Source organism: Diaphorobacter sp. LR2014-1 (genome assembly GCF_002916785.1).
Lineage (GTDB): Bacteria > Pseudomonadota > Gammaproteobacteria > Burkholderiales > Burkholderiaceae_C > Diaphorobacter > Diaphorobacter nitroreducens.
Window position 1 is genome coordinate 336,401 of record NZ_MTBE01000001.1, and the last position, 55,906, is coordinate 392,306.

At 69.1% G+C, this 55,906-nt stretch carries 48 protein-coding genes and 2 pseudogenes (2 of these 50 cut by a window edge); 23 read left to right on the forward strand and 27 right to left on the reverse strand.

The genetic code is table 11. The features are described 5' to 3' along the window. Together BV908_RS01555 and BV908_RS01560 are read left to right on the forward strand one after the other, a co-directional pair. Positions 1 to 713: the 3' portion of a LysR family transcriptional regulator gene (locus tag BV908_RS01555; protein WP_103737000.1), read on the forward strand. Its footprint begins 226 nt before the window's first position; 713 of the gene's 939 nt are visible here — the last part of the coding sequence; the start codon falls outside the window, past its left edge; it ends in the stop codon at positions 711 to 713. Positions 714 to 767: 54 nt separating this feature from the next. Then, the gene (locus BV908_RS01560) at positions 768 to 1,073 is read left to right on the forward strand and encodes a flagellar basal body protein (RefSeq protein ID WP_103737001.1); all 306 of its coding nucleotides are present in this window, start codon (positions 768 to 770) and stop codon (positions 1,071 to 1,073) included. 170 nt (positions 1,074 to 1,243) lie between these two features. Here BV908_RS01560 and BV908_RS01565 read toward each other — a convergent pair whose 3' ends face one another. Beyond that, complete coding sequence (locus BV908_RS01565) at positions 1,244 to 1,510, reverse strand: DUF2061 domain-containing protein (protein WP_011807179.1); 267 nt, start codon at positions 1,508 to 1,510, stop codon at positions 1,244 to 1,246. A 159-nt stretch (positions 1,511 to 1,669) separates the two neighbouring features. Between BV908_RS01565 and BV908_RS01570 the strand changes: the two genes are divergently transcribed. From BV908_RS01570 to BV908_RS01605, 8 genes are all read left to right on the forward strand, one after another. Next, on the forward strand, positions 1,670 to 2,731 hold the full coding sequence (locus BV908_RS01570) for an SPFH domain-containing protein (RefSeq protein ID WP_047349239.1): 1,062 nt from the start codon (positions 1,670 to 1,672) through the stop codon (positions 2,729 to 2,731). A gap of 82 nt (positions 2,732 to 2,813) precedes the next feature. Further along, positions 2,814 to 4,310, forward strand: coding sequence for a DUF4178 domain-containing protein (locus BV908_RS01575; RefSeq protein ID WP_103737002.1), 1,497 nt, complete (start codon positions 2,814 to 2,816; stop codon positions 4,308 to 4,310). Between the two features lie 49 nt (positions 4,311 to 4,359). Next, a complete protein-coding gene (locus BV908_RS01580) occupies positions 4,360 to 4,581 on the forward strand; it encodes a DUF350 domain-containing protein (protein ID WP_011807176.1) in 222 nt (73 codons plus the stop codon). A 79-nt stretch (positions 4,582 to 4,660) separates the two neighbouring features. After that, positions 4,661 to 6,322, forward strand: coding sequence for a site-specific DNA-methyltransferase (locus BV908_RS01585; RefSeq protein WP_103737003.1), 1,662 nt, complete (start codon positions 4,661 to 4,663; stop codon positions 6,320 to 6,322). Between the two features lie 5 nt (positions 6,323 to 6,327). Then, positions 6,328 to 8,034: an RNA-binding domain-containing protein gene (locus BV908_RS01590; RefSeq protein ID WP_047349266.1), complete on the forward strand. Its 1,707-nt coding sequence runs from the start codon at positions 6,328 to 6,330 to the stop codon at positions 8,032 to 8,034. 107 nt (positions 8,035 to 8,141) lie between these two features. Next, positions 8,142 to 10,841, forward strand: coding sequence for a DEAD/DEAH box helicase family protein (locus BV908_RS01595; protein WP_103737004.1), 2,700 nt, complete (start codon positions 8,142 to 8,144; stop codon positions 10,839 to 10,841). Further along, entirely contained in the window at positions 10,838 to 12,403 is a 1,566-nt protein-coding gene (locus tag BV908_RS01600) for a polyamine aminopropyltransferase (RefSeq protein WP_103737005.1), read from the forward strand. Before BV908_RS01595 ends, BV908_RS01600 begins: the two co-directional genes overlap by 4 nt. Positions 12,404 to 12,493: 90 nt before the next feature. Further along, a complete protein-coding gene (locus BV908_RS01605) occupies positions 12,494 to 14,224 on the forward strand; it encodes an FAD-dependent oxidoreductase (RefSeq protein WP_246867422.1) in 1,731 nt (576 codons plus the stop codon). A 46-nt stretch (positions 14,225 to 14,270) separates the two neighbouring features. On the opposite strand, the gene BV908_RS01610 is transcribed toward BV908_RS01605, so the two are convergent. Further along, complete coding sequence (locus BV908_RS01610; RefSeq protein ID WP_281631022.1) at positions 14,271 to 15,095, reverse strand: cation-translocating P-type ATPase; 825 nt, start codon at positions 15,093 to 15,095, stop codon at positions 14,271 to 14,273. Positions 15,096 to 15,122: 27 nt separating this feature from the next. On the opposite strand from BV908_RS01610, the gene BV908_RS01615 reads away from it, so the two are divergent. Next, positions 15,123 to 15,590, forward strand: a complete 468-nt coding sequence (locus BV908_RS01615; RefSeq protein WP_103737006.1) for a hypothetical protein — start codon at positions 15,123 to 15,125, stop codon at positions 15,588 to 15,590. Between the two features lie 36 nt (positions 15,591 to 15,626). Here BV908_RS01615 and BV908_RS01620 read toward each other — a convergent pair whose 3' ends face one another. The 6 genes from BV908_RS01620 to BV908_RS01645 form a co-directional block, all read right to left on the reverse strand. Next, entirely contained in the window at positions 15,627 to 15,944 is a 318-nt protein-coding gene (locus BV908_RS01620) for a hypothetical protein (RefSeq protein ID WP_011807170.1), read from the reverse strand. A gap of 102 nt (positions 15,945 to 16,046) precedes the next feature. Beyond that, positions 16,047 to 17,030, reverse strand: a complete 984-nt coding sequence (locus BV908_RS01625) for an FAD:protein FMN transferase (protein WP_103737007.1) — start codon at positions 17,028 to 17,030, stop codon at positions 16,047 to 16,049. After that, positions 17,011 to 19,188: a PepSY domain-containing protein gene (locus BV908_RS01630; RefSeq protein ID WP_103737008.1), complete on the reverse strand. Its 2,178-nt coding sequence runs from the start codon at positions 19,186 to 19,188 to the stop codon at positions 17,011 to 17,013. The genes BV908_RS01625 and BV908_RS01630 overlap by 20 nt, the downstream gene beginning before the upstream one ends. A 14-nt stretch (positions 19,189 to 19,202) precedes the next feature. Further along, entirely contained in the window at positions 19,203 to 19,685 is a 483-nt protein-coding gene (locus BV908_RS01635; protein WP_047349248.1) for a DUF2271 domain-containing protein, read from the reverse strand. A gap of 39 nt (positions 19,686 to 19,724) precedes the next feature. Beyond that, the gene (locus BV908_RS01640; protein ID WP_103737009.1) at positions 19,725 to 20,147 is read right to left on the reverse strand and encodes a PepSY domain-containing protein; all 423 of its coding nucleotides are present in this window, start codon (positions 20,145 to 20,147) and stop codon (positions 19,725 to 19,727) included. A gap of 20 nt (positions 20,148 to 20,167) precedes the next feature. Next, entirely contained in the window at positions 20,168 to 21,550 is a 1,383-nt protein-coding gene (locus tag BV908_RS01645) for a ferric reductase-like transmembrane domain-containing protein (protein ID WP_103737010.1), read from the reverse strand. A gap of 145 nt (positions 21,551 to 21,695) precedes the next feature. On the opposite strand from BV908_RS01645, the gene BV908_RS01650 reads away from it, so the two are divergent. Genes BV908_RS01650 through BV908_RS01670 form a run of 5 tightly spaced genes read left to right on the forward strand, consistent with a single transcriptional unit; the run spans position 21,696 to position 25,336 of the window. Continuing rightward, entirely contained in the window at positions 21,696 to 22,025 is a 330-nt protein-coding gene (locus BV908_RS01650; protein WP_011807164.1) for a PepSY domain-containing protein, read from the forward strand. Further along, a complete protein-coding gene (locus tag BV908_RS01655) occupies positions 22,025 to 22,696 on the forward strand; it encodes a response regulator transcription factor (protein ID WP_011807163.1) in 672 nt (223 codons plus the stop codon). Before BV908_RS01650 ends, BV908_RS01655 begins: the two co-directional genes overlap by 1 nt. Further along, the gene (locus BV908_RS01660; protein WP_103737011.1) at positions 22,693 to 24,075 is read left to right on the forward strand and encodes a sensor histidine kinase; all 1,383 of its coding nucleotides are present in this window, start codon (positions 22,693 to 22,695) and stop codon (positions 24,073 to 24,075) included. Before BV908_RS01655 ends, BV908_RS01660 begins: the two co-directional genes overlap by 4 nt. A 47-nt stretch (positions 24,076 to 24,122) precedes the next feature. Continuing rightward, positions 24,123 to 24,839 (forward strand): riboflavin synthase subunit alpha, encoded by a 717-nt coding sequence (locus tag BV908_RS01665; RefSeq protein ID WP_103737012.1) that lies wholly within the window; start codon positions 24,123 to 24,125, stop codon positions 24,837 to 24,839. After that, a complete protein-coding gene (locus BV908_RS01670; protein ID WP_103737013.1) occupies positions 24,836 to 25,336 on the forward strand; it encodes a GNAT family N-acetyltransferase in 501 nt (166 codons plus the stop codon). Before BV908_RS01665 ends, BV908_RS01670 begins: the two co-directional genes overlap by 4 nt. A 106-nt stretch (positions 25,337 to 25,442) precedes the next feature. Here BV908_RS01670 and BV908_RS01675 read toward each other — a convergent pair. Together BV908_RS01675 and BV908_RS01680 are read right to left on the reverse strand one after the other, a co-directional pair. Beyond that, positions 25,443 to 27,552 (reverse strand): annotated as a pseudogene (locus BV908_RS01675) (TonB-dependent copper receptor). 101 nt (positions 27,553 to 27,653) lie between these two features. Then, positions 27,654 to 28,040, reverse strand: coding sequence for a hypothetical protein (locus tag BV908_RS01680; RefSeq protein ID WP_041836129.1), 387 nt, complete (start codon positions 28,038 to 28,040; stop codon positions 27,654 to 27,656). Positions 28,041 to 28,143: 103 nt separating this feature from the next. Between BV908_RS01680 and BV908_RS01685 the strand changes: the two genes are divergently transcribed. Continuing rightward, positions 28,144 to 28,629: an NUDIX hydrolase gene (locus BV908_RS01685; protein ID WP_047349257.1), complete on the forward strand. Its 486-nt coding sequence runs from the start codon at positions 28,144 to 28,146 to the stop codon at positions 28,627 to 28,629. Positions 28,630 to 28,770: 141 nt separating this feature from the next. Here BV908_RS01685 and BV908_RS01690 read toward each other — a convergent pair whose 3' ends face one another. From BV908_RS01690 to BV908_RS01705, 4 genes are all read right to left on the reverse strand, one after another. Further along, positions 28,771 to 29,748, reverse strand: coding sequence for a tripartite tricarboxylate transporter substrate binding protein (locus BV908_RS01690; RefSeq protein WP_103737014.1), 978 nt, complete (start codon positions 29,746 to 29,748; stop codon positions 28,771 to 28,773). An 84-nt stretch (positions 29,749 to 29,832) separates the two neighbouring features. Next, complete coding sequence (gene tcuB / locus BV908_RS01695) at positions 29,833 to 31,059, reverse strand: tricarballylate utilization 4Fe-4S protein TcuB (RefSeq protein WP_011807152.1); 1,227 nt, start codon at positions 31,057 to 31,059, stop codon at positions 29,833 to 29,835. 5 nt (positions 31,060 to 31,064) lie between these two features. Next, on the reverse strand, positions 31,065 to 32,504 hold the full coding sequence (gene tcuA, locus BV908_RS01700; protein WP_103737015.1) for an FAD-dependent tricarballylate dehydrogenase TcuA: 1,440 nt from the start codon (positions 32,502 to 32,504) through the stop codon (positions 31,065 to 31,067). A 159-nt stretch (positions 32,505 to 32,663) separates the two neighbouring features. After that, a complete protein-coding gene (locus tag BV908_RS01705; protein ID WP_103737016.1) occupies positions 32,664 to 33,638 on the reverse strand; it encodes a LysR substrate-binding domain-containing protein in 975 nt (324 codons plus the stop codon). Between the two features lie 149 nt (positions 33,639 to 33,787). On the opposite strand from BV908_RS01705, the gene mnmA reads away from it, so the two are divergent. Beyond that, positions 33,788 to 34,927, forward strand: a complete 1,140-nt coding sequence (mnmA, locus tag BV908_RS01710) for a tRNA 2-thiouridine(34) synthase MnmA (protein WP_103737017.1) — start codon at positions 33,788 to 33,790, stop codon at positions 34,925 to 34,927. A gap of 238 nt (positions 34,928 to 35,165) precedes the next feature. Continuing rightward, positions 35,166 to 36,827 (forward strand): L-lactate permease, encoded by a 1,662-nt coding sequence (locus tag BV908_RS01715; protein ID WP_088888060.1) that lies wholly within the window; start codon positions 35,166 to 35,168, stop codon positions 36,825 to 36,827. Positions 36,828 to 36,934: 107 nt separating this feature from the next. Here the strand turns inward: BV908_RS01715 and ssb are convergent, their stop codons facing one another. Beyond that, a complete protein-coding gene (gene ssb / locus BV908_RS01720) occupies positions 36,935 to 37,480 on the reverse strand; it encodes a single-stranded DNA-binding protein (RefSeq protein WP_103737018.1) in 546 nt (181 codons plus the stop codon). Between the two features lie 134 nt (positions 37,481 to 37,614). Further along, a complete protein-coding gene (locus tag BV908_RS01725) occupies positions 37,615 to 38,796 on the reverse strand; it encodes an MFS transporter (protein ID WP_103737054.1) in 1,182 nt (393 codons plus the stop codon). A 290-nt stretch (positions 38,797 to 39,086) separates the two neighbouring features. Between BV908_RS01725 and uvrA the strand changes: the two genes are divergently transcribed. Further along, entirely contained in the window at positions 39,087 to 42,176 is a 3,090-nt protein-coding gene (uvrA, locus tag BV908_RS01730) for an excinuclease ABC subunit UvrA (RefSeq protein WP_103737019.1), read from the forward strand. 235 nt (positions 42,177 to 42,411) lie between these two features. Beyond that, the gene (gene putP / locus BV908_RS01735) at positions 42,412 to 43,905 is read left to right on the forward strand and encodes a sodium/proline symporter PutP (RefSeq protein ID WP_103737055.1); all 1,494 of its coding nucleotides are present in this window, start codon (positions 42,412 to 42,414) and stop codon (positions 43,903 to 43,905) included. Between the two features lie 61 nt (positions 43,906 to 43,966). On the opposite strand, the gene BV908_RS01740 is transcribed toward putP, so the two are convergent. The 5 genes and pseudogenes from BV908_RS01740 to pyrF form a co-directional block, all read right to left on the reverse strand. Further along, the gene (locus BV908_RS01740; RefSeq protein ID WP_103737020.1) at positions 43,967 to 45,928 is read right to left on the reverse strand and encodes a methyl-accepting chemotaxis protein; all 1,962 of its coding nucleotides are present in this window, start codon (positions 45,926 to 45,928) and stop codon (positions 43,967 to 43,969) included. 581 nt (positions 45,929 to 46,509) lie between these two features. Further along, positions 46,510 to 47,484, reverse strand: a complete 975-nt coding sequence (locus BV908_RS01745; RefSeq protein ID WP_011807142.1) for a succinylglutamate desuccinylase/aspartoacylase family protein — start codon at positions 47,482 to 47,484, stop codon at positions 46,510 to 46,512. Further along, the gene (locus tag BV908_RS01750) at positions 47,481 to 48,473 is read right to left on the reverse strand and encodes a tripartite tricarboxylate transporter substrate-binding protein (protein ID WP_041836128.1); all 993 of its coding nucleotides are present in this window, start codon (positions 48,471 to 48,473) and stop codon (positions 47,481 to 47,483) included. The genes BV908_RS01745 and BV908_RS01750 overlap by 4 nt, the downstream gene beginning before the upstream one ends. A gap of 121 nt (positions 48,474 to 48,594) precedes the next feature. Beyond that, a pseudogene (locus BV908_RS01755) lies at positions 48,595 to 48,894 on the reverse strand (LysR substrate-binding domain-containing protein); the annotation flags it as partial. Positions 48,895 to 48,897: 3 nt separating this feature from the next. Beyond that, positions 48,898 to 49,722, reverse strand: coding sequence for an orotidine-5'-phosphate decarboxylase (gene pyrF, locus BV908_RS01760; protein WP_103737056.1), 825 nt, complete (start codon positions 49,720 to 49,722; stop codon positions 48,898 to 48,900). 107 nt (positions 49,723 to 49,829) lie between these two features. On the opposite strand from pyrF, the gene BV908_RS01765 reads away from it, so the two are divergent. Continuing rightward, the gene (locus tag BV908_RS01765; RefSeq protein ID WP_103737021.1) at positions 49,830 to 50,729 is read left to right on the forward strand and encodes a DMT family transporter; all 900 of its coding nucleotides are present in this window, start codon (positions 49,830 to 49,832) and stop codon (positions 50,727 to 50,729) included. Between the two features lie 67 nt (positions 50,730 to 50,796). Here the strand turns inward: BV908_RS01765 and BV908_RS01770 are convergent, their stop codons facing one another. The 6 genes from BV908_RS01770 to def all read right to left on the reverse strand — a co-directional run bounded on the left by BV908_RS01770 (position 50,797) and on the right by def (position 55,199). Then, entirely contained in the window at positions 50,797 to 52,002 is a 1,206-nt protein-coding gene (locus tag BV908_RS01770) for a phosphoglycerate kinase (protein ID WP_047349384.1), read from the reverse strand. Positions 52,003 to 52,091: 89 nt separating this feature from the next. Next, positions 52,092 to 52,427: an AzlD domain-containing protein gene (locus tag BV908_RS01775; RefSeq protein ID WP_047349385.1), complete on the reverse strand. Its 336-nt coding sequence runs from the start codon at positions 52,425 to 52,427 to the stop codon at positions 52,092 to 52,094. Continuing rightward, positions 52,424 to 53,173, reverse strand: a complete 750-nt coding sequence (locus BV908_RS01780) for an AzlC family ABC transporter permease (RefSeq protein WP_047349386.1) — start codon at positions 53,171 to 53,173, stop codon at positions 52,424 to 52,426. The genes BV908_RS01775 and BV908_RS01780 overlap by 4 nt, the downstream gene beginning before the upstream one ends. After that, positions 53,170 to 54,141, reverse strand: a complete 972-nt coding sequence (fmt, locus tag BV908_RS01785) for a methionyl-tRNA formyltransferase (protein ID WP_011807134.1) — start codon at positions 54,139 to 54,141, stop codon at positions 53,170 to 53,172. Before fmt ends, BV908_RS01780 begins: the two co-directional genes overlap by 4 nt. 33 nt (positions 54,142 to 54,174) lie before the next feature. After that, entirely contained in the window at positions 54,175 to 54,690 is a 516-nt protein-coding gene (locus BV908_RS01790; RefSeq protein WP_103737022.1) for a hypothetical protein, read from the reverse strand. Continuing rightward, positions 54,687 to 55,199: a peptide deformylase gene (gene def / locus BV908_RS01795; RefSeq protein ID WP_103737023.1), complete on the reverse strand. Its 513-nt coding sequence runs from the start codon at positions 55,197 to 55,199 to the stop codon at positions 54,687 to 54,689. The genes BV908_RS01790 and def overlap by 4 nt, the downstream gene beginning before the upstream one ends. 202 nt (positions 55,200 to 55,401) lie before the next feature. Here def and BV908_RS01800 point away from each other — a divergent pair, with 202 nt between their 5' ends. Then, positions 55,402 to 55,906 carry the start of a LysM domain-containing protein gene (locus BV908_RS01800; RefSeq protein WP_246867423.1) on the forward strand. 755 nt of this gene lie beyond the right edge of the window, so only the first 505 of its 1,260 coding nucleotides appear in the window; its start codon is at positions 55,402 to 55,404; its stop codon lies off the right edge, out of view.

Below are 55,906 nucleotides of genomic sequence, written 5' to 3' on the forward strand. Positions count from 1 at the left end.
CGCCCGAGGGGCAGCGGGTCTATGAGGAGACGCTGCGCCTGCTGGCCTCGGTGCGTGGCTTTCTGGGCAGCATCGACGACATCCACGACCGCATGGGCGGACAACTCGCCGTGGCGGTGTTCGACAAGACGGCGAGCAACCCGGCCGCGCGCATCGGCGACGCCATCGCCGCCTTCACGGCGGAAGCGCCCGACGTGCAGCTGCAGCTGCATGTGGGGTCGATCAACGCCATCGAGCGCGGCGTGATCGACGGCAGCTTCCAGGTGGGCATCATCCCCGCCCACCGCAGCTCGCAGAGCCTGGTCTATTCCGACCTGTTCGGCGAGACCATGCTGCTGTATTGCGGCGCGGGCCACCCGCTGTTCGGCGCACCCCACGACGATCTGGATTGGGACGCCGTGCGCCGCTACCCGTTCGCGGGGCTGGGCTACCACTCGCCCAACATGGAGCTGAGCCACGAGGCGCGCCTGACGCGCGCGGCCACGGGGTTTGACCAGGAGTCCATCGCCACGCTGGTGCTGTCGGGGCGCTTTCTGGGCTTTTTGCCCGACCACTATGCCGAGAGCTTCGAGCGCCAGGGCCGCATGCAGCCCGTGCGGCCCGCGCTGTTCCGCTACGACTGCCGCTTCGTCAGCCTGGTGCGCCGCTCACCCGCGCCCAGCCGGGCCGCGCAACTGCTGCAGCGCTGCCTGCTGCAGGCGCATGGGGTCTGACGGCCCGCCCGGGCCGCTCAAGCGCCGGGCCGCGCTGCCGATAATGCAAGGCATATGACCACCCTTGCCGCCATCGCCCAATCCGGTCTGCAGGCCGCGCAGCTGCGCCTGGACAGCAGTGCCCACAACGTGGCCAACCTGAACACCCCGGGCTTTCGGCGCCAGACGGTGGACCAGCAGGCCGCACCGGCGCCGGGTGGCGTGCAGGCGCGCGTGGCAGCGCCTGCCGCCGCGCCCGGCGTGGCGCTGGAGGCCGAGGCCGTGGAGCAGATCAGTGCCACCTATGCCTTCCAGGCCAACCTGCTGGTGTTGCGCCGCGCCGACGAGATGGCGGGCGCGTTGGTGGACGTGCGGGCGTGACGCTGTCGGGTTAGATTAAAAGTGCCTCTGGCGCTTATCTGGCAAGCGCTAATAGCTACGTAAATAAGAGCAATCGCAACCCGCTAGCCCATCATGCGGCCCGGGCGAGGTGCGCGAGTTGCTGCGCCAGCCAGTCGGCAAACGACTCCGACCGCAGGTGGGCCGGGGTCTCAGGCGGCATGCGCATGGGCGGCCTCCGCAGGGGCGTGTGCCTGTGCCTCGCGGCGCTGGCGGGCGCGCTCCCAGGCCTTTTCATGGAAGAAGAAGGCCACAGCCTGCACCGTGGGCTCCAGCAGGCTGAGGGTGAGCGACGCAATCAGATTGCCCGTGACGGCATACGCCACCAGGGCGGCCACGCAGATGTGGATCACGTAATAGCTGCCGGTCTTGGCCAGCGTGGGCAGGTTGTGGCGGGCGGCGATGCGGATGCGGGACATGGTGCTCTCCTGTAGCGGTATTTGGAGAATGCTATTCATTCGCATTTGGTTTGGCCAATTGTTCGTGGCTAAGTTGCAGATAGAAACTGTCGAATCGCCGCGGATATGATGGCCGCTCTCTTTTTTCAACCTCTCAACCGACCCGAACGGGAGCACCGCATGGCCCTCATGGACTTCATCAAGAAGCAGTTCATCGACATCCTCCAGTGGACCGAGGACGGCGATGGCACGCTGGCCTGGCGCTTCCCGATGGAGGGGATGGAAATCCAGAACGGCGGCACGCTGGTGGTGCGCGAGTCGCAGATGGCGGTGTTCGTCAACGAAGGCCAGGTGGCCGACGTGTTCGGCCCCGGCACCTACAAGCTCACCACGCAGACGCTGCCGGTGCTGACCTACCTGAAGAACTGGGACAAGCTGTTCCAGTCGCCGTTCAAGAGCGACGTGTACTTCTTCAGCACGCGCCAGCAGGTGGACCAGAAGTGGGGCACGCCCCAGCCCATCACCATCCGCGACAAGGACTTCGGCGCGGTGCGCCTGCGCGCCTTCGGCAACTATGCGTACCGCATCGCGGACCCGAAGCTGTTCCACACCGAGATCTCGGGCACGCGCGAGTCCTACTCCTCGGCGGACCTGGAGGGCCAGCTGCGCGGCCTGGTGCTGCAGAACATCAGCAACGCCATCGCGGGCAGCGGCCTGCCGTTCCTCGACCTCGCGGCCAACCAGGTGATGTTTGCCGACGCGCTGGCGCACGAACTGCAGCCCGCGTTCGCCAAGATCGGCCTGAAGCTCGAATCGATGACGGTGCAGAACGTCTCGCTGCCCGAAGAGCTGCAGAAGATCCTCGACCAGAAGATCGGCATGGGCATGGTCGGCAACGACATGGGCAAGTTCATGCAGTACCAGACGGCGCAGGCCATCCCGAAGTTCGCCGAAGGCGCGGCGGGTGGTGGAAACGGTGGCGGCAGCGTGGCGGGCGATGCCATGGGCCTGGGCGCCGGCGTGGCGCTGGGCCAGGTGCTGGCGCAGAACCTGCAACAGGGCCTGCAGGGCGGCGCTGCGCCATCGGCCCCGCAGGCCGCGCCTGCCGCCGCGCCGGTGGGCGTGCGGCCCGAGGAAGTGATGGCCACGCTGGAGAAGCTGGGCGAGCTCAAGTCCAAGGGCATCCTCACGCAGGAGGAGTTCGACGCGAAGAAGGCGGAGCTGCTGAAGAAGCTCATCTGACGCGCGTACACTCTCTTTTTAGTAGCTGCCAGCGCTTGCCACACAAGCGCTGGAGGCCAAAAACACCTTAGATCCACGACGCATGGCCGACAGCGGCACCCAGCGGACCTACCGCGCGCCCTGCCCGGGCTGCGGCGCGCCGGTCGAATTCAAGAGCGCGCAATCCACCCATGCCATCTGCGCCTACTGCCACAGCACCGTGGTGCGCAGCGGCGAGGTGCTGCAGCGCCTGGGCCGCATGGCCGAGGTCTTCGACGACCACAGCCCGCTGCAGCTCATGGCCAGCGGACGCATCGCGCTGGACGGTCAGACGCTGTCTTTCACGCTGATCGGCCGCCTGCAATACCAGGGCGAGGAAGGCCGCTGGACCGAGTGGGTTGCCTTCCTGCAGGACGGCAGCACCGCCACGCTCAGCGAGGACAACGGAGCCTATGTCTTCACCCGCCCGGCCACGCTGGGGCGGGAATTGCCCGAAGCCGAGCGCTTTCGCGTCGGCATGACCACGGCCGTGGCCGGCCAGCCGTTCAGCGTGGCGGCCAATGTGCGCGCACAACTCGTCGCGGCCGAGGGCGAGGTGCCGAAGCTGCCGCCGCTGGGCACGCCGTTCCAGGTGGTGGAGCTGCGCTCAGCCGACGGCGAGGTGCTCTCCATCGACTACGGCACCCAGCCCCCCCAGGTGCAGCGCGGCCGGGCGGTGCGGCTGGAGGATCTGCAGTTCCAGGGCCTGAAGGACGAGTCCGCCAAGGAGGAAAAGGGCCGCCAGTTCAGCTGCCCCCATTGCGGCGCGCCGGTGCAGGTGCAGCTGTCCAGCACCAAGAGCTGCACCTGCCCGTCGTGCCACAGCCTGATCGACCTGAGCGCGGGTTTGGGTGGCGAGCTGCGCCATGCCGCACAGTACGAACCGGTGCAACCGCTGATCCCGCTGGGCAGCGTGGGCCAGTTCGAGGGCGCGCCATGGCAGGTGGTGGGCTTTCAGCACCGCACGGGCGTGGAGCCCGGGGATGACGAGCACTTCGGCTGGGAGGAATACCTGCTGTACCACCGCCAGCGGGGCTTCCTGTTCCTGGTGGACGCCAGCGATGGCTGGAGCCTGGTGCGCCCCGCCACGGGCGCGCCGCAGCACAAGCCGGGCGCGTCCACCGCCACCTACCTGGGCACGCAGTACCGCCTGACCTCCACCTACCAGGCCGAGACCAACTATGTGGCGGGCGAGTTCTACTGGCCCGTGGAGCGCGGCCAAAAGACCAGCAACAGCGACTTTGCCGCCGTGAACGGCAAGGGCCTGCTGTCGCGCGAGCAGTCGCGCAGCGAGGTCACCTGGTCGCACGGCCAGCGCATGGACTCCAGCGCCGTCGCCCAGGCCTTCAAGCTGGGTGACAAGGCGGCGCTGTTTCGCCGCCAGGACGCGGGGCCCGTCGCCGCGGGCTCTGGCATCGGCTGCGGCACGGTGATCGTGATCCTCATCGTGCTGATCATCCTGCTGGTGCTCATGAGCAACTGCTCGGGCTCTTCAGGCGGGTACTACCGCAGCTCGGGTGGCTCGTTCGGTGGCTACAGCACGGGCGGCGGCCATAAATGACGAATCTTCTGACCCCTTTTTCTCTCAACCCCTCCAAGGAGCAAACGCCATGATGGGAATCGAATGGCTTCGGCCCGCGGCCTTCCTCGGGTCCATCCTCTACGCGCTGATCGGCGTGGTCATCTTCTGGCTGTGCTTCTGGCTGATCGACAAGGTCACCCCGGCCGACCTGTGGGCCGAGATCGTGGAAAAGCAGAACCGCGCCCTGGCGATGGTGGTGGCCGCGATGTGCCTGGGCATCAGCATCATCGTGGCGGCGGCCATTCACTGAAGGCCCGGGCCGGGCAATGCCTGCACCACAATAGCGGGCTTGCCTTGCGCCCCCCGCTGCGGGCCTTTGACTGCCTGATATGCCCACCCTCGACTGGCTCAACCGCTCCACCGCCTTCACCACCGCCGCCCAGGTGCCCTACCGGCTGCTGGACACCGTCTCCACCCACGGCGATGCCGCCAGCGCGCAGGGCAACCTGCTGATCCAGGGCGACAACCTCGAAGCCCTGAAGGCCCTGCTGCCGTTTTACCGGGGCAAGGTGAAGTGCATCTTCATCGACCCGCCGTACAACACGCAAAGCGCGTTCGAGCACTACGACGACAACCTGGAGCACAGCCAGTGGCTGTCGATGATGTTGCCGCGCCTGCAACTGCTACGCGAACTGCTGAGCGAGGACGGATCGATCTGGGTGACCATCGACGACAACGAGGGGCATTACCTCAAGGTGCTGATGGATGAGGTGTTTGGGCGACGGAATTTTGTGGCGACTTTTGTATGGCAAAAAGTCGATAGCCCCAACGACAACAAACCGGCAATTACTCCCGATCACGAATTTTTGCTGAGCTATGCGCGGAATGCCAAGGAAACCGTTTTCCAGAAAAAAAAAGCTGAGTCACTTGTAGAAGCCTATGGGATCGTCGATGAACAAGGTCGCCGATGTCGTGACCGCTTGCTGAAAAAGAATGGCAAGAACAGCCTTCGAAGTGACCGACCTTCGATGTATTTCAGACTCGACGCTCCAGACGGTACCCCGGTATGGCCTGTCCACGACGACGGACGTGAGGCCCGATGGTCCCATAGCCAAAGAGGCATTGATGAAGCACGTAACGAGGGACGGCTGATATGGAAGCAACGCGAACGAAATGGATTGGCAATTTGGATTCCATACATTCGCGAGTTTGCTCCAGCAACCCCTGTACGACCGCACCCGACTATTCTTCTCGACGTAAAGACGAGTAGACAAGCCAAAGCTCATCAGCGTGAGCTGCTGCCAGACGCAGAGCAGTTCGACACTGTAAAACCAGAACAACTGCTGGAGCGAGTATTCGAGATCGCCACCAACCCCGGCGACCTGGTTCTCGACAGCTTCCTCGGCTCCGGCACCACCGCCGCCGTGGCGCACAAGATGGGCCGCCGCTGGATCGGCATCGAGATGGGCGAACACGCCGCCACGCACTGCCTGCCCCGGCTGGAGAAGGTCATCGCGGGCGAGCCGGGCGGTATCAGCCAGGCGGTGGGCTGGCAGGGCGGCGGCGGCTTTCGCTTCGCCCGCCTGGGTGCTCCCGTTTTTGACGCACAAGGCTGCATCCACCCCGAGGTACGCTTCGCCACGCTGGCGGCTTTTGTCTGGCAACAGGAGACGGGCACCGCCTTCGACTCCGCCAACGGCCAGGCGGGCACGCCCTGGCTCGGTACGCACTCTGTTTTTGATAGCTTCTCGCGCTTGCCTGATGCACCCGAGGCCGCAATTCCACCTGAAACCGAGCCTCCCGAGCTGGTGCTGCGCAGCCGCACGGCCTACTACCTGCTCTTCAACGGCATCCTGGGCGACAAGCGCCCGGCCAGCGGCAATGTGCTCACGCGCGCCGTCCTCGATGCACTCTTGCAACTGCACGCCGCTACGCCCCATCCCGACGCCCCGCTGGTGGTCTATGGCGAGGCCAACCGCCTGGGCCCCGAGACGCTGGCGCGTGCGCGGGTGACGTTCAAGCACATTCCGTATGACGTGAAGGCGAGGTGAATGCCATGCAGGAATTCGACACAGCGGCAGAACTTCAGCGCTGGTTGCGTGCCCAGTTTCCCCGTGAGAACGAACGCCACGAGTGGAAAGAATGGCATTCACTCAAGTCGAACATCTCGGGGCGCAAGGGCGATGACTTGGTGTCCTACATCAGTGCCTTAGCCAATATGGACGGTGGCTGCGTGGTGATTGGAGCACAGGACAAAACGCTCACACCGACCGGCATTCGGGATTTTGCCGGTTACACCGCGGAGAACGTGGTGCACCGGGTGTTGGGCAAAACGCCTGGCTTGCCGTCAATGGGGCTGCATGTGCAGGAACTGCGCGCAGGGGATACGGGCGCAGTGGTGTGGCTGGTGCACGTGCCGCGCCATGCTCCGCGCGAACTGGTGCTAGCGCACGATAAAGCATGGCAGCGCGATGGCGACAGCCTGGTGGAACTTCGCGAAGAACGGCGGCGTGCCATCTTGGCTGAGAATCTAGCGGGCGAGGATTGGAGTGCGGCCGTGGTTCCCGATGCCACGCTGGACGACCTTGACGAAGCCGCTATTGCCAAGGCGCGCGAAAAATACTTTGAGAAACACCAACGCGAACCCTGGGCTGCGCAGGTGTCGCAGTGGAGCGCCGAGAAGCTCTTAGACAAGATTGGCTTGACGATCCACGGGCGGATTACGCGTGCTGGCTTGCTGCTGCTGGGGCGCCGCGAAAGCGCCATGGCACTGCTTTCGCCTCATCCCGTCGAGATCACCTGGAAGGTGGCTGCCGAAAGGGTGGCAGAGCATTTCCACCCGCCGTTTTTGCTCACCACTACCGAGGTAGCGTTGCGCGTGCGGAACCCTAATATCAAGCTGTTCCCGGCCAATGAACTTTTGGCGGTGACTTTGCCGCGCTACGACACGAACACTGTGTTGCTCGAAGGTTTGCACAACTGCCTGGCGCACCAAGATTACGCACAATGTGGGCGTGTCGTCGTGGAGGAGTCGGCCGGGCTGGTGCGCATGATCAACCTGGGCGGTTTCTTTGACGGACAGCCCGACGAGTACGCCAGCGGGGCGCGAACGCCGGAGCGCTACCGCAACGAGCGCCTGGCCAAAGCCATGGCCGAAGTGGGCATGATCGACAAGGTGGGCTTCGGCATCCACGACATGGTGCTAGCGCAGCGGCGGCGTTTCTTGCCGCTGCCGGACTATGAAGGGTCATCCCCTCTGCGCACCGTTTTCAACGTCTATGGTCAGGAGATCGACGAGAACTACAGCCACTGGTTGATGGAGCGCACCGACCTGCCCATCGAGCATGTGCTTTGGCTCGACCGGGTGCAGAAAAAACGCAAGCTCGATGCTGCGCAGGTGGCGGAGTTACGGCGGGCGGGCTTGATTGAGGGGCGAAGCCCCAAGCTGTACATATCGGCTCAGTTGGCTGTGGCGACGGGGCAGGAGGTGGCGTATCTGAACCAGCGCCGCCCTGACGCCGACGACTACAAGGCCGCTGTGTGCAAGTTGCTCGCCATGGGACCGCAGCCGCGTGCAAAAGTTGATGAACTGCTCTTGCCCAAGCTGCAACTGTGGATTCCGGAACTGGCCCAGCGCAAGGCGTACATCAAGGCCTTGCTCAAGGAAATGTCCAAAGAGGGGCGTATCCGGAATATTGGAGGGCCCACCAAGGCGGCCCTGTGGGCGCTGGTGTCGGATGACGCGACAAACAAACCCCAATAAACCCCAATAAACCCAAACAACTTGCCTCGATCGCTTAGAAAGCTTCTTTCAAATCAATGGCTTGCATTGGGGTTTTGACCCCAATCCTCCCCAATCCTTCCCAATCCATGCCCCCCATCTCCCTCAAGACCTACCAGCAAGCCGCGCTCGACACTCTGGCAGCCTTCGCTCGCGCAGCGCGGGTCAAGGGACCGGCGAGCGCGTTCAGAGAACAGACGGGGCGCCCTTGGCACGCGGGAGCGTTTGGCGACGATCTGCCCTGCGTGTGCCTGCGCATCCCCACGGGCGGTGGCAAGACGGTGCTGGCCGCGCATGCCGTGCCGCTCTTGGCGCGCGAGTGGGCGGCGGTGGATGCGCCGGTGACCGTCTGGCTGGTGCCCAGTGATGCCATCCGCCAGCAGACGCTGAAGGCCTTGCAGACGCCCGGCCACCCCTACCGCGCTGCGCTGGCCGATGCCTACGGTGAGGGGCTGCGCGTGTGCGTGTTGGAGGACGTGGCCCAGATTGCCCCGCCCGAGTGGGGGCGCAACGCCATCGTGGTGGTGGCGTCGATCCAGAGCTTTCGCATCGAGGATGCGGGCCAGCGCAACGTGTACAGCTTTTCAGAAAGTTTCGAGCCGCATTTCAGGGGCGTGGACGAGCGGGCGCTGGGCCGCCTGCGCGAGCTGCCCGACGCGCTGGTGACGCCCGGGGATGTGGAGCGCGACACCACAGGCGTGCTGGCGGGCTTTGCGGGCCAGCCGCGCTGGAGCCTGGCGAACTGGCTGGCGCTGCACCAGCCCCTGCTCATCGTGGACGAGGCGCACACCGCCAAGACGGACAAGAGCTTCACGGCGCTGCAGCGGCTCAACCCCTCGTTCATCCTGGAGCTGACGGCCACGCCCATTGCCGCCAAGACCAACGTGCTGTACCACGTCAGTGCGCAGGAGCTCGCGGCCGAGGACATGATCAAGCTGCCCATCGTACTGGCCGAGCACCCCGAGGGCTGGCCCGCCGCCGTATTCGGCGCGGTGCAAACCCAGCGCAAGCTGGAGGCCGAGGCACTGAAGGACGAGGCGGCGGGCGCGGGCTATGTGCGGCCCATCGTGCTCTTTCAGGCCCAGAACGCGGGCGAAGAAATGCCGCCCGAAAAGCTGCGCGATTATCTGGTCGATGAACTGAAGCTGCCGGCCCATCAGGTGGTCGTGGCCACCGGCAAGGAGCGTGGCCTGGATGACATCCCCCTGGCGGCGCGCGACTGCCCGGTGCGCTACGTCATCACCGTGCAGGCGCTGCGCGAGGGCTGGGACTGCCCGTTTGCCTATGTGCTGTGCAGCCTGCAGAAACTGAGCAGCGCCACGGCGGTGGAGCAACTGCTGGGCCGCGTGCTGCGCATGCCCTACGCTGCGCGCCGGGGGCGCGAGGCGCTCAACCGCGCCTACGCCCATGTGTGCGCGGCGGAGTTCTCACAAGCCGCGCATGCGCTGGCGGATCGGCTGATCGAGCACATGGGTTTTGAGGCGCTGGATGTGGCGAGCATGATCGCGCCACCGAGCAGCCTGCCGCTGTGGGACAACGATTTGGAGAAAAATCAGGCTCCAGCGCCCATCCAGCAAGCGCCAATAGCCACAAATTTTGAAGCAATTGCCGCCTCACCCAAGCTGTTGGCCCTGCCTGGCGTGCAGCAGCGGGCGATTGCCGGCGTGCAGCAGGTGGTGGTGACCGGCCACATCGGCCAGGACACCGAAGCGCTGCTGCTGGCCCAGGTGCGCGGCGCCAAGAAGCAGGAGCAAGTGCGCGAGCAGGTGGCACAGCACAACGCGCTGGTGGCGGCGCAAGCTGCGCCCGCATCGCGCAACATGCCCTTTGCGCCACTGCCCACGCTGGGTTATCGGCTTGACGCGCAGGCCCCCCTGTGGCCGCTAGAGCGTGAGGCGGTGCTGGACGCCGTGGAGCTGGACTTGCTCACGCCGCAGGCGGTGCAGCTGCCCGGCTTTCAGGTGGCGCAGGAATCAGACATTTTCGAGATCGGCATGGACGGTGCCCGTGTGGCGCTGCGCTCTGCGGGCAGCGCCCAAATGGCCATGGACTGGGAGAGCAGCAGCATCGATGCCGACACCCTGGTGGGCTGGCTGGACCAGTCTCTGTTCAAGGCCCCGGAACTGGCTGGGCTCACGCAGAGCCAGCGCCGCGCCTACCTGGCTGCCGTGGTGAACCACCAACTGCACGGCTGCGGCGTGCCGCTGGTGGTGCTGGCGCAGGCGCGCTTCAAGCTGACACGCGCCATCGAGGCTCATGTGGGCGACCTGCGCGAGGCGGCCACGCGGCGTGCCTTTCAGCAACAGGTGCTGGGTCTGGGGGATGGCGGTGCATGGCTGATCGAGCCCGATTGGGCGCACCCGCATGTGTTCGAGCCGGGCCGCTATCCCGCGCCCGTGGCCTCGCGCTACGGTGGGCGCTACCAGTTCAGCAAGCATTACTTCCCGGTGCTGGCCGACCTGAAAGACGGTGGCCAAGAGTTCCAGTGTGCGCAGCTCATCGACCGCCACCCGAAGGTGCGCCACTGGGTGCGCAACCTGGACACCGCGCCCTGCGGCTTTGGCCTGCCCACCTCGCGCGGGCGCTTTTATGCCGACTTCGTGGCCGAGCTGGTGGACGGGCGCGTGGCACTGCTGGAGTTCAAAGGCGCGCACCTGCTGAACGACCCTTACGAAATCGAGAAACGCCAGGTCGGAGAGCTGTGGGCGCGCACCAGCGGCGCCCGCGCGGTGTTTGGCTGGCTAACCATCGACGGCCTGGCGCAGCAGCTGGACGCGGCGCTGGCATGAGCACTCCTGGCGGCGCCCCTGGCATCACAACCCCGGCCGTACCCCTGCCGGGCCCCCGCCCCATCGACATCGCGCTGCTCGCCAGCGTGTTCGTGGTGGCCGCCTGCGGCCTGCTGTACGAGCTGGCGGCCGGGGCGCTGGCGTCGTATGTGCTGGGCGATTCGGTGCTGCAGTTCTCCACCGTCATCGGCACCTATTTGTTCGCCATGGGCGTAGGCTCGTGGCTGTCGCGTTACTTCGAGCGGCAGTTGCCCGCGCATTTCCTGCGCATCGAGTTGCTGGTGGCGCTTATCGGCGGGGCGCTGCCTGCCGTGCTGTTCCTGGCCAATGCCTACGTGCCTAGCGCCTTCCGCGTGCTGCTGTACGGCATGGTGCTGCTGGTGGGCACGCTGGTGGGCTTGGAGATCCCGCTGGTCATGCGCATCCTGAAGCGCAATGTGCAGCTCAAGGACCTCGTGAGCCAGGTGCTCACCTTCGACTATCTTGGCGCGCTGGCGGTGTCGCTGGCGTTTCCGCTGCTGCTGGTGCCGCAACTGGGGCTGGTGCGCACGGGGCTGCTGTTCGGCTTCATGAACGCGGCCGTGGCCGTGTGGGCGCTGTGGCTGTTCCGGCATGAGCTGCGGCGCTTTGGCGCGCACGCGCTGGCCTGTGCGCTGGTGCTGGCGGCCCTGCTGGCGGGGCTGCTGGGGGCCGAGCACATCACCCGCTTCGCCGAGGACAAGTTCTACCAGGACCGCATCGTGCTCAGCAGCGCCTCGCCCTACCAGCGCATCGTGGTCACGCACGGGCGCGCGGGGCATCGCCTGTACCTGAACGGCAACCTGCAGTTCGCCGAGCGCGACGAATACCGCTACCACGAGGCCCTGGTGCACCCCGTGATGGCCGCGCACGGTCATCCGAAGCGCGTGGCGGTGCTGGGCGGCGGCGACGGCATGGCCGTGCGCGAGGTGCTCAAGTACCCCTCGGTGGAGTCGGTCACGCTGGTCGAGCTGGACCCGGCGATGACGCAGCTCTTCGGCAGCCACCCCACGCTGCGGCAGCTGAACGGCGATGCGCTGGCGTCACGCAAGCTCACCATCGTCAACACCGATGCCTTCCAGTGGCTGCAACAGGGAGATGACACCTATGACGTGATCGTGGTGGACTTTCCCGACCCCACCAACTTCGCCATCGGCAAGCTCTACACCAACAGCTTCTACGCGCTGCTGGACCAGCGCCTGGCCGCCAGCGGCTACGCGGTGGTGCAGACGACCTCGCCGCTGGTGGCGCGCAGGAGCTTCTGGACGGTGGTCACGACCATCGAGTCCGTGGGCCTGCAGGCGCGGCCCTACCACGCGCATGTGCCGAGCTTTGGCGAGTGGGGCTTCGTCATCGCCAGCCGCCGCCCCTGGCGCGTGCCGGCCGAGCTGCCCGCGGGGTTGCGCTTTCTGGACGCGGCCGCGCTGCCCCTGCTGTTCGACTTCCCGCGGGACATGGCGCGCGTGCCCGTCGAGGTCAACCGCCTGTCCAACCAGGTGCTGGTGCACACCTACGAACAGGAGTGGGGCCAGGTCGCCCACTGATCCCTGGGCCGATGCTGCGGGACGACCCTGCCCCCTGCCGGCGGTGTCTGACGAACCCGGCCGGGGCCGATGCCGTACAGTGGGCGGCCCATGTCCCACCTCGCCCACACTCCTTTCTCTCCCCGCCGGCGCCAGTTGCTGCAGGCCGGCGCCGCCCTGGCCGCGGGGCTCGGCCTGTCCGGCTGCGACAAGCCTGCGCCGGCCGACGTGCTGGGCGGTTACACCGGCATCGACATGGCGCGCGGCCATGCGCTGCGCGACCGGCTGGCCGAGGGCGCGCCCTACACGCCCGACATCGTGCGCCGCACCCAGGTGGTGATCGCGGGTGGCGGGGTGGCCGGGCTGGCGGCCGCACGCGCGCTGCGCCTGGCGGGTGTGGATGATTTCCAGTGCCTGGAGATGGAGGACCAGCCCGGCGGCAACAGCCGCGCCGGCAGCGTGAACGGCATTGCCTGCCCGCTGGGCGCGCATTACCTGCCCGTGCCCGGAGAGCATGCGCGCGAGGTGCAGGACCTGCTGGAGGAGCTGGGCCTGCGCCAGCGCGTGGCCGGCCGCTGGCGGTATGACGAACGCCACCTGAGCCACAGCCCGCAGGAGCGCCTCTACTTCCAGGGCCACTGGCAGGAGGGCCTGCTGCCCGTCGCCGGGGTGGGGGAGTCCACGCTGGCGCAGTACCGGCGCTTTGCCGAGCAGGTGGCCGCGCTTTCGCGCGGCGTGCGCTTCACCATGCCGGTGCTCAAGAGTTGGGTGCCAAATAAGCCGTTGGCGTCCGCCCATCAAGCGCTGGATGCTATGACTTTCGATGCGTGGCTGGCGCAGCAGAGCCTGGATGACGCCCACCTGCGCTGGTACCTGGACTACTGCTGCCGTGACGATTACGGCGCCGGCACGGCGCGCGTGTCGGCCTGGGCGGGCATCCACTATTTCGCCAGCCGCCACGGCTTTCATGCCCCGGGCCTGGAGGCCGATGCCGGCGATGAGCGCGAGGGCGTGCTCACCTGGCCCGAGGGCAACGGCTGGCTCACCCAGCGCCTGGCCGCGCCGCTGGTGCAGGGCGGCCAGTTGCGCACCGGCGCCAGCGTGCTGCGCATCGCCGAGACGCGCCGCGGCGTGGAGGTGGATGTGTACCTGCACGCCACCGACAGCATCGAGCGCTGGCAGGCGCGCCGCTGCATCGTGGCGCTGCCGGTGTACGTCGCCGCGCGCGTGGTGCAGCCTGCGCCGGACTTCCTTGCCCAGGCCGCGCGCCGCCTGCAGTGGGCGCCGTGGCTGGTGGCCAATATCCATGTGAGTGCGCCGCTGGCCGACCGCGAGGGCGCCGCGCCCGCGTGGGACAACGTGCTCTATGCCGACCCCGTGCCCGGCGGGCTGGGTTACGTGCATGCCGGCCACCAGCGCCTGGACCCGCGCGCCGCCGCCAGCGGCCCCACGGTGCTCACCTACTACCAGGCGCTGGGCGACGTGCCGGGCGCCCGCCAGCAGCTGGCAGAGCAACCCTGGACGCACTGGCGCAGCGCCATTCTGGCGGCCCTGGCCGTACCCCACCCGGACCTGCCCGAGCGCGCCACGCGCATGGAGATCACACGCTACGGCCACGCCATGTCCATCCCCGTACCGGGCACGCAGGCTTTTTTGAGCCAAATCGGCCTCTCGCGCTTGTCTGGCAAGCGCTACCAGCTATTAAATGGAGAGCGTGTTCCCGTGCCGCCCACGCCGGGCACGCAGCGCCTGCTGTTCGCGCACGCCGACTGGTCGGGCTACTCGGTGTTCGAAGAAGCCTTCACGCGCGGCCATGCGGCGGGGCTGGCGGTGCGCTGGTAGGCAAAGCGCGGAGCGCTGAGCCTCGGTTGCTTTGCGCACGCGCGCCTCAGCGGGCGTTCTCTTTGCGGCGGGCGATCCGCCGCAGCCCTTCCAGCCAGACCACGCTCAAGACCAGCACCCCTGCGCCGGCGCCCCAGGCTGCAAGGCCTGCGGGGGCCAGACCCATCAGGTCGCGCAGCGCCGGAATTCCCAGCATCGCCGCCAGCAGCAGCCCCACGGCCGCCGCCATGGGTGCCAGCCAGCGGTTGGCGCGTGCCTGAAGCACCAGCAGCGGCCGCGTCGGGTCACGCTGCGCCTGGATGAGCAGCAGCACGCACACCAGCAGCGTCCCCAGCACCACGGCGCGGCCCTGGGCGGCCTCCCAGCCCTGGGCATGCAGCCAGGCTTGCGCCGCCAGCAGCAGCGCGGCCACGCCCAGGCCTTGTGCCAGGGGCCACAGCAGCGCACGCAGGGCAAAGGGCGAGTCCTGCACCGGGCGGGCAGGGCGTTGCATGGTGTCGGCCTGCTCGGGCTCGGCCTCGAAGACGACGGAGCAGGCCGGGTCGATGAGCAGCTCCAGCAGCACGATGTGCACCGGCAGCAGCAGCGCGGGCCAGTGCAGCAGGGTAGGCACCAGCGCTAGCGCGACGATGGGCACGTGCACGGCGAAGACGAAGCGTGTGGCCTTGCGCACGTTGTCGTCAATGCGCCGCCCCTGGCGGATCGCGGCGACGATGTGCGCAAAGCTGTCTTGCAGCAGCACCAGGGCCGCGGCCTCGCGCGCCACATCGGTGCCGCGCTCGCCCATGGCGATGCCCACGTCGGCGGCCTTGAGCGCGGGGGCGTCGTTCACGCCGTCGCCGGCGCGCGAGGCCGCGGTGTATAACCCCATCGCCGGTCTTTGCGCCATTCCTGATCTATGCAAGTGAGCAGTTCCCCTCCGTTTTTTGAACATCAGCATGAGCGCCTGGAGGCGCAGCTGCACGCCCATCTGCTGGATGTCGTGGGTGGGGATTTCGATAGCGCGCTGCAGCGCTTGCAGCGCTGGCGCGCCGACCTGGCCCAGCACATCGAGATCGAAAATACGCGGCTACTGCCCCATGTGCCGCCGGGTGCCCGCTGGGCCGCGCGGGTGTACCTGGTGGAGCACGACCGTATCGCGCTGCTGGCCGACGAGTACCTGCTGAAGGTGCGGGCAATGGCGCAGCAGCCGCCGCAGGGCGAGCAGGCCCGCCGCGCTGCGGTGCTGGGGCTGCTGGATGCGGCGCATGCGCTGCGGCATGTCCTGGAGCATCACCATGAGCGCGAGCACCAGGCGCTGGCGCATGAATTGCCCGAAAGCCTGCAGGCTGCGGCGTGGAAAGGCGTGGAGCCCGGCGGCGCATAAGCGGCCCCGCGGGCTCCAGCTCCTTGCCTCGTCCCGTCAGACCTCCGTCTGCGCCGCGGCCACCCAGCGCAGGCCCCTGCCGCGGCTGAAGTAGTAGTCGCCCTGGGGGCTGATGACGACGGCGCGGCAGGCGGCAGGGTCCGAAAAATACTGCCACCCGTGGGCGCGCTCCTGGGCGCTTGCATTGTTGGGGATGGTCTGCATGCCCTGGCCTGCGTTGTCGTTGCAGCGCGTGACCATGGCGCGCTCACGCGGGTGGCGGCGGTCCTGGTGGTCGCGGTCCCCGGCAAATGCGGGGGCGCCGAGGGCGGCCACCAGCATTCCGATCGCGGCGAGAGAGAAGGTGGTGCGCATGATGAACTCCTTTGTGCCCGGTGATTGCAGCCGAAAGTGACTGTGCCTGCAGTCTGCGCGGGAGGCGGTGAATCAGTGCTGAACGCTGGATTCACCTGCCGTTCATACCCCGCTCGCCGGTGCGCCCGAGCCGAACCGGCCCAGCCCCAGCGTGACCAGTCCGTTGCCGCGCCTCAGCATCCACAGCACCTCCAGCCCCATGCGCTGGGCCAGCGCCAGCCCTTCGCCAGGGCCGGCCACCAGCAGCGCGGTGGCCCAGGCGTCGGCGTGCATGCACTGGCGCGCCAACACGGTGACAGAGGCGACTTCGTTGCGCACGGGGGCGCCACGGCGCGTGTCCATGGTGTGCGCCAAGCGCGCGTCGCCTACCTGGAGATAGTGCCGGTAGTCGCCCGAGGTCGCCACAGCCAGGTCCTGCAGTTCGACCACGCTGTGCACGGCGCGGCGGCCGGTCTCGGGGCTTTCCACCGCGACGGCCCAGGGTTGGCCATCGGCCTGGCCGCCCACGGCGCGCAGCTCGCCGTCCAGCGCCACCAGGGCGTGCGGCACGCCGTTCTGCCGCAGCACGTCGGCCATGCGGTCCACGGCGTAGCCCTTGGCGATCCCGCACAGGTCCAGGTGCACGGGTGCGTGCTTGCGGGCGCGCAGCATGCCGCTGTCCAGCTCCAGCGCCTCGTACGTGGGGATGCGCGCGACAGGTGCCGCGCTGGTGGCTGTGCGGATCGCCTCGGCGTCGGGAGCGTCGCGCACCGCTCCAAAGCCCCAGGCATCGACCAGCGCACCCGCGGCCGGGTCGAAGGCGCCCGCACTCAGGCGGCAGACGTCCAGCGCGCAGACCAATACTTCCAGGATTTCAGCGGGCAGCGTGACCCAGGCCCCCACGGGGGCGTGGTTCAAGCGGTTGAGATCGCTGCCCGGCAGCCAGGGCGACATCTGCGCATCCACCCGTTGCACGGCGGCGGCCAGCGCGGTTTGCAGCGCCTGCACATCGGTGTCCGGCGCCGCATCGCAGGTAACCGACCAGCGCGTGCCCATGGTGGGGCCATGCAGCGCCAGCCGCCGCGGGTCAGAACAGGTCTTCGGCATAGCGTCCCTGCTCTTTCAGTTGCGCCAGGCTCTGGCCCTGCGGGCCCAGCAGCGCATCCAGCACCTGTGCCACGCCCTGGGCCATGGCGCGGCTGCCGCACACACGCACGAGGGCGCCCTGCGCGATCAGTGCAAGCACCTGCGTGGCATCGCGGCGCAGGATTTCCTGCACATAGCCACCGCCCGGTGTACGGGAGAACGTGGTGTGCAGCCCGGCCAGGCGGCCGTCGGCCTGCCAGGACGGGAGCTCGGTGCCGAAGTAGAAGTCCCGTTCGGGATGGCGCGCGCCGTAGTACAGGTGCATGGGGCGGTGGCGCGTGTTGTCGCGTATGAAGCCTGCCAGTGGCGCCACGCCCGTCCCCGCGCCGATCAGCAGTACCGGCGCGCGGCCCGCGGGCAGCACGAAGCCCGGGTTGGAGCGGATGAACGCCTGCACACTGTCGCCCGCCTGCAGCGCATGCAGGTGGCTGGAACACACGCCGCCGGGCATGCGGCGCACGCAGATTTCCACGAAGCCGTCGCGCGTGCCGCTGGCCAGCGAGTAGTAGCGCGGCACGGCCTGGCCGGGCGCGACGATGCCGATCAGGTCGCCCGCGGCGAAGCGGGGCAGGCCGCGGGCGGGCAGGGCAAAGCGCAGGATGGCCGCGGGTTCGCCCGCGCCGCCCGGAAAGTCTTGCCGCGCGGCGAGCGTCAGTGCCACCGTGCGCGGCAGGCGCGGCTGGTAGTCGATCTGCAGGGGCAGACCCAGTGCTTGCGACAAGGCCCGTCCCCAGCGTGCGAACTCCTGCGCGGACTGCTGATGGATGCGCTCCAGCGGCAGCAGCGTGGGCCAGCCCTGCGCGCACAGCGCCTGCTCCAGCGCCTCGGCACACGCGCAGAAGGCGGGAAACTGCCGGTCGCCAAAGCCCAGTACCGTGACTTGCGCTCCCGTGACGGGCTGGCGCGTGATGGCGTCCAGCGCGCGCGCCGCATGGGCCGGCGGCTGGCCGTCGCCATAGGTGGCCGCCAGCACATAGACCTGGCGTGCGGTCGGTGGCACGCGCCAGTGCTCCAGTGCCGTGGTGTGCACGCGCTGGCCTGTGGAGACCAGTGCGGCATGCAGGGCCTGGGCAAAGCCCCAGGTGGTGCCGCCTTCGCTGGCCACGAAGACCAGGCTGTCGGCTTGCGCGAGCGGGCTGTTGTTGGCCATGCGGGGGCGGCTGCGACGGGCCTGCCACCACAACACCACGCCCGTGGTCCAGAACAGCGGGATGCTGGCTCCCATGGCGCCCAGCACCAGCGCCCATACCCACGCGCCTTCGCCGGTGTGCAGCAGCAACGCCCAGTCGTGTACGCGCTGCGCCGCCGTGGCGTCCTGCCAGGCCAGGGTCTGGCCACTGTAGCGGTCTACCCAGCCCTGGCCCTGCGCGGTGGTCACGCGCCAGGTGTCTTGCGGATCGTCGGCCGCCGGCAGATTCAGCTTGCGCAGGTCCTGAACGCGCAGCTCCTGCAGCAGGGGCAATTGGTCGGCGCGCAGGGCGGCCTGGCTGCCCTGTACGGAGGCCACGTCGGGCTCTGCCACGGCATCCAGCGGCAGCAGGCCGAAGGTGGCGGCGCTCATGACCAGGGCGGCAGCGGCGGACACCGCCAGCACCAACAGGATGACCCGTCCCGCCAGCACGTGCAGGCGCTGCGCCAGCGTGCCGCGCACCGGGCCGGCCAGTTGCCGCCATCCGCCCATGCGGCGCAGCAGCAGCACCAGCCCCGAGACCGAGAGCACCAGCATGGCGAGCGCCACCACGGCCGCGGTCATGCGCCCGGCGTCGCCCAGCAGCAGGGATCGGTGCAGGTTCTTCACCCAGCGTGGCAGCAGCGAGGGCTCGTAGCCACCCAGCACGCGGCCGTCCGCGGGGTCCACGCGCAGGGCCTGGGCCTGGCCGTTGTCAAAGGCATGCACCACGATGCCACCCGAGGGCAGGTGGCGGATTTCCTCCGCGCCGGGCACGTTGGCCTGCACGCGCTGCACCAGCGTCGCCACCGGCAGGTCCTGCGCCGCGGGGGCTGCCTGCCAAGCGTTGCGCAGCGGGTCGAGGGCCAACAGTGTGCCCGTAATGCCCAGCACCAGCGCGAGCGCGCCGGCCACCAGGCCCAACCAGCGGTGGATCTGCCGCCAAACCATGGATGCCCCCTCGCTTATTTCAGTTGGTAGGTGAACGACTGGATGTACTGCTTGCCCGCCTGCGGCTTGCCGGCCTGGGCGGTGGACAGGGGCACGCGGATCTCCGACGGGCTGTCGCGCATGTCCTCGGCGGCGGCGTCGATGCGGATCTCGTAGCCCGCGTCGAGCAGCGCGTCGGCCAGGTCGGCCGTCACCTTGAGCGTGCGGCCCGCGCCCACGCTGGCGCCGGTCACGCCCTGCAGGCGCTTGCCGTCCTTGGCGGACAGGCGGTTCCAGTCGGCCAAGTGCTTGTAGTACTTGGCCTTGCCGCCGGCCACCCACAGCGTGCCCGCGTAGGCGCCCTTGGCGTCGGTGAGGTAGACGGCGAGGTAGGCGCCGTCGCCGCCGTAGTTCTTGAGGGTGGTCGAGAGCGTGACCTCGCGGCTGTGTGCCAAGGCGGGCAGGGTCAGCGCGCAGGCGGCGGCCACGGTGGTCAGCAGGGGTTTGGTGCTGGACATGGAGGTTCTCCGGTAAGAGCGTGTGGATGATTCAAAGGGTCATTCGATCTGGCTGCGTGGCGTGGTGCCGGGCGTCAGTACGGGGTTTTGGGCCGGCGCCGTCAGGGGTGCCGCAGTGTCCTGGGCGGGAGCCGCATCGCGGGACGGGGTGCGATCGCGCTCGCGCCGGCGTTCGCGCTCAGGTTCATGGCTGTCATCGCGCAGTTTCATCTTCACCACGCGCAGCGTCTGGGGGTCCAGCTTGGCCTTGAAGGCACGGCCCTGGGCGTCGCGGCCGCGCACTTCGTAGCAGCCGTCATCGATCTTGAGGCGCTGCACCTGCCAGCCCTGAGCGGCCGCGTGCCGCATCACGGCGTCGCGTGACTGCCAGTGCTGCACGGGGGCCTCGCAGTCATCGTCCGCCAGCGCAGGGGCTGCTGCCAGGGCCAGGCACAAGGCCAGCAACGGGGTCGGGTGTTTCATGGAAAGCTCCTTTCGGTGGATCAACGCATGGCAAAGGACTCGCGGTGCACGCGCCACGGGCGGGGGCCGCTGGCGTGCGCGTGCAGCGCATCGCCCAGACCCTGGGGGCCGCAGAACCAGATGTCCAGCGGGCCGGGGGTGGCCTCCAGGTCCTGGGGCCTGAGGCGCTGGCCCTGGGCGTCGCCGTGCACCGTGAGCGTGACCGGTGGTTGGGCCTGCGCGCACAGCGTGCGCAGGCGCGGCAGCAGCGGATCGGTGGCGGCGTCGCGGGTGCAGTAGTGCATCTGCACCGGCTGCAGTTTGGAGGGCGCCTGCGTGGCGCCCGGCTGCCGGGCTTCCAGCAGCGCCAGGAAAGGCGTGATGCCCACGCCACCCGCCACCCACACCTGTTGGCGGCGGTGGCGGCCCCGGCCGTCGAAGCGGCCGTAGGGGCCTTCGATGTCCACGCGCTGCCCGGCCTGCAGGCGTCGGCCCAGGGTGCGGGTGTAGTCGCCCAGTGGCTTGATGACCAGACGCAGCAATGACTCGCCTTGCGCACTGGTGCCCAGGCTGCCCGGTGCGCTGGCGATGGTGAAGGGGTGCGCGCCTTCCGACGCATCAAAGCGCACGAAGGCGAACTGCCCCGCGCGGTGGCCTGGCCAGCTTGCCGGCAGGGCGCAGATCACCTCAACGGGCGCCGCCGCGCCGCCATCGCCCAGCGTGCGCACCGCATGGATGTGGCCGGCGTGGCTGCGTGCGCGGCCGATCCAGCCGGCCAGCGACCACACGGCGGCCAGGCTGCCCAGCGCCAGCAACGTGCCCATCAGCAGGCCCAGCGGGAGCGTCCAGAAGGTCAGCGGCATCAGCGCCACGGTATGCAGCGTGAGCGCCAGAAACACCAGCGGCATGGCGCGGTGCAGGAAGCGCCACGGCTTGTAGGCCAGCAGCCGGGTCAGCAGCGTGATGGCCACCATGGCCAGCAGCAGGTAAAAAGCCATCTCGCCCAGGTCCTTGGCAAAGCCCCGGGCGTCGGTGAGCCAGGGCAGAACGGCGTCGCGTGCCGGCCGGCCGGCGCGGCCCCACAGGCCCTTGATCCAGTCGCTGGATGCATCGGCGCCCCAGTGCAGGATGGCCGTCAGCGCCGCACCGATGCCGGCCCACTTGTGCAGGCGGTAGACCTGGTCCATGCCGCCCAGCGGGCGCTCCAGCCAGGGCAGGCGCAGCGCCAGCACCATGGCCAGTGCCATCAGGCCGATGCTCCACAGGCCCGAGAGATACAGCGCCTGTTGGCGCAGCTGCCACCAGCCAGTGGCTGCCCCCTGTGCATCCACAAGGGGAGAGACGCCCAGCTCGGGCGGCAGTACCGCGAGCCAGGCCAGGGTGATGGCCAGCAGCCAGCCTCCCAGGACGATCTTGATGCGCATGGCGTTTCCTTCTGGTGCGTTGAGCAAGTGGCCCGCCGGGTGTGTGGCGAGCGGCTTGGCAACGATTCTGGAAAAGCCACGATGAACTCGTGCTGAAGGCCGCGTTCATGCGACATTCATCGCCGTGCACGTATAAAAAACGCCCATGAACGCATTGCGCCGCCCCTTCGTCCTGATGGCCCTTGCGGTGGCCGCCGCCACCGCGGGCACTGCCGCGCAGGCCGCCGAGCGCGGCCATGGCGACCATGACCTGGCGCGCCAGGCCCTGGAGCGCGGCCAGGTGCTGCCGCTGCGTACCGTGCTCGAGAAGGTCGAGCGCGAGTACCAGGGCCAGGTGCTCAAGGTGGAGTTCGAGCATGATGACGGTCGCTTCATCTACGAGATTCGCCTGCTGCAGCAGGACGGCCGCATGGCCAAGCTGAAGATCGACGCGGTCGATGGACGTGTGCTGCAGATCAAACGCAAGGAACATTGATGCGCATCCTCGTCGTGGAAGATGAACCTACGCTGCGGGACCAACTGGTGCAGGCGATCGCCGCGGCGGGCCACACGGTGGAAGCCGCCAGCGACGGCGCGCAGGCCCACTACCTGGGCGAGGTGGAAGACTTTGACGCCGTGGTGCTGGACCTGGGCCTGCCCGTGCTGGACGGCCTGTCGGTGCTGCGCCGCTGGCGCGCGGCGGGGCGCAACATGCCGGTGCTGATCCTTACCGCGCGCGCCGCCTGGCATGAGAAAGTGGCGGGCATGGACGCGGGCGCAGACGATTACCTCGCCAAGCCCTTTCACATGGAGGAGCTGCTCGCGCGCCTGCGTGCGCTGCTGCGCCGTCTGGGGGAGCACGCCAGCGCGCAGTGGCAGTGCGGCCCGATCTGGCTGGACACGCGCCAGGCGCGCGTGCTGGTGGACGGCCAGCCGCTCACGCTCACCAGCCACGAGTTCAAACTGCTCTCGCTCCTGATGCAGCGAAAGGGGCAGGTGCTGTCGCGCACCGAGCTGTCCGAGCACATCTACCCGCACGACAGTGATCGTGACTCCAACACCATCGAGGTCTTCGTGGGCCGCCTGCGCAAGAAGCTGCCGCCGGGCAGCATCGAGACCGTGCGCGGCCTGGGCTACCGCCTGGCCGAGGCCGGCGCCACGGCATGAGGGTGGGCGGTTCTCTGCGCCTGCGCCTGCTGGCGGGCACGCTGGCGTGGATGCTGCTCAGCGTTGCGCTCGCGGGCTGGGCGCTGCGCACCTTGTTCCAAGACCACATCACCCAGCAGCTACAGGCGCAACTGGTGGTGCAGCTCGACCAGCTCAGCGCCTCGGTGGAATGGACCCCGCAGGGCGGCACGGCCGTGGCGCCGCTGGCCGGTGATGCGCGGCTGGCGCAGCCGCTGTCGGGCCTGTATTGGCAGGTGGACCAGGTGGGCGCGGCGCCGCAGGCCGCCGTGGCGCGCTCGCGCTCGCTGTGGGACCAGGTGCTGGCGCTGCCGCCCGTGCCGGGCGACTACCCTGCGCGCGGCTACCGCGTGCTGCAGCTGCACGATGCGCAGGGCCATGCGCTGCTGTCCGTGGCGCGCACTCTGCAACTGCCCGAGGACGACGCCCCGCCGCTGCGCCTGGTCGTCGCGGGGGATAAGGCCCTGCTGGCCGAGCCGCTGCAGCGTTTCACCCACCTGCTGCTGATCGCACTGGGCCTGCTGGCGCTGGGCCTGGCCATCGCCGTGGCGGTGCAGTTGCAGCTGGCCCTGCGCCCGCTGCAACTGCTGCGCGAGCAGCTGGCCACCGTGCGCGGCGGGCGCGCCGCGCGGCTGGAGGGGTGCTTCCCGCAGGAGCTGCAGCCGCTGGTCAATGAGTTCAACCATGTGCTGGCCGAGAACGCCGACATGGTGCAGCGCGCGCGCACCCAGGCGGGCAACCTGGCGCATGCTGTGCACACGCCGCTGTCCATCCTGGCGAATGCCGCGGCACAAGAGAGCACGCCGCTGGCGCAGCTGGTGACCGAGCAGGTGGCCAGCGCGCGCCGCCAGGTGGACTACCACCTCGCCCGCGCCCGTGCCGCCGCCGCCGTGCGCGCCACGGGGCTGCGCACGCCGGTGCTGGCGCCGCTGCAGGCCCTGCTGCGCACCATGCAGCGCCTGCATGCCGACCGGCAGTTGGCGTTCGAGCTGGCGCCACAGGCGCAGGATGGCGCCTTTCGCGGCGAGGAGCAGGATCTGTACGAACTGCTGGGCAACCTCATCGACAACGCCGGCAAGTGGGCGCGCACGCGCGTGGTGGTGGATGTGCGGCGCGAGGGCGATCTGCTGTGCTTCACCGTGGACGACGACGGCCCCGGCATTCCCGAAGCGCTGCGCGACCGCATGTTCGAGCGCGGCGTGCAGTTGGACGAGCAGCGCCCCGGCTCGGGCCTGGGGCTGGACATCGTGCGCGCGCTGGCGCAGACCTATGGCGGCAGCGTGCAGGCGCAGGCCTCGCCGCTGGGCGGGGCGCGGCTGCGCCTGTGCCTGCCGGCGGCGGAGGGCGGCGGCGCTGCGTGAGTGCGGCTGGCACAATCCCGAAGTCTTCCGCTATCTGAATCCGCGCCATGTTCACAGGCATCGTCCAGGCCACCGCGCGCATCGCCGCCATCGACGACCGCGCCGGCCTGCGCACCTTCACCCTCGAATTCCCCGCTGGCTTCTGCCAGGACCTCGCCATCGGCGCCAGCGTGGCGACGGACGGCGTGTGCCTCACGGTGACCGAGATGCTCTCGCCCACGCGCGCCACGTTCGACGTGATGCTGCAAAGCCTGAACATCACCACGCTGGGCAGCTACGCCGTGGGCGACCGCGTGAACGTGGAGCGTGCCGCCAAGGAGGGCGCCGAGATCGGCGGCCACCCCCTGTCGGGCCACATCGACTTCACCGGGCAACTGGTGCAGCGGCGCGAACTGGACAACAACCTGGTGTGGCGCGTGGCCGTGCCCGAGGCGTTTCGGCGCTACGTGTTCGCCAAGGGCTACATCGCCCTCCACGGCGCCAGCCTCACCGTGGCCGAGGTGGACCGCGCCGAGGGTTGGTTCGAGGTCTGGCTGATCCCCGAGACGCGCCGCGCCACCGTGTTCGAGGACGTGCAGGTGGGCGATCGCCTGAACATCGAGATCGAGCGCAGCACCCAGGTGGTGGTGGACACCGTGCGCGAAGCGGTGCAGGAAAGCCTGGGCCGCCTGGCGCCGGTGCTGGAGGGGCTGCTGAAAGAGAAGGGCCTGTCGCTGGACGACTACCTTCCGCACCCGTCCAGGGCCCTGCCGCCGCAGCGATGACCGGCGCGCCGCGCGCCCTCACGACGGCCGACCTGCCCGCGTTGCTGGCGGTGCAGCGCGCCTGCTACGGCGACGCCTACGTCGAAAGCGCCGAGGTGTTTGCCCGCCGCCTGGCCAGCCCCGTGAACTGCTCGCTGGTGCTGGAGCATGAGGGGCGCGTGGCCGCCTACCTGGCGGCCTACCACTCGCTGCTGGGCAAGGTCACGCCGCTGCACGGTGACTTCGATGCCGTGCCGGCGCCCGACACGCTGTATCTGCACGACATGGCGGTGCTGCCCGCCTGCGCTGGCCGCGGCCTGGCGCGTGCGTTGCTTACGCGGCTGCTGCCGCGGGCCCGCGCGGCAGGGCTGCGCCACACGGCGCTGGTGTCGGTGCAGGGATCGCAGGCCTACTGGGCGCGCCAGGGCTACGCCGTGCACCCCGTGCAGGACGCCGCGCAGCGGCGCCACCTGGACAGCTACGGCGCCGGCGCGGTGTACATGGCGCAGGCACTGTAAAAACGATAGCTGTTAGCGCTTGCCATCAAAGGATTTCAGAACGTTTTGTTCCTGAATGCCCCATGCAGCAAGCGCGACCAGCTATCTTTTTAATTACCTCCGAAGCCTAGAACTGCAGGTCCGCGCGCAGCCACAGCGTGCGGCCGGGTTCGTTGATGCGCACGCCGCCCGGGTAGCCGAAGCCGGCGTTGCCCGCCAGGTTCAGGTGCTCGGCGTAGTTCTTGTCCAGCAGGTTGTCCACCCCGGCGGCAAGCTTCAGCTGCGCGTTGATGCGGTAGCCCGCGTGCAGCGACAGCACGCCGAAGCCGGCGCTTGCGCCCAGGTCGCGGCCCACCACGTTGCCCTGGCCGTTGGCATGGCGGTGCTGCGCGGCCACCAGGCGCCACAGGCCGCCGGCGCTCCACGGCCCCTGGGCGTATTCCAGGCCCAGGCGTGCCTCCAGCGGCGGCATCTGCGGCAGCGGGCGGCCTTCACTGGTGTTGCGGCCCCAGCTGTAGGCCAGCGTGCCCTGCGCCGTCCACGCCGTGCCCAGGCGCTGGCTGGCGCCCAACTCCAGCCCGGCGGTGCGGGCGTCGACGTTGCGCACGGCCGATTTCATGCCGGTGTAGTCGAACAGGATGTAGTCGCGCACCACGCCCACATAGGCCGAGGTCCACAGCTGTCAGTCCGCGCCCTTCCACTGCGCGCCCATGTCCAGCTGCGTGGTCTTCTCGGGGCGCAGCGTGGCGAAGGCGTTGCCGGCGCTGGCCGCGCTGTTGCCGGGGGAGATCAGCTCCCAGTAGTCTGGAAAGCGCTGCACGTGCCCGAGGCCCGCGTAGACCAGCGCGCCCTGCGGCGCCAGCGTGCGTTCCCAGCGCACGAAGCCGCTGGGCATGGCCGAGCGCGTGCGGTGGTCCGCGCCGGCCGCCGGGGCCATGCCGCCCATGCCGCTCGGGGCAGCGGTAGCGCCAGGCCTCGGCGCGGTCCAGGCGCAGGCCGCCCACCCAGCGCGTGTCGGCCTGGGCCTGCCATGACAGCTCGGCAAATGCGCCCAGGTTCTCGAACTTGGCGTCGCGCATCCAGGGCTTGCCGTCATAGGGCACGCTGGGCGTGCCGCTGCGCGTGTCGTGCGGGCTGCGCTGCGCGTCCAGACCCGTCTCCAGCTGCCAGTCGGGCTGCCACTGCAGCGTGGCGGCCACGCGCGCGCCCTCGGTGGTGCGCCGCACGTTGCTGGCCATGGGCATGGACATGCTGCCGCCAGGCTGGAAGGTGCGCAGCGTGAAGTTGTCCATCACGTGGTCGGCGCGGTTGCCGTAGACCTGTGCCTGCAGCTTGGCCAGCCAGGGTGTGAGGTGGCGTTTCTCAAAGCGCAGGCCCCAGCTCTCGCGCTTGAACTGTGTGCCGTCCATGCCGCGCCCGCCGTAGCGCGCCTCGCCGTCGCCCGTGCCGGCGCTCAGCTCCAGCAGCGTGTCGGCGTCGGGCGTGAAGCCCAGCGCCACGTCGGTGTTCCATTTGTCCCAGGCCGAGGGCACGCGCCGTCCGTCGCCGTCCTTGTAGTCCTGGCCGTGGGAATGGTTGGCGGTCACGCGCACGTACACCTGCGCGTTGCCGGCCTGAAAGTCCACGTTCTGGTCGTTGCGCCCGGCGCTGGCGCCCAGCAGGCTGGCGCTGAGGCGCACGCCCGGTTCGGTGAAGTCAGGGCGCTCGCGGTCAAAGCGCACCACGCCGGCCGAGGTGCCCGGCCCCCAGACGACGGTCTGCGGCCCCTTGACGACGGTGAGCGTGTCGTAGGTCTCGGGCGAGATGTAGGAGCTGGGCGCGTCCATGCGCCCCGGGCAGGCGCCCAGCAGCTGCGTGCCGTTGGTCAGCAGCGGCAGGCGCGAGCCGAACTGGCCGCGGAACACCGGGTCGCCGTTGGAGCCACCGCTGCGGATGGCCGAGAAGCCCGGGATGGTCTTGAGGTAGTCGGCCGCGTCGCTGGCCGGCACGGGCTGGCGCGGCTGCTTGGGGTCGGCCATCACCTGCACGGGCGAGTGGTCGTGCACGGCCGTGACGACCACGTCGCGCAGCGTGTGCTCGGGGGCCGCGGCCGCGTCGTTCACGGCGTTGTTCACGGCGTCGTTCGCGGCCAGGGCCGGGCCTGCCAGCAGCAGCGCGCAGGCCAGCGCGCAGGGGGTGAGGTGCGAGGACAGGGGCGCGCACCGCAAGGCAGGCGCGCGGAAGGAATATGCAGTCATGAGAAATCCACGCCCGGCGCTGCTCGGCCGCGGGGGCGGCAGATCAGCGCGCAGGCAAACAACGGAAGGCGCCTGCCCCAGGGGCCGGCGGGTGGTTGCAGTCAGGCGTGGGTGGAAGGCGGGCCGCGCGGGGGCAGCGGCGCCTGGGCGCGCCAGGCCGCCACGGCCGGCGCGCGGCTGCGCTGTGCGGGGTGCACGTGCGGGGCGGGCGGGCGCAGGGCGGCCAGCGTCAGCGCCGGCGGTGTGGCCAGGGCAATGCACAGCAGGCAGCCGGGGTCGGCATGGTGGCTGTCGTGCGCAGCCGGGTCGGCGTGCGGCGCGGGGCCACCCGCGGGTGCGGCGAAGCAGACGTCCAGGTGCGCCAGGTCGACTGCCGGCAGCGCCTGGCGCACCTGCACGTTGGCCCACAGCGCCACCAGCCACGCACACACGAACACCGCGAGGACCGCGGAGCCCAGGCGTCGGTGGTGGCGAATGCGCTGCAGCATGGGGTGGGGATTATCCCGAGCGCTGCGCGTTCGGGGCGCGCCGGAACTTGACCCAGCGCAAGCCGTCAGAAAGTGTCCACATGCGCTGGTGATAATCGCGGCCATGCCAAACCGCTGGAAACCCAACGTCACCGTGGCCGCCATCGTCGAGCGCGAGGGCCGCTTTCTGTTCGTCGAGGAAGACACGGCCGACGGGCTGCGGCTGAACAACCCCGCGGGCCACCTGGACCCGGGCGAGTCGCCCATCCAGGCCTGCGTGCGCGAGGTGCTGGAGGAGACGGCCTACGACTTCGAGCCCACGGCGCTGGTGGGCGTGTACCTGAACCGCTTCACGCGCACGCGCACGGGGGACGACATCACCTACCTGCGCTTTGCGTTTGCGGGCAATGTGGGCGCGCACCACGCCTGGCGGTCGCTGGACGACGGCATCCTGCGCGCCGTGTGGCTCACCCCCGAGGAGCTGCGCAGCTGCAGCGCGCGCCACCGCAGCCCGCTGGTGCTGCAGTGCGTCGAGGATTACCTGGCCGGCCGGCGCGCGCCGCTGGACTTGATCCACACCGACGCCAGCGTGCTGCGGACGCCGGGCTGAGGATCAGGGCGCTGGGCTTGGCTCGCAGCGCCAGCCAAGCCAGCAGACGCCGTGGCGCGGGCTTGGCACGGTCACTGGCCGTCGCCCCTCCTTTTCGCAAAGCGAGAGCAGGGGGATGCGGCGCAGCTGCTCATGGGGAGGTCACTGCGCGGTGATCTTGCGCTCGCGCACGATGGCGCCCCACTGCTCGTATTCCTTCTTCATGAAGCTGGCGAGCTCGGCGCGCGTGGTGGGGTGGGGCGACAGGCCGTGCTTGTTCAGGGCCTCCTTCACGCCGGCGTCGTTGAGCGCCTTCACGATCTCCTTGTTCCAGCGCTCCAGCAGCGGCGCGGGCGTCTTGCCCGAGGCCACGAAGGCATACCAGTTCAGCGCCTGAAAGCCCGGGAAGCCCGACTCCGCCACCGTGGGGATGTTTGGCAGGTAGGCCGGGCGCGTCAGGCCCGTGGTGGCCAGCGGGATCAGCTTGCCCGCCTCCACGTGCGGCATGGCGGTGGGCGGCGCGGCGAAGTAGCTGGTCACGCGCTCGCCCAGCAGGTCCTGCAGCGCGGGGGCGCCGCCCTTGTAGGGCACGTGGACCATGTCGATGCCGGCACGCTGGTTGAACAGCTCGCCCGCCAGGTGCGAGGCCGAGCCCGCGCCGGTGGAGGCATAGTCCACGCTGCCGGGCTTGGCCTTGGACAGTTGCACGAACTCGGCCAGGGTCTTCACGCCCGCGCCCTTGTGCACCACCAGCACGTTGGGGAAGTACACCCCGCCCGAGATCGGCGCCAGGTCCTTGAACGGGTCGTAGGGCAGCTTCATGAGGTGCGGCGCGATGGTCAGCGGACCCACCGAGCCGAACAGCAGCACCGTGCCATCCGATGCGCCCGCGGCAACCTGCTGGTGGGCGATGTTGCCGCCCGCGCCGCCCTTGTTCTCCACCACCACGGACTGGCCGATGTTCTCGGCCAGCTTCTTGGCGATCAGGCGGGCCGCCGCGTCGGCTGCGCCCCCGGGCGCAAAGCCCACGACCAGCGTGACCGGCTTGGCCGGCGGAAAGTCCTGCGCCAGTGCCGGGCCGGCCCAGGCGACGGAGGTGAGGGCCACGGCGGCGGCCTGGATCAGGGTGCGTTTTTTCATGGCGAGGCTCCTTTAGTCGTTGTAAGTCAAATGGTGCTCTAGCGCTTATCCATCAAGCGCTAACAGCTATGGTTTTAGAAGCAATCAATCGCTGCCCAGCCCGATCGGGTTGGGCTGGCGCTTTTCGGTGGTGTGGCGCAGCAGCGCGGCGGTGCGGAACACGCCGTGGGCGAACTTGCCGTAGGGCAGCGTGGCAAAGAGGGCCATCACCGCGCCCAGGTGCAGGCACAGCACCAGGGCCAGCGCGGGCGCGGCCGACGGGGTGATGCGCACCAGCCACAGCGCCAGGCCGCTTGCGGCCACCAGGAACAGCAGGGCGATGAAGCCCAGGTCCATGGGCTTTTGCGCGGCGTCGCCGTGCGCGGGGTGGCGTGTGCGGTTCAGGTACCACAGGCCGATCGTGCCCAGCACCAGCATCACGCCGCCCGCCACGCCCAGCAGTTTGGGAATGCTGGGTGCCTCGTAGGGCGCCGGCCAGCCGAAAACGTAGTGGTACACCGTGGCCAGCGAGGTCGCGGCAAAGCACAGCAGGAAGCCGTAGAACGTGAGGTGGTGCGCGCGGCGGCGCTTGAGGGTGTAGGCGTCGTCCTCGTTGTGGCAGCCGTCGCCATGGCCGCCGTCCAGGTACTTCAGGCGCAGCACGTCGTGCGCGGCCTCGGTGGCGGCGGGGGCGCTCACGTCGGCGCCGCTGGTGGCGGGCTTCACGTCCTTCCAGAAGCGGCGCACGCCCATGGACAAAGCCAACACCACGAACAGGAACACCGGCGCGAACAGGCCCACCAGCAGGTTGTGCGGGAACAGGCGGTAGAAGTTGCCGCCCAGGTCCGCGCCCCACAGCGCGCCGAGCCCGCCGCCCTGCAGCGCGGCGCCCAGCACCAGGAACAGCGTGAGCGCGGCCACGAGGGCCAGCGACAGCGTGAGGCCGTTGCGGCGGTACAGCCGGCCCAGCGCGGGCGGCCAGGCGTAGTCGGCGTAGGTCTGGCCACGCACCTGGGCCATGGCCTGCGGGATGTTCACGGCGAATTCGTGCGGCGGGGCGTACTGGCAGGCGTGCAGGCAGGCGCCGCAGTTGTGGCACAGGTTGGCCAGGTAGTGCACGTCGGCCTGGGTGAAGTCCAGGCGGCGCGTCATGGCCGGGAACACGGCGCAAAAGCCCTCGCAGTAGCGGCAGGCGTTGCAGATCTGCATCTGCCGCGCCACCTCGGTCTCGGCGGCGCTCTGCGCCGGCGCGGGCACGATGGGAATCACGCGGGCGGGCCCGCCCTGGGCCAGGCCTATCGCTTCGTCGGTCAGGGATTTCAGGGTTTGCATGGTGTTCAGCCCTCGTCGTTCACCGCGCCGTGCGCGGCAGCCTGGCCCGCGGCGGCCAGCGCGGCGTTGCGCCCGGCGATGCGACCGAAGGCCGTGCCGATCGACATGCCCACGCCGGCGGTGTAGCCCTTGCCCAGCACGTTGCCGGCCATCATTTCGCCCGCCACGAACAGGTTGCGGCTGGGTTTGTCGGCGAAGCGCACGGCGGCGGTGTCGTCGGTGTGCAGGCCCAGGTAGGTGAAGGTGACGCCGGGCTTGAGCGCGTAGCCGTAGAACGGCGCGGTGTCGATGGGCCGCGCCCAGTGGGTCTTGGCGGGCGCCACGCCCTCGGTATGGCAGTCGTCCAGCGTGGTGTGGTCGAACTGGCCCACGCGGCAGGCGGCGTTGTAGACGTTCAGCGTCTGCATGAAGGTCTCTATGGGCAGGCCGAGCTTTTCGGCCAGCGCGGGCAGGCTGTCCGCCTTCACCCCGGGGAACACCGGTGGCATGAAGCGGCCGATGGCCTTGCTGTCGATGATGGAGTAGCCAATCTGCCCCGGCTGCTGCGCCACCAGGCGCCCCCAGATGGCATAGCGCTTGGGCCAGAAGTCCTCGCCCTCGTCGTAGAAGCGCTCGCCCTCGCGGTTGACCACCACGCCCAGCGACACGCAGTCGATGCGCGTGCAGATGCCGCCGTCGTACAGCGGCGCGCGCGCGTCGATGGCCACCATGTGCGCCTGCGTGGGGTCGCCAATGCGGTCGGCGCCGTGGTCGTCGAGCAGGTGCTTGAGCAGCACCCCCTTGTTGTAGGCCGTGCCACGGATCAGGAAGTTGTCCGCCGGCCACTCGCCGTGCGCGTTCTGGCCCCAGGCCTCGCGCAGCCATTCGCGGTTGGACTCGAAGCCGCCGGCGGCCAGCACGCAACTCTTGGCGGTGATGCGCTGGCCCTTCACCCAAGCGGCCTGGAAGGTGCCGTTCTCGATCTCGATGCGCTCCACGGGCGATTCGTAGCGCACCTGCACGCCTAGCGCCTCGGCGCTGCGGTAGTAGGCATTCACCAGCGCCTTGCCGCCGCCCATGAAGAAGGCATTGGTGCGCGCTACGTGCAGCGTGCCGGCCAGCGCGGGCTGAAAGTGCACCCCGTGGCGGCGCATCCAGGGACGGCAGGTGCTGGACGCGCGGATCACCAGGCGCGCCAGGTGCTCGTTGGTCTGGCCGCCGGTCACCTTCAGCAGGTCCTGCCAGTACTCTTCTTCAGGGTAGGCATCGACCAGCACGTCCTGCGGCGCGTCGTGCATGCAGCGCAGGTTGCGGGTGTGGGCGGAGTTGCCGCCGCGCCAGGCGCGCGGGGCCGATTCCAGCAGCAGCACGCGGCTGCCGGCCTCGCGGGCCATCAGCGCGGCGCACAGGGCGGCGTTGCCGCCGCCGATGACCAGGACATCGGTGTCCATCGGGGGAGATTGCATAGGTTTCGCTCGTGGGGGCGCGCCAGGCAGGGGCGAGGGGCGCAGCAGTCGAGCGTGGACTGTAGGCAGCGGCCCGCCAGCCGTGCAGCCGCGGGCGGGTATGGGGGTATCACGAACGGTGATGGCTGCGCGCCCGGGCGCGACGCCCGAAAGCAGCCGCTACGGGGCGGGAACCCCTGCCGGTGCCTGCGCCAGCAGTGAGGTGCCGATCCAGCGGCCCTCGGTGACCAGACCGCGGGCACAGTCCAGCAGCACCACGCGCGCAGCCAGTGCGGCGGGGGACAGCTCTTCGTCCGGCAGGCCGCACAGCAGGTTCACGCGCCGCGCCGGCGCGCCCGTGAGGCGCGCGCACTGAAAGCGCGTGGCCGCGTCCGGGTAGCGGCCCAGTGCCGCCCAGGGCTGCAGCGTGGAGCCCAGGCCGGCGTCCACCGCGGCCATCACCATGGCCAGCGAGTCCACTTCCAGCACCACATGCGGGGCGATGCCCGCGCTGGCAAAGGCCGTGTCCAGCGTGCTGCGCAGGCCGTGCGGGCCGGTGGGCAGGATGAGCGGCTCCTCGCGCAGCTCGGTGATCGCCACCTCGGCGGCCAGGCGCGGGGCGGCGGCGCCGCGCATCAGGAACAGGTCTTCTTCCAGCAGCGGCTGGATTTGCCAGCGCTGGGTGCGCCCGGCCAGCTGCGCCTGGTGCAGGCGCGAGTCGAACAGCACGGCCAGGTCCAGCTCGCGCGCATGCAGCATGGCCGAGAGGTGGCCCGACATGCCCTCCACCATGTGCAGCCGCACGTCGGGGTAGCGCGCGCGCATGGCCTGCATCAGCGGCAGCCCCAGCAGCGCCGAGGTGGTGGGCGCCAGGCCCACGGTGACGGTGCCCGACAGCCGCGCCTGCTGGGCGGCGCGCACGGCCTGCTCGGCATGGCGCAGGGTGAGCTGCGCCTCGCGGAAGAACGCGGCCCCGGCCTCGGTGGGGGCCACGCCGCGCGGCGTGCGGTGCAGCAGGCGCGTGGCCAGCTCGCCCTCCAGCCGGGTGATCTGCTGGCTCAGCGCGGACTGCACCAGGTTCAGGTCGAGCGCGGCGCGGCTCATGGAGCCCAGCTCCACCACCCGCACGAAATATCGCAATTGCCGCAGTTCCATCGTCTCCAACACCCGGTTGACCCCAGGCGCCGCCCGGCCGGGGTGGGCTGGGATAATCGCACACCTATGAAACATCCCCCCCACGCTCCCCACTTCGTGTGGTCGCTGCCCCCCAGAGGGGCCGCTTTTCCTCTTGGGGCGGCCGGGCGATGAAAAAACACCGGGTCGTGGTGGGCCTGTCGGGGGGCGTGGACTCCGCCGTCACGGCGCACCTTCTCAAGCAGCAGGGCCACGAGGTGGTCGGCATCTTCATGAAGAACTGGGAAGATGACGACGACAGCGAGTTCTGCTCCAGCCGCCAGGACTTCCTGGACGCGGCCAGCGTGGCCGACGTGATCGGCATCGAGATCGAGCACGTCAACTTTGCCGCCGAGTACAAGGACCGCGTATTCGCCGAGTTCCTGCGCGAATACCAGGCCGGCCGCACGCCCAACCCGGACGTGCTGTGCAACGCCGAGATCAAGTTCAAGGCCTTCCTGGACCACGCCATGCGCCTGGGCGCCGAGAAGATCGCTACCGGCCACTACGCGCGCGTGCGTCAGAACCCGGCCACGGGCCTGTTCGAGCTGCTCAAGGGGTTGGACCCGTCCAAGGACCAGAGCTACTTTCTGCACCGCCTGAACCAGGCGCAGCTGTCCAAGACGCTGTTCCCCGTGGGCGAGCTGCACAAGACCGAGGTGCGCCGCATCGCTGCCGACATCGGCCTGCCCAACGCCAAGAAGAAGGACTCCACCGGCATCTGCTTCATCGGCGAGCGACCGTTCCGCGAGTTCCTCAACCGCTACATCCAGCATGCACCCGGCCCCATCCTGGACGACCGCGGGCGCAAGCTGGGCCGCCACGTGGGCCTGTCGTTCTACACGCTGGGGCAGCGGCAGGGCTTGGGGATCGGCGGTGTCAAGGAAAAAGGCGCCGGGGCGAAAGCACCGTCTGGCCAGCCGGTGCGCGGCGGCGGCGACCATGCGCCCTGGTTCGTGGCCCGCAAGGAGCTGGAGACGAACACCCTGCGCGTGGTGCAGGGCCACGATCACCCGTGGCTGCTGTCGCACCGACTGGATGCGCAGGACGCGAGCTGGATTGCCGGCCATCCGCCCGCAGCAGGCGCCTGCGCGGCCAAGACGCGCTACCGCCAGCAGGACGCCGCCTGCACGGTGCTGGCCGCACAGGGCGACGCCTTCAGCCTGCACTTCCCTGAGGCGCAGTGGGCCGTGACGCCGGGCCAGTCGGCCGTGCTGTACGACGGTGAGGTGTGCCTGGGCGGTGGGGTGATTGCGGCCGTGAACGGCTGAAAGCCCGCCCCGGGGGGGCGTAGGCGGCATCAGGGGATACCCGAATAGCCGGGATGCCGGACCTGAGTCCCTGCTATGGTGTGAAATTGCTTCAGCACCGGTCTCCGGTTTTTTCACGCTGCGTCGCGGGCGGGCTTTCTACAGTCTCGTCCGCGCCGCTCCAGCCGGTTGACCTCCGGTACTGGGCGTGCGAGGCATTTCTCCTTCCAAAACCGGGACAACAACAGGGGCACAGGCTATGGTCTGGCAACAAATCTACGACCCACTGGGCAATATGGTCATCTCCACCGCACTGGCCGCGCTGCCGGTGGTGGTCATGCTCGCGGCCTTGGGCTTTTTCCACATCAAGGCGCATATCGCGGCAGGCATGGGCCTGATCACGGCGCTGCTTGTGGCGGTCTTCGTCTACGGCATGCCGGGCGACATGGCCGGGCGTGCGGCGCTGTTCGGTGGTTTCACCGGCCTGCTGCCTATCGGCTGGATCGTGCTGAACATCATCTTCCTGCACCAGCTCACCGAGCAGAACGGCAGCTTCGCCGTGCTGCAGGACTCGCTGTCGGGCATCACGGAAGACCGCCGCATCCAGCTCTTGCTGATCGCCTTTTGCTTCGGCGCGTTCTTTGAAGGCGCGGCCGGCTTCGGCACCCCCGTGGCGGTGACGGCCGCCATCCTGATCGGCCTGGGCTTCTCGCCGCTGGCGGCCTCGGGCCTGTCGCTGATCGCCAATACGGCGCCGGTGGCCTTTGGCGCCCTGGGCACGCCGGTGATCACGCTGGCCAAGGTGCACGGCTACGACCTGATGGAGGTGACGGCCATGATCGGCCGCCAGCTGCCCTTCTTCTCGCTGCTGGTGCCGTTCTGGCTGATCTGGGCCTTCGCCGGCCGCAAGGGCATGATGGAAATCTGGCCGGCCATCCTGGTGACGGGCGTGTCCTTCGCCATTCCTCAATTCCTGGTGTCCAACTTCATCGGGCCAGAGCTGGTGGACATCATCGCCGCCATCGTATCCATGGTCTGCCTGGTGGCCTTCCTGCGCGTGTGGAAGCCCAAGACGGTGTGGACGTCGCCCTCGCTGCGCGGGCATGACCCCAGCGCCGCAGAGGCCAAGCCGCCGCAGCCGGTCAAGCGCCACAGCACCCAGGCGCTGGTGGCGGCGTGGACTCCCTGGGTCATCCTGTCGGTGTTCGTGTTCATCTGGGGCCTGCCCTCGGTGAAGGCCTGGCTCAATGGCATCTTCGCGCCGGCCTTCCCCATGGCCGGGCTGCACAACCTGATCGAGAAGGTGCCGCCCGTGGTGCCAGCGCCGCACAAGGAGGCCGCCGTCTACACGCTGAACCTGCTGTCGGCCACCGGCACGGGCATCCTGCTGTCGGCCGTGGTGAGCGCGCTGGTCATGAAGTACAACCCGGTGGCCATCGTCACCACGTTCTTCCGCACCTTCTGGCTGGTGCGCTACTCGCTGCTCACCATCGTGCTGATGCTGGCGCTGGGTACGCTCACGCGCTATTCGGGCACCGACACCACGCTGGGCCTGGCTTTTGCCAATACCGGCGTGCTGTACCCGTTCTTTGGCACGCTCATGGGCTGGATCGGCGTGGCGCTCACGGGATCGGACACGGCCTCCAACGTGCTCTTCGGTGGCATGCAGAAGGTGGCAGCCGAGCAATTGGGCCTGTCGGCCAACCTGATGGGCGCAGCCAACAGCTCGGGCGGCGTGATGGGCAAGATGATCGACGCGCAGTCCATCGTCGTGGCCTCCACCGCCACCCGCTGGTTCGACCACGAGGGCGACATCCTGCGCTACGTGTTCTTCCACTCCATCGCGCTGGCCTGCCTGGTGGGCCTGTACGTGACGATGCAGGCCTATGTCTGGCCGTTCTCCCTCATGGTGGTGCACTGATTTGAGTGTTTTTGGGCTGCAGCGCTTGTCCATCCAGCGCGAGCAGCTATCACTGCAATAGCAAACGGGCGCCCTGGGGCGCCCGTTGTGCTTGGTGCGAGGCCGAATCAGAACGGAATGTCGTCGTCCATGTCGTCAAAGCCCGATGCGGCGCGCGGCGGCTGTGCCACGGGCGCGGGGGCGGGGCGGGCCGCGGGGGGGGCGGGGCGGGCCGCGGGTGCGGCGCGGCGCGGGGCCTCGTAGCCGCCACCACCGCCGCCGCCGTTGTCGCCGTAGCCGCTGTCGTCATAGCCGCCGCCCTGGCCGCCGCCCATGCCCTGGCGGCTGCCCAGCATCTGCATGGTGTCGGCGCGGATTTCGGTGGTGTAGCGCTCCTGGCCGCTCTGGTCGGTCCATTTGCGCGTGCGCAGGCTGCCTTCCACGTAGATCTGGGAGCCCTTGCGCAGGTACTGGCCCACGATCTCGGCCAGGCGGCCGTTGAAGACCACGCTGTGCCATTCGGTGGCTTCCTTGTTCTCGCCGGTGTTCTTGTCGCGCCAGCGGTCCGTCGTGGCGATGCGCACGTTGGCGACCTGGTCGCCGCTGGGGAAGGTGCGCATCTCGGGGTCGCGCCCCAGGTTGCCGACGATGATGACTTTGTTCACGGATGCCATGAAAAATCCTTGTGCTTAGCCCGGACGGCAGGGAAGGGTTCCGGGCCAGATGAGTCCAACAGGCGACCCCTGCGAGGCCGCAGGTGCGCAGCATAGCGGCTTGCACGCCGCCGGTGCGCCGGAGGGTGAAAAAATCAGTGGCTGCCGCCGCGGCCCACCGGTCGCAGCGGCCAGGTGACGAGCAGCCACAGGGCCGTGAGCACGGCGGTGGCGGTGAACAATCCCGGCGCGCCCGCCCACTTCGCCAGCGCGCCGCCCAGCGCGCCGCCCGCGAACAGTCCCAGCGACTGCAGCGTGTTGTAGGCGCCCAGCGCCGCGCCGCGCAGGTTGGCCGGCGCCATGCGCGACACCAGACTGGGCTGCGTGGCCTCCAGCGCGTTGAAGCCGCAGAAGAAGATGAACAGCAGCGCCGCCACCGGCATCAGCGATGGCGCAGCCCCTCCGGCCGCCAGCAGGCCAAAGCCCATCTGCACCACCAGCACCAGCCCAATGGCGACCAGCAGCGCCGCGCGCAGCCGCCCGCGCCGCTCCATGGCAAACAGCCCGCCCATGGCGACGAAGGACAGCACCACGGCCGGCAGGTACACCTGCCAGTGCGCGTCCTTGGGCAAGCCGGCCTGCACCAGCAGGGCCGGCACGGCCACCCACATGGCCATCTGCACCGTGTGCAGCACGAACACGCCCAGGTTCAGGCGCAGCAGGTCGGCATGGCGCCACACGTCGGCCAGGCGCCCGCGCGGTGCGTCGGCATGCTGCACCGGCTCGGGCGGCACCATCCACAGCACCACGGCCACGCCGCCCAGCGCCAGCGCGCAGGTCAGGCCGAAGAGGCCGGCCAGGCCGATGTGCGCGGCCAGCAGCGGCGCCGCCACCAGGGCGATGGCGAACATCAGCCCGATGCTGGCGCCCACCAGTGCCATGGCCTTGGTGCGCACCGCGTCGCGTGTCTGGTCGGCCAGCAGCGCCGTGACGGCGGCGGACACCGCGCCCGCACCTTGCAGCGCGCGCCCCACCAGCAGCCCCATCACCGAGTCGGCCAGCGCGGCGAGCAGGCTACCCGCGGCAAACACCAGCAGCCCCAGGACGATGACACGCTTGCGCCCGAAGCGGTCCGACGCCATGCCCAGCGGCAGCTGCAGCACCGCCTGCGTGAGCCCGTAGATCCCCATGGCCAGCCCCACCAGGGCGGGGTCGTCGCCGCCCGGGTACTTGCGGGCTTCGAGGGCAAAGACCGGCAGCACCAGGAACAGGCCCAGCATGCGCAGCGCGAAGATCAGCGCCAGGCTGACGCTGGCGCGGCGCTCCATCGGGGTCATGGCGGTGGAGGGCGGAGTGGGTGTGGTGGTGTCCGGCACGGGCGCGGGGGCAAGTCAAAGCGGTGATTCTCGCCCATGGCCGGGCCGCATGCGGCAGGGCGGGCCATCGCGGCGTGTGGCGAATTGGGCATGAAATCGCGGTCAGATGCAATACAGATGAGCGCAAACAGCTATTTTTTTGGGAGCATCTGCATGGCTTACCAGACTGACGCCCAGGGCGCTCCGGCCGCGGCTTCTGCGCGGGCGGGGTGGGTGACCTATCATCGTGCGTTTGCCTCCAGGCACGCGCGATGCCCACCTTCGAGCCACCCTCCGACGATCGCCACCCTTCGCCTGCCGATGCGGCCGGAGGGCGCCCACTGGCGCAGGTCCTGCGCGAGCAGCGCATCAGCATCCGCGGGGCGCGCACACACAACCTCAAGAACATCGACCTGGACATCCCGCGCAACCAGCTCGTGGTGATCACCGGGCTGTCGGGCTCGGGCAAGTCCAGCCTGGCGTTCGATACGCTGTATGCCGAAGGGCAGCGCCGCTATGTGGAGAGCCTGTCGGCCTATGCGCGGCAGTTCCTGGGGCGGCTGGACAAGCCCGATGTGGACCTGATCGAGGGTCTGTCGCCGGCCATTTCCATCGAGCAGAAGGCCACCAGCCACAATCCGCGCTCCACCGTGGGCACGGTGACCGAGATCCACGACTACCTGCGCCTGCTGTTCGCGCGCGCGGGCACGCCGTACTGCCCGGACCACGGCCTGCCGCTGTCGTCGCAGACCGTGAGCCAGATGGTGGATGCGGTGCTGGCCTTGCCCGAGGACACCAAGCTCATGCTGCTGGCGCCCGTGGCACGCCAGAAGAAGGGTGAATTCACCGAGCTGTTCATGCAGATGCAGGCGCTGGGCTACGTGCGCTTTCGCGTGGACGGGCAGATCTACGAGCACGAAAGCCTGCCGCAGCTCAAGAAGACCGAGAAGCACGACATCGACGTGGTGATCGACCGCTTGAAAGTGCGCCCCGACGCCCAGCAGCGCCTGGCCGAGAGCATCGAGGCCGCCCTGCGGGTGGGCGGGCACGAGGGCAACGGCCGGGTGCTGGCGTTGGAGATGGACTCGGGCCAGGAGCACCTGTTTTCCAGCAAGTTCGCCTGCCCGGTGTGCAGCTACTCGCTGCCTGAGCTGGAGCCACGCCTGTTCTCGTTCAACTCGCCCACGGGCGCCTGCCCCGCGTGCGACGGCCTGGGCCAGCAGGAGGTGTTCGACCCCGCGCGCGTGGTGGCTTTCCCGGCCATCAGCCTCGCCAGCGGCGCCATCAAGGGCTGGGACCGGCGCAACGGCTACTACTTCGCCATGCTGGAGAGCCTGGCGCGGCATTACGGCTTTGATGTGGAGACGCCCTTCGAGGAGCTGTCCGAACGCGTGCGCGAGGTCATCCTGCACGGTTCGGGCGAGGAAGAGATCGCCTTCAGCTACTTGCTGGACAGCGGCCCGAACAAGGGCAAGCCCATCGTCAAGAAGCACCCCTTCGAGGGCATCCTGCCCAACATGGCGCGGCGCTACCGCGACACGGACTCGGCCGTGGTGCGCGAAGACCTCGCGCGCTACCGCAGCGCCCAGCCCTGCCCCGAATGCCACGGCGCACGCCTGCGCCGCGAAGCGCGCCATGTGAAGGTGGGCGAGGGCGACGCCGCGCTGGGCATCTACGACGTGAGCCACCGCACGCTGGCGGACGCGCTGCAGTGGTTTGCGTCGCTGCAGCTGGCCGGCGCCAAGGCCGAGATTGCCGGCAAGATCGTGCGCGAGATCGCCGCGCGCCTCACCTTCCTGAACGACGTGGGCCTGTCCTACCTGAGCCTGGACCGCAGCGCCGAGACGCTCTCGGGCGGCGAGGCGCAGCGCATCCGCCTGGCCTCGCAGATCGGCAGCGGCCTGACCGGCGTGATGTACGTGCTGGACGAACCCAGCATCGGCCTGCACCAGCGCGACAACGACCGGCTGATCGCCACCCTCACGCGGCTGCGCGACCTGGGCAACAGCGTGATCGTGGTGGAGCACGACGAGGACATGATCCGCGCCGCCGACCACTGCGTGGACATGGGGCCCGGCGCGGGCGTGCATGGCGGTCGCGTGATGGCGCAGGGCACCTACGACGAGCTGTGCGCCAACCCGCAATCGCTCACCGGGCAGTACCTGAGCGGCGCCAAGACCCTGCCGGTGCCTGCGCGGCGCACGCCCTGGCTGCCCGTGTTGCAACAGAGCGCCGCAGCGCCCGAACCCGACAAGAAGCCCAAGTCGCGCTTTCCCGAGACGGCTGCCAGCCTGCGCAAGAAGGAGCGCCTGGCCGAGCACCGCGCCACGCAGGGGCAATTGCAGGCGCTGCGCGTGGTGGGCGCCACGGGGCACAACCTGAAGGGCGTGAGCGTGCAGTTCCCGGTGGGGCTGTTCACCTGCGTGACGGGCGTGTCCGGCTCGGGCAAGAGCACGCTGGTCAACGACACGCTGCACAAGGCCGTGGCGCGCCAGCTCTACCGCGCGCACGAAGAGCCCGAAGCGCATGAAACCATCGAGGGGCTGGAGTATTTCGACAAGGTCATCAATGTCGACCAGAGCCCCATCGGCCGCACGCCGCGCAGCAACCCGGCCACCTACACGGGCCTGTTCACGCCGATCCGCGAACTGATGGCCGAGACCACCACCGCCAAGGAGCGCGGCTACGGCCCCGGGCGCTTCTCCTTCAACGTGGCGCAGGGCTCGGGGGGCGGGCGCTGCGAGGCCTGCCAGGGCGACGGCGTGGTGAAGGTGGAAATGCACTTCTTGCCCGACGTGTACGTACCCTGCGACGTGTGCCACGGCCAGCGCTACAACCGCGAGACGCTGGAGGTGCAGTGGAAGGGCAAGAACATCGCCCAGATCCTGGACCTGACGGTGGAGGACGCCCACGCCTTCTTCAAGGACGTGCCCACGATCGCGCGCAAGCTGCAGACGCTGCTGGACGTGGGCTTGTCTTATATCCGCCTGGGCCAGAGCGCCACCACGCTCTCGGGCGGCGAAGCGCAGCGCGTGAAGCTGGCGCAGGAACTCTCCAAGCGCGACACCGGCCGCACGCTCTACATCCTGGACGAGCCCACCACCGGCCTGCATTTCGCCGACATCGACCTGCTGCTCAAGGTACTGCTGCAGCTGCGCGACGCGGGCAACACCATCATCGTCATCGAGCACAACCTGGACGTCATCAAGACCGCCGACTGGGTCATCGACATGGGCCCCGAGGGCGGGGCCGGCGGCGGCACCGTGGTGGCCGAGGGCACGCCCGAGCAGGTGGCCCACAATGCGGCCAGCCACACGGGCCGCTACCTGGCGCCATACCTGTCTGCCGCCCCAAATCAGTAGTAACCCTGAGGTTTTGCGCCGCCGGCAGTTACAGTTGCGCGCCGCGGCGGAGTGTTTCACTACGCCAGCGCGGCTTTATGGCGAATGAATGGGCGCGGGCTCTGGAATCATCGCGCCACTTCGCTGGCCGGCGCTTGCCGGCACGGCAGCCCCCGGCCTCCGCGCCGGCTTCTCCTCCACCTTTTTTTGGCAGGACTTCGCGGCGCGCAGCGCGCCCCGCGGGCCTGGACGTTTCATGAACCTGCTAGACCCGACCGTCATCACCTTCGGCATCTACCTGCTGGCCATGCTGTTCATCGGCTGGCTGGGCTACCGCGCGACGACCGACCTCTCCGACTACATCCTGGGCGGGCGCAGCCTGGGCAGCTTCGTCACCGCGCTGTCGGCCGGCGCGTCCGACATGAGCGGCTGGCTGCTCATGGGCCTGCCCGGCGCGGTGTACCTGAGCGGGCTGAGCGAGGCGTGGATCGCCATCGGCCTGACCATCGGCGCGTACCTCAACTGGCGCCTCGTGGCCGCGCGGCTGCGCCTGTACACCGAGCGCACCAACAACGCCCTCACGCTGCCCGACTACCTGGCCTCGCGCTTCGAGGACGGCTCCAACGTGCTGCGCCTGGTGACCACGGCGGTGATCCTGGTGTTCTTCACCATCTACTGCGCCTCGGGCGTGGTGGCCGGTGCGCGCCTGTTCGAGAGCATGTTCGGCCTGCCCTACCAGACGGCCCTGTGGGTGGGGGCGCTGTGCACCATCGCCTATGTGTTCATCGGCGGCTTCCTGGCGGTGAGCTGGACGGACACCATCCAGGCCTCGCTGATGATCACCGCGCTGATCCTGGCGCCCGTGGTGGCCTACTTCGCCGTCACCGGCGAACTGCAGGCCGGCCAAAGCCTCACCGAGATGATCGGTGCGCAGAAGCTCGACCTGATGCACAACGCCAGCGTGATCGGCGTGGTCTCGCTCATGGCCTGGGGCCTGGGCTACTTCGGCCAGCCGCACATCCTGGTGCGCTTCATGGCGGCGGATTCGGTGGCCTCCATCCCGCGCGCGCGCCGCATCGGCATGACCTGGATGGTGCTGTGCCTGGGCGGCGCGGTGGCTGTGGGCCTGGTCGGCATCCCGTACTTCGCGGTGCACACGCAGCAGGCCGCCGGCGTGCAGGCCAATGCCGAGACGGTGTTCATCGAGATCGCGCGCCAGCTCTTCAACCCCTGGATCGCCGGCCTGCTGCTGGCGGCCATTCTGGCGGCGGTGATGAGCACGCTGTCGTGCCAGCTGCTGGTGTGCTCCAGCGCGCTGACCGAGGACGTCTACCGCGTGTTCCTGCGCAAGAACGCCACGCAGCGCGAGCTGGTGTGGGTGGGCCGGGCGATGGTGTTCGCCATCGCCGTGGTGGCGATCGTCATCGCGGGCAACCCCAACAGCCGCGTGCTGTCGATGGTGAGCTACGCCTGGGCGGGCTTCGGCGCGGCGTTCGGGCCGGTCATCCTGCTGTCGCTGTTCTGGCGCGGCATGACGCGCAACGGCGCGCTGGCCGGCATCGTGGTCGGTGCCGTGACGGTGGTGGTGTGGAAGCAGGGCGGCTGGCTGGGGCTGTACGAGATCGTGCCCGGCTTCGTTCTGGGCGCGCTGGCCGTGGTGCTGGTGAGCAAGCTGGGCAAGCAACCCTCGCCCGCCATGCTGCAGCGCCACGACGCGGTGGACGCCGAGATGGCGCGTCTGCAAGCCTGAGGCGAATGCGGGTTTGAGGCAAAGTGGCCTCAAACCCTTTGGGGATAAGCGCTAACAGCTATTAATTGGCTAGCGCAACGGCGTGTGGTCGTTCGCCCAGCTTGAACACCGCCACGCCCTCCACCAGCTCCTGCGCCTGGCTGCGCAGGCTGGCGGCGGCGGCGGCCATCTCTTCGACCAGCGCGGCGTTCTGCTGCGTGGTCTGGTCCATCTGGCTCACGGCCTCGCCCACCTGGGCCACGCCCAGCGACTGTTCGCGGCTGGCGTTGCTGATCTCGCCCATGATGTCGTTGACGCGGCGCACGGCGGTCACCACGTCTTCCATGGTCTTGCCGGCGCGCTCCACCAGCGCATTGCCGCGTTCAACGTCATGCACGCTGGCGGAGATCAGCTCCTTGATCTCGCGCGCAGCGCCCGCGCTGCGCTGCGCCAGGCTGCGCACCTCGCTGGCCACCACGGCAAAGCCGCGGCCCTGCTCGCCGGCGCGTGCGGCCTCCACGGCGGCGTTCAGCGCCAGGATGTTGGTCTGGAACGCGATCGAATCGATCACCCCGATGATGTCCGCGATCTTGCCGGACGAGCTGTGGATGCCGTGCATGGTCTGCACCACCTGCGCCACCACCTCGCCGCCCTGTGCGGCCACGCCGCTGGCGCTGGTGGCCAGCTCGCTGGCACGCGCGGCGCTGTCGGCGTTCTGGCGCACGGTCGCGGTCATCTGCTCCATCGATGCGGCGGTCTCTTCCAGGGCGCTGGCCTGGCTTTCGGTGCGGGCGGCCAGGTCGGTGTTGCCCTGCGCGATCTGCGCGCTGGCCGTGGCCACGCCCTCCGCGCCCTGGCGCACGCGGCCCACCACCTCGGTGAGCTGGCGGCGCATCTGCAACAGCGCGGCGATCAGGCGGCCCATCTCGTTGCTGCCGTGGGCGATGTCGCTGCCCGACAGGTCACCGCGCGCCACGGCGCGGGCCAGCTCCACGGCCTGCGCCACCGGCTGCGTGATGGAGCGCACGAAGACCAGCATCAGCACCGTGGCGCCCGCCAGCGTGCCCAGCAGTGCCAGCGCCTGCCACGCCAGCGTGGCGCGCAGGCGGTCGATGCGCGCCTGCAGGGCCTCGTCCACGCCCTGCATGGCCTGGGCGTTCAGTGCGTACAGCGCGTCGATGGTGCGGGTGTAGGTGTCGAAATACTCCTGCGCGGGCAGCGTCAGCGTGTCGGCCTGCAGCAGGGCCTTGTCGGCCAGGGCCAGCGTGGCCGTGATTTGCGCGTCCAGCGTGCGCGCGGGCGCGCCCAGCGTGGCCGCAAAGGCAGGGCTCGCCTCGGTGGCGCGCGCCAGGTTGCGCAGCGTGTCCCCCTGCAGCTCCACCACGCGCTGGCGCAGCGACTGCAGCAGCCCCTTGGCCTCCAGCGGCAGCTCGCCGCCGCGGCCCAGGAAGCCCGCGCCCTGGGCGCGCATCACGCCCAGCTTCTCACCCAGCTGCGGCGCATGCACCAGCGAGGCCTGGATCAGCGCGTTGGTGGCGAAGTCGGGGTCCAGCTGCAGCTCGTAGCTGTGCAGCAGCTGCTCGCCGGTCTGCAGCAGCGACGTGATCAGCGCCGTGTGCTGCGCCGTGCTTTGCGCGGCGGGCAGCGAGCGTGCGGCCACGGCCGGCTCCAGCTGCTGCCAGGCCTGCTGGGCGCGCTGCCAGGCGTCGCGCTGGGCCGCGGGCACCTGCGCCGCGTCCAGGCGGGCGGTGGCCTCGGCGAAGGCTTTGTTCACCGCATCGCGCGCGGCCGGGCGCCGCGCGGCCAAGGTCTCGTCGCCGCCCAGCATGCCGTTGGACAGGCCGCGGTGCACCTGCAGCCCCTGCACCACCTTGTGCAGTGCCAGCAGCGGCGGGGCGCCGCGGGCCTCGTGGCGGGCGTGCGCCAGGTCGTCGAGCGCGCCGCTCACGAACAGCCAGGTGGGCACGGCGCTCATGAGGATGCCGGCGAGGCCCAGGATGAGGAATTTGTAAAGCAGCGGCAGGCGCTGAGAAAGCGAGGTCATAGCGGGAACCTTTCCTTGTCCGCGAGACCGCCTAGGGCCTGTTCACACTATTTTTGCCAGATGCGTTGCGATCAAAAAGGGCCAGGCGCAAGGCGCCAAACGAAGCTGGGGTGCTACCCCAGCGAGGCTTGGCAACGCCGCGAATGGCCCTTTTTGATCGCAACCCGGAGGGAACGGAGTGAAAACCGCGCCATTCGTCGTTGCCCTCCTAGCCAAGGCCCCGGCCTTGGCGTCGTCACGCGCCTAGATTGGCGCGGTTTTCACGCCATTCGCACTGGCAAAAATAGTGTGAACAGGCCCTAGAGGGCGGGCGAGACAAAGAGATGTCAAGAACGTGTAACGCAATGTTATTCGGCAAAAACCTGCCTGTCCTTGAACGAGTTCAGCTTTTTGGGCGCGCAGGGGCTCCATCCCGTCCCAGAGGTGTTGCGACGGGTTTAAGGGTGTTTTTGGCCCCTGGCCCAATAAATACGGGCGCTAGCAGCTATCAGTATGGAAGCGAAACCTGCGCATGCCCCAGACGCTGCCACGCGACCGGCCTGCCCTGCGCGGGGCGAAGCACCGGCCGCTGGTCGTGCCGCCTACAGCGGCCGCCGCGTGGCGAAGCGCACCACCGTCACGCCGGCGCGCGCCTGGCGGGTGCTGGGCATGACCAGCACGCAGTCGTCGTACGGCGTGGTAACGGGCTCGCCATCGTTGTCGCCGATGACGGTACCGGCCTGGGGAATCACCTCCAGGCCCGTGAAGGGCTGGGTGAAACGAAAGCGCTCGCTCCTGGCGACCACCGGGCCGGTGACCTCCAGCGCCCACTGGCGCGGCGCGTCGGGCAGGCGCCAGCCGGGCAGCCCACGTGCCAGGGTGGCGGAATCCACCACGCCCGCCGCTTGCAGGAAGCGCACGCACTGGTCCTGCGCCACGGCGCGGCTGGCCGGGTCGCCATGGAAGCCGCATTCGACGAGCAGCGAGCGCGTGTCGCCGCCCTCGGCATCGGGCTGGCCAAAGCGGCCATAGTCGCGCATGCGCGTGCCGTCCTTGTGGCCCGCGTCCACCACGATGTGCTCGGGCGCGGCCAGGGTGCGCGCGAGGTGCAGGTTGCGCGGCTGCATGCCGGTGAGCAGCAGCGGCGCGCAGGGCTCGTGCATGGAGTGCAGGTCCAGCAGCCAGTCGGCCTCGGCCACGAAGGGGCGCAGCGCGGCCGCGCGCCGGCGCTCCAGCGTGTCGCCGGCGTCCATGCGCGCATCCACCCACTGGCGGTTGAGGTCTTCGTCCACGAAGCGGGCGGCGTCGTGGTGGTGGGGGTCGAACCGGTCGAACGCGGCCAGATTGCACAGCGCCAGCGTGAGCGTGCCGCGCGCGGGGCGCAGGCCGGCTTCCAGCAGGCCCTTGAGCGCCCAGGCGCCGCACAGCTCGTTGCCGTGCACGAGGGCGCTGATCATCACGTGGCGGCCCGGCGTGCCGGAGTCGAAGCGCCACACGCCCTCGGTGCCGGTGTTGCCGGCGCGCCAGGCGCCGAGGTCGGGCGCGGTCAAAGTGAAAGGCAGGGGAGCGCTCATCATTCTTCGATCTTGGCGAACTCGATGATCTTCTTGTACTTGGCGACCTCTGCGGCGAGGAACTTGTCCACGTCCAGGCTGGGGGATGCCACGGTGGAGCCCGCGGCTTCCATTCGCTTGCGGAAGTCCGGCGACTCCAGCGTCTCGTTGAGCGCCTTCTTGAGCCGCTCGGCCACGGGCTTGGGCAGGTGGGCGGGCGCCATGAGGGCGAACCAGGTGCCGATGTCCACGTTCTTGTACTGCGCCGATTCGGCCAGCGCCGGAATGTCGGGCGCGACGGTCGAGCGCTTGGCCTCGGTGGTGCCCAGGGCGATCACTTTGCCGCTCTTGATGTGCGGCAGGCCGCTGGAGAGCACGAACACGCCGAACTCCAGGTTGTTGCCCACCAGGTCGTTGGTGAGCGGCGCCACGCCGCGGTAGGGGATGTGCGTCATGAACAGCTGGCCCTGTTCCTTGATCATCTCGCCGGCCAGGTGCAGCGAGGTGCCCACGCCCGAGCTGCCATAGCTGAGCTTGCCGGGGTTCTTGCGCACGCGTTCGGTGAATTCGGCCAGGTTCTTCACGCCGGTGCCGGTGCTGGCCACCAGCACCAGGGGCTGCGAGGCCACGAGGCCGATGGCGGTGAAGTCCTTGATGTCGTACTTGACCTTCTTGGTCACCAGCTTGTTGATGGCGATCTCGTTGCTGGCGCCGACCAGCAGCGTGTAGCCGTCGGGCGCGCTGCTGGCCACCTTCTGCGCGCCAATGGCGCCACCCGCGCCGCCCAGGTTCTCGATCACCACGGGCACGCCCAGGCGGTTGGACAGCTCCGCGCCCACGGCGCGGCCGGTCAGGTCGGTACTGCCGCCGGGCGGATAGCCCACGACGATGGTGATGGGCTTGCTGGGGTAGGCGGGCGCTTGCGCGAAAGCGGCAGGGCTGGCAGCGGCGAGCAGCGCGGCGCTGGCCAGCAGCGCGCGGCGCAACGGGGCGGGGGTGCGGGAAGTGTGCATGGCGTTTTCCATAGGCAGGTCGAGGTGGGTGCCATTGTGGAAAGCGCACCATGGCCGCGTCGTGCCGAAGTGGCACCAGGCCGTGCATTGTGGGCACGCGGCCCGCGGGTTTATCCGGGGATCACTGGCGCGCCAATGTGGCCCACAGCGCCTCGGCCCAGGGCGAGAGCCGGCGCTTGGGCCGGTACATGCGCACGTCGAAGCGCACCTGCATGCGCTCGTCGCCCGCGCGGGCCAACCGCCCCGACTGGCAGTCGGCATGCACCATGGACCAGGGCAGCCAGGCCACGCCCAGGCCGCGCAGCACGTACTCGTACTGCGCGTCGGCCGAGTCGCATTCCACCACGCGCGCCAGGCGCGGCGCCAGCGGGTCATGCGCCAGGCGGTCTTCCACCAGCCGGCCGAGCGCCAGCGTGTGCGAGGGCTAGGCGCGCGCGGCGTTGAGCGCGGCGCGCGTGGCCTGGGCCGCGTTGCGTGCGGCCGCGGCAAAGTCCGCACCGCCTGAGGCATAGAGCACGGCGCGCGAGGAGTTCACGATGATTGGCCCGTGGGCGCGCAGCCCGGCGCGCACCGTGGCGGCTGCGTCGCCGCCCTGCGCGCCCACGCCGGGGATCAACAGCGGCAGCGTGGGTGCCAGCGCACGCACGCGCTCTATTTCTTGTGGGTACGTGGCGCCCACCACCAGGCCGAGCTGGCCGTTCTTGTTCCAGGGGCCCTGCGCCTGGCGGGCCACGTGCTCGTACAGCAGCGGCTGGCCTTCGACGCTGGCCAGGCGCTGGGCCTGCAGGTCATCGCCGCCGGGGTTGGAGGTGCGGCACAGCAGGAAAGCACCCTTGCCGTGGTAGGCCAGATAGGGCTCGATGGAGTCAAAGCCCATGAAGGGCGAGAGCGTCACGGCATCCGCGCCGTAGCGCTCGAAGGCCTCTTTGGCGTATTGCTCGGCCGTGGAGCCGATGTCGCCGCGCTTGGCGTCCAGGATCACGGGCACATGCGGGGCGTTGCAGCGCATGTGCTGCATCAGGCGCTCCAGCTGGTCCTCGGCACGGTGCGCAGCGAAGTAGGCGATCTGCGGCTTGAAGGCGCACACCAGGTCGGCCGTGGCGTCCACGATGGCGGCGCAGAAGTCGTAGATCTTGTGCGCCTCGCCACGCACGGACTCGGGAAAGCGCGTGGGTTCGGGGTCCAGGCCCACGCACAGCAGGGAGTCGTTGCGCGTGGTGGCGTCGCGCAGCATGTCAAGAAAAGTCATGTCCGTGATTTTAGGCAACACCGTGCCGCTGCCGTGCGCCATGGCGTCCTGGTGTTTTCGCGGGCGGCTTCGGCAAGGACGGCGCCTGCCCGGCACAATCGCCGTCCATGCCTGCCCTTTCCCGCCGCCAGCTCGTCGTTCTTGCCCTGTTGACCCTGGTGTGGGGCCTCAACTGGCCGGTGATGAAGATGGGTGTGGCGCACTTTCCGCCGCTCACCTTCCGCATGGCGTCGCTGTGGCTGGGCCTGCCCATCCTGGCCGCGGTGATAGGGGTGCGCAAGCTGCCCTTCACTATTGCGCGCGCGCATTGGGGCCGCGTGGCGCTGCTGGCGCTGACCAACATGGTGCTGTGGCACGTGCTCATGATCCTGGCGATCCCGCAGCTGTCCAGCGGGCGCGCGGCCATCCTGGGCTACACCATGCCCATCTTCTCGGCCGTGCTGGGCGCGCTGGTGTTCGGCGACCGCCTGGCCGGGCGCGCGTGGATGGGCGTGGGCGCGGCGCTGCTGGGCGTGGTGCTGCTGCTGTGGCATGAGATCGGCGCGCTGGGCGGCCGGCCCCTGGGCGTGACGTTGATGCTGGTGTCTGCCGCGAGCTGGGCCATGGGCACGCAGCTGCTGCGGCGCCTGACCGTGCCGGTGCCGCTGCTCACGCTGTCGTTCTGGATGGTGGCCATCACCTGCGTGGTACTCACCGTGCTGGCGGTGGCGTTCGAGCGCGAGCGCTGGGTGGCACCCGACGCCCAGGCCTGGGCCGCCATTCTCTACAACGGGCTGCTGGCGCTGGGCTTTGCGCAGACGGCGTGGTTCTTCCTGGTGCGCACGCTGCCGCCCGTGGCCTCCACGCTCAGCGTGATGATGATTCCGGTGCTGGGCGTGTTCAGCGGCGCGCTGTGGCTGGGCGAGGTGCTGCATTGGCAGGACTGGAGCGCCGTGGGCCTGATGGCCGTGGCCATCGGCACCGTGCTGTGGCCGGCCCGCGCCGTGCAGGCGCAGGAGTTCAAGTAAAAAGAGCTGCTAGCGCTTATGCAATAAGCGCAAGCAGCTCTGATTTTTATAGCGTTCTGGGGCGGGATCAGCCTGCCGCGCGCTTTTGCAGTATTTCGATGGCCGGCAGGGTCTTGCCCTCCAGCACCTCCAGGAACGCGCCACCGCCGGTGGAGATGTAGCCCACGTCCTTCTCGATGCCGTACTTGGCAATCGCCGCCAGGGTGTCGCCGCCGCCGGCGATGCTGAAGGCGCTGGATTCGGCGATGGCCTGCGCGATGGCCTTGGTGCCGCCCGCGAACTGGTCGAATTCGAACACGCCCACGGGGCCGTTCCAGACGATGGTGCCCGCGGCCTTGAGCTGCGCGGCCAGTTGGGCCGCCGTCTCGGGGCCGATGTCCAGGATCAGGTCGTCCTCGGCCACTTCGCTGGCCTTCTTCACGGTGGCGGGTGCGTCGGCCGCGAAGGCCTTGGCGACCACCACATCGGTGGGGATCGGCACCTCGGCGCCGCGCGCGGCCATGGCGGCGATCACGGCCTTGGCTTCGTTCACCAGGTCGGGCTCGGCCAGGCTCTTGCCGATGGGCAGGCCGGCCGCCAGCATGAAGGTGTTGGCAATGCCGCCGCCCACCACCAGGCCGTCCACGTTCTTGGACAGGCTTTGCAGGATGGTCAGCTTGGTCGAGACCTTGGAGCCGGCCACGATGGCGACCAGCGGGCGCTTCGGGTGGGCCAGCGCGGTCTGGATGGCGTCGATCTCGGCGGCCAGCAGCGGGCCGGCGCAGGCCACCTTCGCGTACTCGGCGATGCCGTAGGTCGTGCCCTCGGCGCGGTGGGCGGTGCCGAAGGCGTCGTTCACGTAGATGTCGCACAGCTGGGCCATCTTCTTCGCCAGCTCGGGGTCGTTTTTCTTCTCGCCCTTGTTCAAGCGGCAGTTTTCCAGCAGCACGACCTGGCCGGGCTGCACCTGCACACCGTCCACCCAGTCGGTCACCAGCGGCACGCCGTTCTCGTACGGGTGGCCCAGCAGCTCGCCCAGGCGCTGGGCCACCGGGGCCAGTGAATCCTCGGGCTTGAACTCGCCCTCGGTGGGGCGGCCCAGGTGGCTGGTCACCATCACGGCGGCGCCGGCTTCCAGCGCCATCTGGATGCAGGGCACGGAGGCACGGATGCGCGTGTCCTCGGTGATGCGGCCGGCGTCGTCTTGCGGCACGTTCAGGTCGGCACGGATGAACACGCGCTGGCCACGGGCCTGGCCCTGGGCGCAAAGGTCGGAAAAGCGAAGGATGTGCATGGGAACAGTGGGTGAGTGCGCCGCGCCGTCACGGTGCGGTCATGAAAACTGCGCGGATTGTAGGCGCCTGGTAACCGCGCCGTAACTCTCTACCAGCCCAGCCCGATGTGCAGCGGCAGGTACACCGCCATGCCCACGACGATGGTGCCCAGGATGCCGCGGCGCCAGAAGTAGTAGCCCGCGGCGGCGGCCACGGCGGGCAGTCGTGCGTCCTGCAGCGTCTGGATCAGCGCGCCCTGGGTCATGACCAGCTCGGGCGCGATGACCCCGGCCAGCGCGGCCAGCGGCGCGTACTTCAGGCCGCGGCGCAGCCAGTCGGGCATCGGCAGGTCGCGCTCGGGGATCATGAAGAACGCGCGCGTGAGCAGGGTGATGCCCGCCAGCCCCAGGATGGCGATGGCCGGCTCGATCCAGGCACCGTTCATGTGTCGCCCCCCGCGGCGCGGGTACGCGCACGCCGCAGCGCACGCTCGGCCGCTTCGGCGGCCAGCCCTGCGGTGACGGCTGCGGCGATCGCCACCAGGATGTTGAGCTTGAGCGGCAGCGCGAAGGTGGCCACCGCCGCCGTGCAGGCCACGGCCGTGGCGAGCCAGGTGGCGCGGTCGTTCAGCATGGACAGCAGGATGCCCAGCAGCGCCAGCACGCCCGCAAAGCCCAGCCCCCAGGACAGCGGGATGGCGTTGGCCAGCACGATGCCCGCAATGGACGGCACCTGCCAGGCCAGCCAGTTGGCCGAGGCCGCGCCCCAGAAATAAGGCACCTGCTCGGGCGCAGGCACGGGCTTGGGAAAGCGCTTCATGAAGCTCACGAAGATCACATCGCCGCTGAAGTAGCCCAGCGCCAGCCGGTGGCGGCGCGGCAGGTGGGCGAAGTAGCTGCGCCACATGCTGCTGAAGATCACGAAGCGCAGGTTCACGCAGGTGGCCGTGAGCCACACCACCCACAGCGGTGCGCCCGCCACCATCAGCGGCAGCACGGCCAGCTGTGCGCTGCCGGCATACACCGCCAGCGACATGAACAGCGCCATCGGCAGCGACATGCCGCTCTTGGCCATGGCCACGCCCGTCACCAGGCCCCAGGCGCCGATGCCCAGGCAGGTGCCGGCCATGTCACCGGCGCCCTGGCGGAAGGCCGGGTCGCGCAGCTGGGCGCGCAGGAAAGGCAGACTCATGGGGCGGCGCCCAGCACCATGCCTGGCGCCAGTGGGAAGCCGCGCAGGAAGTCCGCGGCGGGCAGCCGCTTGCCGCCCGCGCGTTGCAGCACCGTCAAGCGCAGCAGGCTGCCGGCGCCGCAGGCCACGCCGATGCCGTCGGCATCTATAGACAAAATCTGGCCGCAGGCCGCATCCAGCGTGCGCGAGCAGCTATCTATTTCGCAGCTCCATACCTTGATGGCATCGGCCCCCAGCGTGGTGGCCGCGCCGGGGAAGGGGTCGAAGGCACGCACGCGCCGGGCGATCACCTCCGCCGGCTGGTTCCAGTCGATGGTGCTTTCCGCCTTGTCGATCTTGTGCGCGTAGGTCACGCCCTCGGCCGGCTGCGGTGTGGGTTTGAGGCCCCCGCAGGCGGCCATCTCCAGCGCCTCCACGATCAGCCGCCCGCCCAGCTGCGCCAGCCGGTCGTGCAACGTGGCGGTGGTATCGGCGGGGCTGATGGCGGTCTTTTCCAGCAACAGCATGTCGCCGGTATCCAGGCCCGCGTCCATCTGCATGATGGTCACGCCGGTTTCCGCGTCGCCGGCCTCGATGGCGCGGTGGATGGGCGCCGCGCCGCGCCAGCGCGGCAGCAGGCTGGCGTGGATGTTCAGGCAGCCGAGCCGGGGCGTGTTGAGCACCCACTGCGGCAGGATCAGCCCATAGGCGGCCACCACCATCACATCGGCCTGCGCAGCCTCGATGGCGGCTTTGGCGGCCGCTGCGTCCTCGGGGTATTTGCCATCCAGGCGCAGGCTCAGCGGCTGCGCCACGGCGATGCCGTGCTGCAGCGCGCACTGCTTGACGGGTGAAGCCTGCAGTTTCATGCCGCGGCCCGCGGGGCGGTCGGGCTGGGTCAACACCAGGGGCACGGTGAATCCCGCGGCCAGCAGGCGTTCCAGGGCCACGCGCGCAAACTCGGGCGTGCCGGCAAAAATGACTCTCATACAACGCGTGGAATAGCGGCCCCGGGGTGGGGCTCAGTGAAAGGGGTCGTTGTCGTTCAGCCGCTCGTCCGTGAACATCACGCGCTGCACGACGCCCGCTGGGTCGATGTGCACATGGGCCTGGCGGGGCTCTCCATTGTCACGAAAGCGGTAGGTCCAGATATCGCCATTGAAGCGCGCCACCTTCTCCACCAGCGCAGGCGGGCCGAAGGTGCGTCGCACGGCTGCGCGGGTATCGACGCCATTGCGCAGCGCATGGAAGTGCTCCAGCGTCAGTACCTGCTCCACCCGCACCAGGCGTTGCCGGGCGTCAAAGTCGAGGTGGTAGACCTGTTGGCCTGCGGGCTGGCGGCTGTAGACCAGCCGTTCTCCGCCTTCCGGGAGCATTACGGTTAGCGTGGGTGCGCCCATGGTGCGCTCGATGTCCGCACGCGGCGTGCCTGCTTTCTGCCATTCGGGTACGGCGCAGGCCGCCAAAAAACCAGCCAGCAGCAGTGCGCTCCAGCGGAGCCGGCGCGGTGCGGTTGCGTGCGCCGGCAGCGGGGTCATGCGCGTTCGGCCTGCTTTTGCTGCTTCAACAGCTTGGTCTTGATGCGGTTGCGCTTCAAGGGCGACAGGTATTCCACGAACACCTTGCCCAGCAGGTGGTCCATCTCGTGCTGGATGCACACGGCCAGCAGGCCCTCGGCCTCGATCACGCGCGGCTGGCCGTCGCGGTCCAGCGCGCGCACGTGCACGGCAGTGGAGCGCTCCACGCCATCGTAGATGCCAGGCACCGACAGGCAGCCCTCGTCACCCACCTGTTTCTCGGCACTGGCCCAGGTGATCTCGGGGTTGATCAGCACCAGCGGCGTGTCGCACTCTTCGGAGACGTCGATCACCACGATGCGCTCGTGCACATCGACCTGCGTGGCGGCCAGGCCGATGCCATGGGCGTCGTACATGGTGGCGAACATATCGTCCACGATGGCGCGCACGCGCTCATCCACCGCCGTCACGGGCTGGGCGACCTTGTGCAGGCGAGGATCGGGGTAACAGAGAATCGGAAGAATTGCCATGGCAGAGCGCTCAATATGTCGCTATTTTCGCCACTTTTGCCCGCCATTGCGGCGCCCAATCACAATAATCGTTGCCCGATCAAGGGCTTGGGCACAGAATCTCAAATGGTTTGTAATGTATTCGCGGCAGTTTCTTCTGTAAAACAATTAACTGCACCGCAGCGAGAGGGGCGTTTTTCCAATGAATGACACGAGGAACAATATGGCGGCTCAGGCCCGTATGCGCGTGACGGCGCTCGGCGCACTGGCTTTGTTGGCGGGTGCCGCCATGGCACCGGCGGCGCAGGCCCAGAATTACCCGATTACTTCCGAGCAGCGCGCCACCGCGCAGCAGGTGGCTTCACGCGGCGTTCCCCTTTCCGAATTGGCCGCCAATGCGCCCGATACCTACGTGGTGAAACGGGGAGACACGCTGTGGGGTATTTCCGGCATGTATTTGAAGCGCCCCTGGCGCTGGCCGGAACTGTGGGGCATGAATCTGCAGTCCATTCCCAACCCGCACCTGATTTTCCCGGGCCAGACGCTGTACCTGGAAAAGGTGGACGGCTATGCCCGCCTGAGCACCAGCCGCAAAGGCGCGCCCGAGACCGTGCGCGTGTCGCCGCGCACGCGCTATGACAGCCTGGCCGGCACGGCGCTGCCCACGCTCAAGCCGCACCTGATCGAACCCTTCCTCGTCGAGCCTCTGGTGGTGGACGAGCTCACAC

Excerpts from the sequence above, each read along its gene's own strand:
- BV908_RS01660 (WP_103737011.1), top strand. The coding sequence starts at position 22,693 with ATGAGGGTGGGCGGTTCTCTGCGCCTGCGCCTGCTGGCGGGCACGCTG.
- putP (WP_103737055.1), top strand. The coding sequence starts at position 42,412 with ATGAACCTGCTAGACCCGACCGTCATCACCTTCGGCATCTACCTGCTG.
- BV908_RS01655 (WP_011807163.1), top strand. The coding sequence starts at position 22,025 with ATGCGCATCCTCGTCGTGGAAGATGAACCTACGCTGCGGGACCAACTG.
- BV908_RS01705 (WP_103737016.1), bottom strand. The coding sequence starts at position 33,638 with ATGGAACTGCGGCAATTGCGATATTTCGTGCGGGTGGTGGAGCTGGGC.
- tcuA (WP_103737015.1), bottom strand. The coding sequence starts at position 32,504 with ATGCAATCTCCCCCGATGGACACCGATGTCCTGGTCATCGGCGGCGGC.
- mnmA (WP_103737017.1), top strand. The coding sequence starts at position 33,788 with ATGAAAAAACACCGGGTCGTGGTGGGCCTGTCGGGGGGCGTGGACTCC.
- uvrA (WP_103737019.1), top strand. The coding sequence starts at position 39,087 with ATGCCCACCTTCGAGCCACCCTCCGACGATCGCCACCCTTCGCCTGCC.
- tcuB (WP_011807152.1), bottom strand. The coding sequence starts at position 31,059 with ATGCAAACCCTGAAATCCCTGACCGACGAAGCGATAGGCCTGGCCCAG.
- BV908_RS01765 (WP_103737021.1), top strand. The coding sequence starts at position 49,830 with ATGCCTGCCCTTTCCCGCCGCCAGCTCGTCGTTCTTGCCCTGTTGACC.
- BV908_RS01620 (WP_011807170.1), bottom strand. The coding sequence starts at position 15,944 with ATGCGCACCACCTTCTCTCTCGCCGCGATCGGAATGCTGGTGGCCGCC.
- BV908_RS01685 (WP_047349257.1), top strand. The coding sequence starts at position 28,144 with ATGCCAAACCGCTGGAAACCCAACGTCACCGTGGCCGCCATCGTCGAG.
- BV908_RS01630 (WP_103737008.1), bottom strand. The coding sequence starts at position 19,188 with ATGGTTTGGCGGCAGATCCACCGCTGGTTGGGCCTGGTGGCCGGCGCG.
- BV908_RS01690 (WP_103737014.1), bottom strand. The coding sequence starts at position 29,748 with ATGAAAAAACGCACCCTGATCCAGGCCGCCGCCGTGGCCCTCACCTCC.
- BV908_RS01635 (WP_047349248.1), bottom strand. The coding sequence starts at position 19,685 with ATGTCCAGCACCAAACCCCTGCTGACCACCGTGGCCGCCGCCTGCGCG.
- BV908_RS01750 (WP_041836128.1), bottom strand. The coding sequence starts at position 48,473 with ATGCACACTTCCCGCACCCCCGCCCCGTTGCGCCGCGCGCTGCTGGCC.
- BV908_RS01745 (WP_011807142.1), bottom strand. The coding sequence starts at position 47,484 with ATGATGAGCGCTCCCCTGCCTTTCACTTTGACCGCGCCCGACCTCGGC.
- BV908_RS01570 (WP_047349239.1), top strand. The coding sequence starts at position 1,670 with ATGGCCCTCATGGACTTCATCAAGAAGCAGTTCATCGACATCCTCCAG.
- BV908_RS01740 (WP_103737020.1), bottom strand. The coding sequence starts at position 45,928 with ATGACCTCGCTTTCTCAGCGCCTGCCGCTGCTTTACAAATTCCTCATC.
- BV908_RS01585 (WP_103737003.1), top strand. The coding sequence starts at position 4,661 with ATGCCCACCCTCGACTGGCTCAACCGCTCCACCGCCTTCACCACCGCC.
- BV908_RS01670 (WP_103737013.1), top strand. The coding sequence starts at position 24,836 with ATGACCGGCGCGCCGCGCGCCCTCACGACGGCCGACCTGCCCGCGTTG.
- BV908_RS01625 (WP_103737007.1), bottom strand. The coding sequence starts at position 17,030 with ATGCCGAAGACCTGTTCTGACCCGCGGCGGCTGGCGCTGCATGGCCCC.
- BV908_RS01605 (WP_246867422.1), top strand. The coding sequence starts at position 12,494 with ATGTCCCACCTCGCCCACACTCCTTTCTCTCCCCGCCGGCGCCAGTTG.
- BV908_RS01775 (WP_047349385.1), bottom strand. The coding sequence starts at position 52,427 with ATGAACGGTGCCTGGATCGAGCCGGCCATCGCCATCCTGGGGCTGGCG.
- BV908_RS01615 (WP_103737006.1), top strand. The coding sequence starts at position 15,123 with ATGCAAGTGAGCAGTTCCCCTCCGTTTTTTGAACATCAGCATGAGCGC.
- ssb (WP_103737018.1), bottom strand. The coding sequence starts at position 37,480 with ATGGCATCCGTGAACAAAGTCATCATCGTCGGCAACCTGGGGCGCGAC.
- BV908_RS01560 (WP_103737001.1), top strand. The coding sequence starts at position 768 with ATGACCACCCTTGCCGCCATCGCCCAATCCGGTCTGCAGGCCGCGCAG.
- BV908_RS01665 (WP_103737012.1), top strand. The coding sequence starts at position 24,123 with ATGTTCACAGGCATCGTCCAGGCCACCGCGCGCATCGCCGCCATCGAC.
- BV908_RS01790 (WP_103737022.1), bottom strand. The coding sequence starts at position 54,690 with ATGACCCCGCTGCCGGCGCACGCAACCGCACCGCGCCGGCTCCGCTGG.
- BV908_RS01780 (WP_047349386.1), bottom strand. The coding sequence starts at position 53,173 with ATGAGTCTGCCTTTCCTGCGCGCCCAGCTGCGCGACCCGGCCTTCCGC.
- BV908_RS01650 (WP_011807164.1), top strand. The coding sequence starts at position 21,696 with ATGAACGCATTGCGCCGCCCCTTCGTCCTGATGGCCCTTGCGGTGGCC.
- BV908_RS01770 (WP_047349384.1), bottom strand. The coding sequence starts at position 52,002 with ATGCACATCCTTCGCTTTTCCGACCTTTGCGCCCAGGGCCAGGCCCGT.
- BV908_RS01580 (WP_011807176.1), top strand. The coding sequence starts at position 4,360 with ATGATGGGAATCGAATGGCTTCGGCCCGCGGCCTTCCTCGGGTCCATC.
- BV908_RS01595 (WP_103737004.1), top strand. The coding sequence starts at position 8,142 with ATGCCCCCCATCTCCCTCAAGACCTACCAGCAAGCCGCGCTCGACACT.
- BV908_RS01715 (WP_088888060.1), top strand. The coding sequence starts at position 35,166 with ATGGTCTGGCAACAAATCTACGACCCACTGGGCAATATGGTCATCTCC.
- def (WP_103737023.1), bottom strand. The coding sequence starts at position 55,199 with ATGGCAATTCTTCCGATTCTCTGTTACCCCGATCCTCGCCTGCACAAG.
- BV908_RS01680 (WP_041836129.1), bottom strand. The coding sequence starts at position 28,040 with ATGCTGCAGCGCATTCGCCACCACCGACGCCTGGGCTCCGCGGTCCTC.
- BV908_RS01610 (WP_281631022.1), bottom strand. The coding sequence starts at position 15,095 with ATGGGGTTATACACCGCGGCCTCGCGCGCCGGCGACGGCGTGAACGAC.
- BV908_RS01600 (WP_103737005.1), top strand. The coding sequence starts at position 10,838 with ATGAGCACTCCTGGCGGCGCCCCTGGCATCACAACCCCGGCCGTACCC.
- fmt (WP_011807134.1), bottom strand. The coding sequence starts at position 54,141 with ATGAGAGTCATTTTTGCCGGCACGCCCGAGTTTGCGCGCGTGGCCCTG.
- BV908_RS01590 (WP_047349266.1), top strand. The coding sequence starts at position 6,328 with ATGCAGGAATTCGACACAGCGGCAGAACTTCAGCGCTGGTTGCGTGCC.
- BV908_RS01565 (WP_011807179.1), bottom strand. The coding sequence starts at position 1,510 with ATGTCCCGCATCCGCATCGCCGCCCGCCACAACCTGCCCACGCTGGCC.
- BV908_RS01725 (WP_103737054.1), bottom strand. The coding sequence starts at position 38,796 with ATGACCCCGATGGAGCGCCGCGCCAGCGTCAGCCTGGCGCTGATCTTC.
- BV908_RS01640 (WP_103737009.1), bottom strand. The coding sequence starts at position 20,147 with ATGAAACACCCGACCCCGTTGCTGGCCTTGTGCCTGGCCCTGGCAGCA.
- BV908_RS01575 (WP_103737002.1), top strand. The coding sequence starts at position 2,814 with ATGGCCGACAGCGGCACCCAGCGGACCTACCGCGCGCCCTGCCCGGGC.
- pyrF (WP_103737056.1), bottom strand. The coding sequence starts at position 49,722 with ATGACTTTTCTTGACATGCTGCGCGACGCCACCACGCGCAACGACTCC.
- BV908_RS01645 (WP_103737010.1), bottom strand. The coding sequence starts at position 21,550 with ATGCGCATCAAGATCGTCCTGGGAGGCTGGCTGCTGGCCATCACCCTG.